Origin of the sequence: Pseudomonas paraeruginosa (assembly GCF_003025345.2) — a bacterium.
Lineage (GTDB): Bacteria > Pseudomonadota > Gammaproteobacteria > Pseudomonadales > Pseudomonadaceae > Pseudomonas > Pseudomonas paraeruginosa.
Genome location: NZ_CP020560.1, coordinates 507,091 through 561,414, shown reverse-complemented (window position 1 = coordinate 561,414; position 54,324 = coordinate 507,091). Strand labels below are relative to the sequence as shown.

General features: G+C 68.1%; 57 protein-coding genes (2 of these 57 cut by a window edge). 25 read left to right on the top strand and 32 right to left on the bottom strand.

Translation table 11 applies throughout. From position 1 onward, the window contains the following. Nucleotides 1-1,102, bottom strand: partial view of an NAD(P)/FAD-dependent oxidoreductase gene (locus tag B7D75_RS02690; protein WP_003157096.1) — the 5' portion only. It extends 188 nt beyond the left edge of the window; only the first 1,102 of its 1,290 coding nucleotides appear in the window; its start codon is at nt 1,100-1,102; its stop codon lies beyond the left edge, outside the window. Nucleotides 1,103-1,434: 332 nt separating this feature from the next. Then, entirely contained in the window at nt 1,435-2,925 is a 1,491-nt protein-coding gene (locus tag B7D75_RS02680) for a helix-turn-helix transcriptional regulator (RefSeq protein ID WP_012074095.1), read from the bottom strand. Between the two features lie 285 nt (nt 2,926-3,210). Between B7D75_RS02680 and B7D75_RS29490 the strand changes: the two genes are divergently transcribed. Further along, the gene (locus tag B7D75_RS29490; RefSeq protein WP_012074094.1) at nt 3,211-3,474 is read left to right on the top strand and encodes a hypothetical protein; all 264 of its coding nucleotides are present in this window, start codon (nt 3,211-3,213) and stop codon (nt 3,472-3,474) included. A gap of 74 nt (nt 3,475-3,548) precedes the next feature. Here the strand turns inward: B7D75_RS29490 and B7D75_RS02670 are convergent, their stop codons facing one another. The 4 genes from B7D75_RS02670 to B7D75_RS02655 are packed head-to-tail and all read right to left on the bottom strand — an operon-like array spanning nt 3,549 to nt 6,388. Beyond that, complete coding sequence (locus B7D75_RS02670; protein ID WP_003157099.1) at nt 3,549-4,265, bottom strand: type 1 glutamine amidotransferase; 717 nt, start codon at nt 4,263-4,265, stop codon at nt 3,549-3,551. Further along, nucleotides 4,265-5,461 (bottom strand): aspartate aminotransferase family protein, encoded by a 1,197-nt coding sequence (locus B7D75_RS02665; protein ID WP_033999557.1) that lies wholly within the window; start codon nt 5,459-5,461, stop codon nt 4,265-4,267. The genes B7D75_RS02670 and B7D75_RS02665 overlap by 1 nt, the downstream gene beginning before the upstream one ends. Further along, complete coding sequence (locus B7D75_RS02660) at nt 5,454-5,690, bottom strand: hypothetical protein (RefSeq protein ID WP_003157330.1); 237 nt, start codon at nt 5,688-5,690, stop codon at nt 5,454-5,456. The genes B7D75_RS02665 and B7D75_RS02660 overlap by 8 nt, the downstream gene beginning before the upstream one ends. Beyond that, nucleotides 5,687-6,388, bottom strand: a complete 702-nt coding sequence (locus B7D75_RS02655; RefSeq protein WP_012074090.1) for an MOSC domain-containing protein — start codon at nt 6,386-6,388, stop codon at nt 5,687-5,689. The genes B7D75_RS02660 and B7D75_RS02655 overlap by 4 nt, the downstream gene beginning before the upstream one ends. A 101-nt stretch (nt 6,389-6,489) precedes the next feature. Between B7D75_RS02655 and B7D75_RS02650 the strand changes: the two genes are divergently transcribed. From B7D75_RS02650 to B7D75_RS02640, 3 genes are all read left to right on the top strand, one after another. After that, nucleotides 6,490-7,368: a LysR family transcriptional regulator gene (locus B7D75_RS02650; RefSeq protein WP_107113719.1), complete on the top strand. Its 879-nt coding sequence runs from the start codon at nt 6,490-6,492 to the stop codon at nt 7,366-7,368. A 352-nt stretch (nt 7,369-7,720) separates the two neighbouring features. After that, nucleotides 7,721-8,404, top strand: coding sequence for a transcriptional regulator Dnr (dnr, locus tag B7D75_RS02645; RefSeq protein ID WP_003157327.1), 684 nt, complete (start codon nt 7,721-7,723; stop codon nt 8,402-8,404). An 83-nt stretch (nt 8,405-8,487) separates the two neighbouring features. Continuing rightward, entirely contained in the window at nt 8,488-8,682 is a 195-nt protein-coding gene (locus B7D75_RS02640; RefSeq protein WP_034080875.1) for a hypothetical protein, read from the top strand. Between the two features lie 6 nt (nt 8,683-8,688). Here B7D75_RS02640 and B7D75_RS02635 read toward each other — a convergent pair whose 3' ends face one another. From B7D75_RS02635 to nirQ, 6 genes are all read right to left on the bottom strand, one after another. Beyond that, complete coding sequence (locus B7D75_RS02635; protein ID WP_107113718.1) at nt 8,689-10,527, bottom strand: nitric oxide reductase activation protein NorD; 1,839 nt, start codon at nt 10,525-10,527, stop codon at nt 8,689-8,691. Nucleotide 10,528: 1 nt separating this feature from the next. Then, nucleotides 10,529-11,926, bottom strand: a complete 1,398-nt coding sequence (norB, locus tag B7D75_RS02630; protein ID WP_003157077.1) for a nitric-oxide reductase subunit NorB — start codon at nt 11,924-11,926, stop codon at nt 10,529-10,531. Next, the gene (norC, locus tag B7D75_RS02625) at nt 11,926-12,366 is read right to left on the bottom strand and encodes a nitric oxide reductase subunit NorC (RefSeq protein WP_003157079.1); all 441 of its coding nucleotides are present in this window, start codon (nt 12,364-12,366) and stop codon (nt 11,926-11,928) included. Before norC ends, norB begins: the two co-directional genes overlap by 1 nt. An 89-nt stretch (nt 12,367-12,455) precedes the next feature. Next, complete coding sequence (locus B7D75_RS02620; RefSeq protein ID WP_003113239.1) at nt 12,456-12,713, bottom strand: cytochrome C oxidase subunit IV family protein; 258 nt, start codon at nt 12,711-12,713, stop codon at nt 12,456-12,458. 7 nt (nt 12,714-12,720) lie between these two features. Next, nucleotides 12,721-13,248 carry a cytochrome c oxidase subunit 3 gene (locus B7D75_RS02615; RefSeq protein WP_074197210.1) on the bottom strand — a complete coding sequence of 176 codons (528 nt, stop codon included), beginning with the start codon at nt 13,246-13,248 and terminating at the stop codon, nt 12,721-12,723. A 34-nt stretch (nt 13,249-13,282) separates the two neighbouring features. Then, a complete protein-coding gene (gene nirQ / locus B7D75_RS02610; protein WP_043098968.1) occupies nt 13,283-14,065 on the bottom strand; it encodes a transcriptional regulator NirQ in 783 nt (260 codons plus the stop codon). A 215-nt stretch (nt 14,066-14,280) separates the two neighbouring features. On the opposite strand from nirQ, the gene nirS reads away from it, so the two are divergent. From nirS to nirN, 11 genes are read left to right on the top strand one after another with little or no spacing between them, the layout of a single operon-like run. Further along, nucleotides 14,281-15,987: a nitrite reductase gene (gene nirS, locus B7D75_RS02605; protein WP_107113717.1), complete on the top strand. Its 1,707-nt coding sequence runs from the start codon at nt 14,281-14,283 to the stop codon at nt 15,985-15,987. A 50-nt stretch (nt 15,988-16,037) separates the two neighbouring features. Beyond that, complete coding sequence (gene nirM, locus B7D75_RS02600; RefSeq protein WP_012074083.1) at nt 16,038-16,352, top strand: cytochrome C-551; 315 nt, start codon at nt 16,038-16,040, stop codon at nt 16,350-16,352. Continuing rightward, nucleotides 16,349-16,708, top strand: coding sequence for a cytochrome c55X (nirC, locus tag B7D75_RS02595; protein WP_034080870.1), 360 nt, complete (start codon nt 16,349-16,351; stop codon nt 16,706-16,708). Before nirM ends, nirC begins: the two co-directional genes overlap by 4 nt. After that, the gene (gene nirF / locus B7D75_RS02590) at nt 16,705-17,883 is read left to right on the top strand and encodes a heme d1 biosynthesis protein NirF (protein WP_107113716.1); all 1,179 of its coding nucleotides are present in this window, start codon (nt 16,705-16,707) and stop codon (nt 17,881-17,883) included. Before nirC ends, nirF begins: the two co-directional genes overlap by 4 nt. A gap of 8 nt (nt 17,884-17,891) precedes the next feature. Next, nucleotides 17,892-18,344 (top strand): AsnC family transcriptional regulator, encoded by a 453-nt coding sequence (locus tag B7D75_RS02585; RefSeq protein ID WP_003157622.1) that lies wholly within the window; start codon nt 17,892-17,894, stop codon nt 18,342-18,344. Continuing rightward, nucleotides 18,341-18,865, top strand: coding sequence for a siroheme decarboxylase subunit beta (ahbB, locus tag B7D75_RS02580; RefSeq protein ID WP_107113715.1), 525 nt, complete (start codon nt 18,341-18,343; stop codon nt 18,863-18,865). Before B7D75_RS02585 ends, ahbB (B7D75_RS02580) begins: the two co-directional genes overlap by 4 nt. Then, nucleotides 18,858-19,301, top strand: a complete 444-nt coding sequence (locus B7D75_RS02575; RefSeq protein ID WP_107113714.1) for an Lrp/AsnC family transcriptional regulator — start codon at nt 18,858-18,860, stop codon at nt 19,299-19,301. Before ahbB (B7D75_RS02580) ends, B7D75_RS02575 begins: the two co-directional genes overlap by 8 nt. After that, nucleotides 19,276-19,791: a siroheme decarboxylase subunit beta gene (ahbB, locus tag B7D75_RS02570; protein ID WP_003084858.1), complete on the top strand. Its 516-nt coding sequence runs from the start codon at nt 19,276-19,278 to the stop codon at nt 19,789-19,791. Before B7D75_RS02575 ends, ahbB (B7D75_RS02570) begins: the two co-directional genes overlap by 26 nt. Next, nucleotides 19,785-20,948 carry a heme d1 biosynthesis radical SAM protein NirJ gene (nirJ, locus tag B7D75_RS02565; protein WP_003106109.1) on the top strand — a complete coding sequence of 388 codons (1,164 nt, stop codon included), beginning with the start codon at nt 19,785-19,787 and terminating at the stop codon, nt 20,946-20,948. The genes ahbB (B7D75_RS02570) and nirJ overlap by 7 nt, the downstream gene beginning before the upstream one ends. A 10-nt stretch (nt 20,949-20,958) precedes the next feature. After that, nucleotides 20,959-21,798, top strand: coding sequence for a uroporphyrinogen-III C-methyltransferase (cobA, locus tag B7D75_RS02560; protein ID WP_107113713.1), 840 nt, complete (start codon nt 20,959-20,961; stop codon nt 21,796-21,798). After that, on the top strand, nt 21,789-23,270 hold the full coding sequence (gene nirN, locus B7D75_RS02555; protein WP_107113712.1) for a dihydro-heme d1 dehydrogenase: 1,482 nt from the start codon (nt 21,789-21,791) through the stop codon (nt 23,268-23,270). The genes cobA and nirN overlap by 10 nt, the downstream gene beginning before the upstream one ends. A 244-nt stretch (nt 23,271-23,514) precedes the next feature. Here the strand turns inward: nirN and B7D75_RS02550 are convergent, their stop codons facing one another. From B7D75_RS02550 to B7D75_RS02475, 14 genes are all read right to left on the bottom strand, one after another. Beyond that, nucleotides 23,515-25,293, bottom strand: a complete 1,779-nt coding sequence (locus B7D75_RS02550; RefSeq protein ID WP_107113711.1) for an acyl-CoA dehydrogenase C-terminal domain-containing protein — start codon at nt 25,291-25,293, stop codon at nt 23,515-23,517. Nucleotides 25,294-25,563: 270 nt separating this feature from the next. Then, nucleotides 25,564-27,360: an acyl-CoA dehydrogenase C-terminal domain-containing protein gene (locus B7D75_RS02540; protein WP_107113710.1), complete on the bottom strand. Its 1,797-nt coding sequence runs from the start codon at nt 27,358-27,360 to the stop codon at nt 25,564-25,566. A gap of 212 nt (nt 27,361-27,572) precedes the next feature. Next, entirely contained in the window at nt 27,573-29,378 is a 1,806-nt protein-coding gene (locus tag B7D75_RS02535; RefSeq protein ID WP_003153352.1) for a phenylacyl-CoA dehydrogenase, read from the bottom strand. 337 nt (nt 29,379-29,715) lie between these two features. Beyond that, complete coding sequence (locus tag B7D75_RS02525; RefSeq protein ID WP_003153351.1) at nt 29,716-29,946, bottom strand: hypothetical protein; 231 nt, start codon at nt 29,944-29,946, stop codon at nt 29,716-29,718. 109 nt (nt 29,947-30,055) lie between these two features. Then, the gene (gene bioD, locus B7D75_RS02520) at nt 30,056-30,742 is read right to left on the bottom strand and encodes a dethiobiotin synthase (RefSeq protein ID WP_012074073.1); all 687 of its coding nucleotides are present in this window, start codon (nt 30,740-30,742) and stop codon (nt 30,056-30,058) included. A gap of 3 nt (nt 30,743-30,745) precedes the next feature. Next, nucleotides 30,746-31,570 carry a malonyl-ACP O-methyltransferase BioC gene (gene bioC, locus B7D75_RS02515; RefSeq protein ID WP_012074072.1) on the bottom strand — a complete coding sequence of 275 codons (825 nt, stop codon included), beginning with the start codon at nt 31,568-31,570 and terminating at the stop codon, nt 30,746-30,748. Further along, nucleotides 31,563-32,285: an alpha/beta fold hydrolase gene (locus tag B7D75_RS02510; RefSeq protein ID WP_012074071.1), complete on the bottom strand. Its 723-nt coding sequence runs from the start codon at nt 32,283-32,285 to the stop codon at nt 31,563-31,565. Before B7D75_RS02510 ends, bioC begins: the two co-directional genes overlap by 8 nt. Continuing rightward, nucleotides 32,278-33,483 (bottom strand): 8-amino-7-oxononanoate synthase, encoded by a 1,206-nt coding sequence (gene bioF, locus B7D75_RS02505; protein WP_107113709.1) that lies wholly within the window; start codon nt 33,481-33,483, stop codon nt 32,278-32,280. The genes B7D75_RS02510 and bioF overlap by 8 nt, the downstream gene beginning before the upstream one ends. A gap of 105 nt (nt 33,484-33,588) precedes the next feature. Further along, the gene (gene bioB / locus B7D75_RS02500; protein ID WP_034080861.1) at nt 33,589-34,647 is read right to left on the bottom strand and encodes a biotin synthase BioB; all 1,059 of its coding nucleotides are present in this window, start codon (nt 34,645-34,647) and stop codon (nt 33,589-33,591) included. A 188-nt stretch (nt 34,648-34,835) separates the two neighbouring features. After that, a complete protein-coding gene (locus tag B7D75_RS02495) occupies nt 34,836-35,813 on the bottom strand; it encodes a 5-oxoprolinase subunit C family protein (protein WP_043098990.1) in 978 nt (325 codons plus the stop codon). Continuing rightward, a complete protein-coding gene (locus tag B7D75_RS02490) occupies nt 35,803-36,681 on the bottom strand; it encodes a 5-oxoprolinase subunit B family protein (protein ID WP_034080859.1) in 879 nt (292 codons plus the stop codon). Before B7D75_RS02490 ends, B7D75_RS02495 begins: the two co-directional genes overlap by 11 nt. A gap of 1 nt (nt 36,682) precedes the next feature. Next, complete coding sequence (locus tag B7D75_RS02485) at nt 36,683-38,056, bottom strand: acetyl-CoA carboxylase biotin carboxylase subunit (RefSeq protein WP_043098994.1); 1,374 nt, start codon at nt 38,054-38,056, stop codon at nt 36,683-36,685. A 10-nt stretch (nt 38,057-38,066) separates the two neighbouring features. Continuing rightward, entirely contained in the window at nt 38,067-38,315 is a 249-nt protein-coding gene (locus tag B7D75_RS02480) for an acetyl-CoA carboxylase (RefSeq protein ID WP_003157983.1), read from the bottom strand. A gap of 64 nt (nt 38,316-38,379) precedes the next feature. Continuing rightward, nucleotides 38,380-39,138 (bottom strand): 5-oxoprolinase subunit PxpA, encoded by a 759-nt coding sequence (locus B7D75_RS02475; RefSeq protein WP_107113708.1) that lies wholly within the window; start codon nt 39,136-39,138, stop codon nt 38,380-38,382. 128 nt (nt 39,139-39,266) lie between these two features. Between B7D75_RS02475 and B7D75_RS02470 the strand changes: the two genes are divergently transcribed. The 7 genes from B7D75_RS02470 (at nt 39,267) to rarD (ending at nt 44,726) form a co-directional block, all read left to right on the top strand. Then, nucleotides 39,267-40,184, top strand: coding sequence for a LysR family transcriptional regulator (locus B7D75_RS02470; protein WP_034080857.1), 918 nt, complete (start codon nt 39,267-39,269; stop codon nt 40,182-40,184). A 53-nt stretch (nt 40,185-40,237) separates the two neighbouring features. Further along, complete coding sequence (locus tag B7D75_RS02465; RefSeq protein ID WP_003157986.1) at nt 40,238-40,531, top strand: hypothetical protein; 294 nt, start codon at nt 40,238-40,240, stop codon at nt 40,529-40,531. A 138-nt stretch (nt 40,532-40,669) separates the two neighbouring features. After that, a complete protein-coding gene (locus B7D75_RS02460; protein WP_107113707.1) occupies nt 40,670-41,395 on the top strand; it encodes a ComF family protein in 726 nt (241 codons plus the stop codon). A gap of 41 nt (nt 41,396-41,436) precedes the next feature. Then, entirely contained in the window at nt 41,437-41,757 is a 321-nt protein-coding gene (locus B7D75_RS02455; RefSeq protein WP_034080855.1) for a YfiM family lipoprotein, read from the top strand. A 67-nt stretch (nt 41,758-41,824) separates the two neighbouring features. Further along, nucleotides 41,825-42,583: a TOBE domain-containing protein gene (locus tag B7D75_RS02450; RefSeq protein ID WP_053813275.1), complete on the top strand. Its 759-nt coding sequence runs from the start codon at nt 41,825-41,827 to the stop codon at nt 42,581-42,583. Nucleotides 42,584-42,644: 61 nt separating this feature from the next. Continuing rightward, nucleotides 42,645-43,619 carry a serine/threonine protein kinase gene (locus B7D75_RS02445; protein WP_107113706.1) on the top strand — a complete coding sequence of 325 codons (975 nt, stop codon included), beginning with the start codon at nt 42,645-42,647 and terminating at the stop codon, nt 43,617-43,619. A gap of 210 nt (nt 43,620-43,829) precedes the next feature. Continuing rightward, the gene (gene rarD / locus B7D75_RS02440) at nt 43,830-44,726 is read left to right on the top strand and encodes an EamA family transporter RarD (protein WP_012074060.1); all 897 of its coding nucleotides are present in this window, start codon (nt 43,830-43,832) and stop codon (nt 44,724-44,726) included. 688 nt (nt 44,727-45,414) lie between these two features. Here the strand turns inward: rarD and B7D75_RS02435 are convergent. Then, nucleotides 45,415-45,930 (bottom strand): glycine cleavage system protein R, encoded by a 516-nt coding sequence (locus B7D75_RS02435; protein WP_012074059.1) that lies wholly within the window; start codon nt 45,928-45,930, stop codon nt 45,415-45,417. A gap of 31 nt (nt 45,931-45,961) precedes the next feature. Beyond that, nucleotides 45,962-46,405, bottom strand: coding sequence for a GNAT family N-acetyltransferase (locus B7D75_RS02430; protein ID WP_012074058.1), 444 nt, complete (start codon nt 46,403-46,405; stop codon nt 45,962-45,964). 306 nt (nt 46,406-46,711) lie between these two features. Between B7D75_RS02430 and B7D75_RS02425 the strand changes: the two genes are divergently transcribed. Beyond that, a complete protein-coding gene (locus tag B7D75_RS02425; RefSeq protein WP_058146341.1) occupies nt 46,712-48,889 on the top strand; it encodes a malate synthase G in 2,178 nt (725 codons plus the stop codon). 266 nt (nt 48,890-49,155) lie between these two features. On the opposite strand, the gene B7D75_RS02420 is transcribed toward B7D75_RS02425, so the two are convergent. Continuing rightward, on the bottom strand, nt 49,156-49,632 hold the full coding sequence (locus tag B7D75_RS02420) for a GNAT family N-acetyltransferase (protein WP_033999593.1): 477 nt from the start codon (nt 49,630-49,632) through the stop codon (nt 49,156-49,158). Nucleotides 49,633-49,719: 87 nt separating this feature from the next. Here B7D75_RS02420 and B7D75_RS02415 point away from each other — a divergent pair, with 87 nt between their 5' ends. Continuing rightward, complete coding sequence (locus B7D75_RS02415) at nt 49,720-50,646, top strand: LysR substrate-binding domain-containing protein (protein ID WP_043099001.1); 927 nt, start codon at nt 49,720-49,722, stop codon at nt 50,644-50,646. Between the two features lie 347 nt (nt 50,647-50,993). Beyond that, the gene (locus B7D75_RS02410; RefSeq protein ID WP_079381861.1) at nt 50,994-52,721 is read left to right on the top strand and encodes an NCS1 family nucleobase:cation symporter-1; all 1,728 of its coding nucleotides are present in this window, start codon (nt 50,994-50,996) and stop codon (nt 52,719-52,721) included. Nucleotides 52,722-52,746: 25 nt separating this feature from the next. Here the strand turns inward: B7D75_RS02410 and B7D75_RS02405 are convergent, their stop codons facing one another. The 3 genes from B7D75_RS02405 to B7D75_RS02395 all read right to left on the bottom strand — a co-directional run. Beyond that, nucleotides 52,747-53,316, bottom strand: coding sequence for a TetR/AcrR family transcriptional regulator (locus tag B7D75_RS02405; protein ID WP_012074054.1), 570 nt, complete (start codon nt 53,314-53,316; stop codon nt 52,747-52,749). Between the two features lie 49 nt (nt 53,317-53,365). After that, nucleotides 53,366-53,767 (bottom strand): PaaI family thioesterase, encoded by a 402-nt coding sequence (locus B7D75_RS02400; protein ID WP_023442668.1) that lies wholly within the window; start codon nt 53,765-53,767, stop codon nt 53,366-53,368. 137 nt (nt 53,768-53,904) lie between these two features. After that, nucleotides 53,905-54,324, bottom strand: partial view of a glutathione S-transferase family protein gene (locus B7D75_RS02395; protein WP_033999595.1) — the 3' portion only. It continues 330 nt past the right edge of the window; the window shows 420 of its 750 coding nt (coding positions 331-750); its start codon lies beyond the right edge, outside the window; the stop codon is at nt 53,905-53,907.

Here is a 54,324-nt window from a genome sequence, read left to right as displayed (position 1 = left end):
AGCCCTGCAACCAGTAGCGGTTGCCCTGTCGGCCGATGTCCGGGGTACGCCGCATGCTGCAGTCGATATGCCCGCCCCAGGCGTATTCCAGCTCCACCCCGCGCAACTGCGGGAACACCCGTTCGAGGTAGGGCCGGGTGGCGGCGCGGATGTCGTCGGGCATGCCGCCCAGGTAGGTGCAACCGCCGCCGAACAGCAGGCGGTGGTCCGGGGTCAGGCGGAAGTAGTCGAGGACGAACTGGTTGTCGGTCACGCAACAGTTGCGCGGCAGCAGCGACTTCGCCCGTTCCTCACCGAGCGGCGCGGTGGCGACCTGGTAGGTGCCCACCGGCAGCATCCGTTGCGACAGCTCGCGATCCAGCCCGTCGATATAGGCATTGCAGGCCAGCACCAGCGCCGCACAGCGTATCTCGCCGCGCTCGGTGCGGACCCGGTAGCCGTCGCCCTCCTCACGGTAGCTCAGGGCCCGGGTCCGCTCGTGGAGGCGCCCGCCGGCGCGCTCGATGGCGGCGGCCAGGCCGAACGCCAGCTTCAGCGGGTTCAGGTGCGCCGCGTGCGGGTCATAGAGGCCGGCGAGATAGCGTTCGCTGGCGATCCACTCGGGCAGCTCGGCCTTCGGTACAAAGCGCAGCCCTTCGTAGCCCCAGCGGCGATTGGCCTCGGCCTGCCAGTCATAGAGCAGGCCGACCCGGCGCGGCAGGATCGCCGTCCACAGATGGCCAACCCGATAGTCACAGTCGAATCCGTGCCGCCGCGGCAGCTCGCGCATCTCGCCGGCCGCCCAGAGCATGCCGTCCCAGAGGCGCCGCGCGCCTTCATAGCCGAGGTCGGCCTCCAGCGGCGGCAGGTCGCTGGACCAGCCTGGCAGCGCCTGTCCGCCGTTGCGCCCGGAAGCCGCCCAGGCGACCCGGCTGGCCTCGATGACACAGACCTTGCGCCCGCCTTCCACCAGCCGCAGCGCGGTGTGCAGGCCGCTGAAGCCGGCGCCGACCACCAGCACCTCGCAATCGAGGTCGCCCTCCAGCGCCGCGCGCGGCTGGATCAGTTCGGGATTGGCGGCGGCGTAATAAGTGCCGACGTGCTCGTGGGATTGCAGGAACATGGCGACCTCCGTGAAATTATATTGGTTATTTTTCATGAAAAATAACACTTAAAATTTCACGACACCAGTCCCGAGCATTCGCAAACGGCCGGCAGAATGCCGTCGCGCACCAGCAAAGGCAGAGGGGCAAATGTTCGAAAGGAGGCGGGAAGCCCCCGCCAGAGCGAAACTGGCGAGGGGAACAGACGTGCGGACGGCGCGGCTCGCGCCGCGGAGAAAAGGTGCACGACCACGGGCGGGGGCATGCCGGGCGTGCTGCGCCAGTGTCGGCGCCGACGGGAGCGGGCGACAGGTACGAATGCACCAGCCGCGCTGGTGCATTCGTACCCTCTTCACTTGCGCCCGTTGCCGTTGCGCGGCTCCGGCGCGAAGCCGCGCTCGCGGGCCCAGACGATGGCCTCGCCGCGACTGTGCACGTCGAGCTTGGCGTAGATGGTCGCCACGTGGTTGCGCACGGTGTTCGGCGCCAGGCCCAGCTCCTTGGCGATTTCCTTGTCCGCCAGGCCCTGGCAGATCAGGTCGAACACCTCACGCTCGCGCGCCGTCAGGTCGGCCAGTTCGGCGCCGGTACCCGGGGCGTTGGCGCGACGCACGTTGGCCAGCTTCTCGATCAGGGTGCGGCTGAACCACGAGGTGTCCTGCATCACCGTCTCGATGGCATGCACCAGTTCCATCTCGGTACGCCGGCGGTCGCTGATGTCGAGCAGCGCCACCAGCACGCAATCCTGTTCGTTGAGGCTTACCGCCTCGGCCGAGACCAGGCAGTCGAGGCCATTGCGGTCCTTGTGCTGCAAACGCAACTGCACGTTGCGCACGCTGCCGCTGTGGCCGAGCAGCTCGCGCAGGCGTTCGCCGCCGCCATCCAGCCACAGGCCGCCGGCGATGGTGGACTCGCCGAGCAGCTCCTCGGCCGGGTAGCCGAAGGTTTCGCCGAACGCCTGGTTGACGTCCAGCGCCTGCAGGTCGTCGCCGCCCAGCACCAGGCTCGGCACCGGCGCCATGCGGAACGCCTTGGCGAAGCGCTCCTCGCTCTTGCGCAGGGCCTCCTCGGCCTTCTTGCGCGGCTCGAGGTCGGTGAAGGTGAACAGCATGCAGGCCTCCTCGCCCACCTCGATCGGCTGTCCGGCGACCACCACGCACTTGCGCCCGCCTTCGGCCACCCGCAGGCTCGCCTCCATCTGCGGGATCGTCTCGCCGGCGCTCAGGCGTTCCACCGCCAGGTCGCGGCGCTCGGCCTGGTCGAGCACGTCCAGTTCGTACACCGAGCGGCCGATCACCTGGTCGCGGGCATAGCCGGTCATTTCCAGGAAACCGACGTTGACCTTCACGTAGCGGTAGTCGCCCAGCCGGCAGATCACCGCCGGTGCCGGGTTGGCGTTGAAGGTCTTCTCGAAGCGCTGTTCGGCGCTGGCCCATTCGGTGGCATCGTGGAGGATCAGCACCAGGCAGTCGGGCTTGTCCTCCGGGGTAGTCAGGACCAGGCCACGCACGCGGTGCACCCAGCGGGTGTCCTCGGCGTCGGCTGGAAACACCTCGACCACCACGTCGCTGAAGCACTCGCCGGCCACCAGGCGCTCGGCAGGGTACTGGCCTTCCTGCAACGGATGGTTGTTGCGGTAGCGCAGGCGGAAGCGTTCGCGGTACTCGCCGATGTCCGCGCCCAGCCCGGCCAGCGAATCGACGCCATGCATCGCCAGGGCCGCCTCGTTGGCCCAGAGGATGCGCTGGTCGGGCTCGACCAGGATCACCCCCTCGGTCAGGCCGGCGATGATCTGCTGCAACTGGCGGCGGTCGGTCTGGGTCCGCAGTACCTGGTCGTTCATGCTGTTCCTCTTGGCTGGAGCGATTTTGCGGGGGCGCAAAGGATGCCCGCCCGCCAGCGCCGCGCTCGCGTGACGATTGCACTAGGCGCGCTAGTGCATTTGCATCGCGAAACGATAGCGGAGGCACCCCTACCCTGGCGATACAGGAAGCAATGTCCGGGCGGGAAGCCCAGACGCCGCGCCGGCCGGGAGGCTACGTCGCCCCTCGGTGATGAGGTCGTCGACGCATTCCCCCGACTCGCCCTGCACGAGAAGAAAGCCCCATCCCCTTGCATGAGCGATGCGATGAGCAAGAACAAGCACCCCGATCTCGGCGAGATCCAGCGCACCCTGAACCAGGCGCTGGATGGCTACGACTGCCAGTGCCGGATGCACTACGACGGCACCGTCAGTATCAACGTCAGCGCTCGCGAGCACGACGAAACCTTCACCTTCGTCGGCATCCAGCCCGGCGAGCTGGACAACCCCACCCGCCTGCACCTGTTCGCCGAAAGCCTGCGCCGGGACCTGGCCCTGTTGGAACCCTGGCTGGGAAAGCACGCCGCCTAGAATAAAAAAAGCGCCCCACAGGACCAAAACGACGTCCGGAGGCGCATGCGAGGACAGAGGAATCTTCCTGGCGGTCAGGTCCGGCGAGCGCTTTCCGTCGGCCGACCGGCCAGGTAATCGAGCAACTGGAACAGCACCGGCGCCACCTCGCGACAATGCGCGGCCCCCTGGCGGATCCTCCCGGCGCTCTGTACCGCCCCCTCCCGCAGCAGGTCCTGCGGGCAGGCCTCGAGCAGCGCCTCGATGCTCTCCGGCGTGCTTTCCAGGTGACATTGCAGGCCGATCGCCTGCTCGTTCCAGACGAAGCCCTGGTTGGCACAGGCCGCCGAGCCGTAGAGCGGCACGCTGCCAGCCGGCAGGTCGAAGGTCTCGCCATGCCAATGGAACGCCATCAGCTGTTCCGGCAGGCGCTCGCCCAGCGGCGAGCCTAGTGCCTGGCTGTACCTGTGCAGCGGCCACCAGCCGATCTCCGCCTGACGTCCCGGGCGTACCGCGGCACCCAGCGCCTGGGCCAGCAACTGCGCGCCGAGGCAGATGCCGAGGACCTTCTTGCCGGCGTCCAGGGCCGCGCGGATCAAATGCTTCTCCGCTACCAGCCAGGGGTACTCCGCTTCGTCATGGACGCTCATCGGCCCCCCCATCACCACCAGCAGGTCGAAGCTGTCCAGCGCCGGCAGACGGGCGTCTGCGTAGAGGTAGCAGACGTGTTCGTGCGCGCAGTGGCGACCGATCCAGTCGCCGATCCGCGCGCTGCCCTCGAAGGGAACGTGTTGCAGGACCAGGGCTCGCATCAGGCTACCTCCTCGTGGCGGTTGGCGACCCGGGCCAGGGCCCGTTCCAGTCGCCGCAGCATCTCGTCGACGTTGGCCCGGCTGACGGTCAGCGCCGGGGAGAAACGCAGGCAGTGCGGCTGCGGCGCATTGATCAGCAGCCCCTCGCCGAACGCCGCGCGGACCACCGCCGGCGCGCGCTGGCCGATCAGCGGCAGGCCCCAGAACAGGCCCTGGCCGCGCAGCGGGCCATGCCCGTAGCGGCGGGCGACGCGGGCCAGGCCGTCGCGCAGGTGGGTCCCCTGTTCGCGCACCTGCTCCAGGAAGCCCGGCTCCAGCACGGTATTCAACACCGCCAGCCCCGCGGCGGTCATCAGCGCGTTGCCGTGGTGGGTGCCGAGCTGGTCGCCCGGCTCGAAACAGCAGGCATTGCCGCGCGCCAGCAGGGCCGACAGCGGCACCCCGGCGCCGAGGCCCTTGCCGAGGGTGACGATGTCGGCGCGCACGCCGTACAGTTCCTCCGCCAGCAACGCGCCGCAGCGGCCGATGCCGGTCTGCACCTCGTCGAGGATCAGCAGCACGCCGCGCTGCCGGCACAGGCGTTCGATGCCACGCAGGTAGTCGAGGGTCGCCGGGATCACCCCGGCGTCGCCCTGCACCGGCTCCAGCATCACCGCCACGGTCTGCTCGTCGATGGCGCCGGCCATGGCGTCGAGGTCGTTGAACGGCACCCTGGCGAAACCCGCCAGGCCGGGCTCCTGCGGCGCCTGCAAGGCAGGCTTGCCGGAGGCCGGGAGAGCACCGAGGGTGCGGCCATGGATACCGTTGGTGGTGCTGACGATGCGCTGCGCGCCACCGCGGTGCAGGCGGCCCCACTTGCGCGCCAGGGCGATGGCCGCCTCGTTGGCCTCGGCGCCGCTGGTGAGGAAGTAGGCCTGGTCGCTGCCGGTGGCCAGGCACAGGCGCTGCGCCAGGGCCAGCACCGGCTGGTTGAGCAGCCCGGGACCGGCGCTGACCAGTTCGCGCGCCTGCCGGGCCAGGGCCTGGACCAGCACGCTGGGACTGTGGCCCAGGCAGTTCACCGCCAGGCCCTGGGTGAAGTCGAGGAAGGCGCGCCCATCGCTGTCCCACAGCCAGGAACCCTGGCCACGGACGAACACCTGCCCGGGGCGTTCCTGGGTGCGCATCAGGCGCAGGCTATCCAGCGCGTCAGCCATCGATGAGTTCCTCGGTCGCATATTCCACCGCCAGCAGGCGCACGCCCCGCGGCCCCTGCTCCAGTACCCGGCGGCTTTCCCGGCGCGTCTCGAAGCGCAGTTCGAAGCCATCCTCGCTGGGAAAACGCCGGCGCATCAGTTCACGCACCTCGGCGAAGCGCGCGGCGCTGACTTCCATGCGGGCCAGCAACCGACCGGCCTGGCTGAGGGTGATCAGGTAATCGTTCAAGACGCATGCTCCTGGCAAGAGGCCGGACCGCGCAGGCGCGGCCCCCAGTCTTCCACCCGACCGCTGGACAGGCGTTTCGCGGCGGTCTTGCGCCAGCGCTGCGAAAGCGCATCGCAGGCCATCATCTGGCGCAGGCCGAGTGGCTCCAGGGGATCGCCGAAATAGCACTGCAACAGGCGGGCGACGGTCAGTTCCGGATAGTGCCGCTGGACCAGCTTCAGCTCGTCCCGCGGGGTCACCATGCCGCTGCGCAGCACCCGGTAGAACCAGCCGCAACGACCGCCGCTCTGCAGTTCGTCGGGCAATTCGGGGAGATTCCAGCGCTGGCCCTGGCGATAGCAGGGCGAACGCGGTTGGCTCACCTCCAGCAGGGCATCGCCCCAGTGGAACTGGTCGCCGATGCAGACCTCGGCCTCGGTGACGCCGTAGGTGGAGATGTTCTCGCCGAACGCCGGCTGCTGCCATTTGTGCAACGGATGACGCTTGCGCCAGTAGCGGTAGTGCTCCGCGGGATAGTGGTGGAGCGCGCGCTCGAGGCCGCCGTGGTGGCGGATGTCGGCCTGTTCGTCGCCGGGCAGGCCGTCATGGCCCAGCCAGAACTCCCGCTCCAGCGGCAGCCTGTCGATCGCGCTGACCAACCCGCCCCAGGTTTCTTCGACTTTACCTATGAAAACGCCGTTTACGACTATCTGCTCCATTGCTCCGCGACCACCCGATATACCGCCAATGCAGCTAGACTATTGCCTCACGCGGGAACCACTCCATTTCGATTTTCCAGTTTCATCGATAAGAATCACTTATGGATTTTCGTCAGCTCCGCTATTTCGTCGCGCTCTACGAGGAAGGTCACGTCGGCCGCGCCGCCGAACGCCTGGCCCTGTCGCAGCCGGCGCTTTCCCAGCAGATCCGCCAGTTGGAGCAGAACCTGGATGTCTCGCTGTTCCAGCGCAGCGGCAAGCGCCTGCTGCCGACCGTCGCCGCGCACACCCTGTACAACCATGCGGTACCGCTGCTGGAAGGACTGGACCGGGCCCGCGAGGCGATGCGCGTGTTCCGCGGGCAGACCCCGCGCAGCCTGGCGATCGGCGTGCTGCAGACGGTCAACGCCAGCCTGGTGCCGTACATGGTCGAACGCCTGCACGCCGCGCAGCCGCACCTGCGGGTGCAGATCTACGAACTGTCGGGGATCGACATCGAGCGGCGCCTGCTCACCGGCAACCTGGACATCGGCATCGGCTTCCTGCCGCCGCGCCAGCCGGGCCTGCACAGCGTCGAGCTGTACGAGGACGAACTGCAGCTGGTTATCCCCGAGGAACACCCCCTGAAGGAATTCCGCAAGGTCTCCCTGGCCCAGGCTGCGGAACTGCCGATGCTGCTGCTCGGCGAGGAATTTCGCGCCCGGCAGATCTGGCAGGAACAGCTCGCCGCGATCGGCCGCCGGCCACGGGTGCAGGCGGAACTCAACCACATGAGCGGGATCCTCGACAGCCTGCCGCAGACCCGCTTCGCCACGGTGCTGCCGGGCAAGGCGCGGCAGATGCACTCGAACCAGCGGCTGCTGTGGAAGCCGCTGAGCGAACCGCGCATCCCGCTGAAGGTCGGCCTGGTCTACCGCGATGCGCAGCGCCAGCACGCCAGCGTCGAGCTGCTGCGCTCGTTGCTGGAAGGGGTGGTCTGAGCGCGCGGTTTTTCCGGGACAATAAAAAACCCCGCCTTTTGGGCGGGGTTTTGCAGACCTCTATCCTGACATCCGTGCTACGCCACCATCCGTGGTGGATTCCCTGAGTTTCCGTATTGTCTTTGGCGCTTCCTGCGCAATGTCCTGACGGTTTGAAGATTACGCATCTCCGCGAGGAGGAGAAAGCAGCCAAAACCACCGGCGTTTGTAAGCCCTGGCTTACACGCTGTAATAGTTCCGCCCGCCGGACCGACGGCATGCGCCAGTCGCCCCCGCCTTGCCGTGCATCAAGATGACCCGCAGCGCGCCCGCTACAGTGGGCAGTCCCCTCATCACCGCGAGCCTTCCCAGCATGGAATTCCAGCGCGTCCACCAGCAGCTCCTGCAGAGCCACCACCTGTTCGAACCGCTCTCACCCGCCCAGCTCCAGGAGTTGCTCGCCAGCAGCGATCTGGTCAACCTGGACAAGGGCGCCTACGTGTTCCGCCAGGGCGAGCCGGCGCACGCCTTCTACTACCTGATTTCCGGCTGCGTGAAGATCTACCGGCTGACCCCGGAAGGCCAGGAGAAGATTCTCGAGGTGACCAGCGAGCGCAACACCTTCGCCGAGGCGATGATGTTCATGGACACCCCGAACTACGTGGCCACCGCCCAGGCGGTGGTGCCCAGCCAGCTGTTCCGTTTCTCCAACAAGGCCTACCTGCGCCAGTTGCAGGACAACACACCGCTGGCCCTGGCCCTGCTGGCCAAGCTCAGCACCCGCCTGCACCAGCGCATCGACGAGATCGAGACGCTTTCCCTGAAGAACGCCACCCACCGCGTGGTGCGCTACCTGCTGACCCTCGCCGCCCACGCGCCGGGGCAGAACTGCCGGGTGGAGATCCCGGTGGCCAAGCAACTGGTGGCCGGGCACCTGTCGATCCAGCCGGAAACCTTCTCGCGGATCATGCACCGCCTCGGCGACGAGGGCATCATCCGCCTCGACGGCCGCGAGATCAGCATCCTCGACCGCGAGCGCCTGGAGTGCTTCGAGTGAACAGCCTCGCCGCTTGATCGCGATCAAGCGCGCAACGGCCCGTCCGCCGGCAAGCTGGAGGGGTCGAGCCCGCGAGAACGCCCATGCGCCAGTGCCTGTATTGCCTCCATGAAACCGAAGGCGCGGAAAGCGCCTGCGAACAGTGCGGCATGCCGCTGCCCAGCGCCTCCCAGCGCCAGCTCCAGCGCCGCCGGCAGCGGCGCTTCGCCTGGTTCTGCGCCGGGCTGGCGCTGTTCTGCCTGGGCATGATGCTCTGGCTGCCGCGCGATATTCCCTGAAGCGTCTCAGCGGCGCAGGCGCCGATAGAGCTGGAGCAGGCGCTCGGGCAACTGCCCGGCGCGCTCGACCAGTGCGAAGCCGTCGGCGCCGAACAGGTAGGGCAGGTAGTCCGCCGCCTCCCTGTCGATGGTGATGCAGAAGGGCACCAGCCCCTGGCTGCGCGCCTCGATCACCGCCTGGCGGGTGTCCTCGATGCCGTAGCGGCCCTCGTAGCGGTCCAGGTCGTTGGGCTTGCCGTCGCTCAACAGCAACAGCAGGCGACGCTTCTGCGGCTGCCCGCCGAGCACCTGGCTGGCCCGGCGGATCGCCGCGCCCATCCGCGTGTAGTAGCCCGGCGAGAGCGCCAGCACGCGGCCGCGGACCTCGCCGCCGTAGCCTTCGTCGAAATCTTTCAGCACCTGCCAGCGCACCTGCTGCCGGCGCACCGAGGAAAACCCGTACAGCGCGAAGGGGTCGCCCAGCGCCTGCAAGGCCTCGCCGAACAGCAGCAGGCTGTCGACGATGCTGTCGATCACCCGCCGCTGGTCGTCGAGGTAGGCTTCGGTGGACATCGACAGGTCCGCCAGCAACAGGCAGGCGAGGTCGCGCCGGCGCGGCCGCTGTTCGAGGAACAGGCCTGGCTGGGTGGAACCTCCGCGCCGCCGCTCGACCTGGAAGTCGAGCCAGGCATCGAGGTCGATCTCGTCGCCCTGCGGCCGCTGGCGCAGGCGTTGGCGACCGTCGCGCAGGCAGGCGAACTGACGGCGCAGATGCAGCGCGGTCTTCTCCAGGTGCGCCGGCAGGCTGGCGCTGGCCGCGCCGCGCGGCCGCAGCGGTTGCAGCAGCACGTGGTCGGCCAGCAGGCGCTGTTGCCGATAGTCCCACTCGGGCAGCTTCAGCCCGGGGCCGAGCGGCAGGTCATCGTAGTCGGCGGCCGGCAGGTCGAGATCCAGGCGCAGGCCGCCGCCCTTCTGCGTGCGCTGGCGCGACAGCGACAGGTAGTCGAGGTCCTCGGCGACGCGCGCGCCGTCCGGGTCGTCCTCGTCGTCGCTACAGCGGTCCAGGGCCAGGTGCTCCGACCAACTGAGCAGGCTTTCCAGGCGGAACAGCAGCAGGTTGCGTTCGCTGTCGCGCTCTTCGACGCGCTCGGCGCGCTTGCGCGCTCCGCTGCGGGCGACCTGGCGCTTGCCGGCGCCGGCGGCCGCTTCCTCGCCGTCCTCGGCGCTGGCGGAAGGCGTCCAGCGCTCGCCGGGATACAGCCACAGCGGCACCGGCCAGGGCGCCTGCTCGACTCGCGGGAAGCGCTCGACGCTGCCCGGCTCGGCAAGCGCGCGGCGCAGGGCGATTTCCAGTTCGGCATCAGCCGCCGAGCAATCGTCCAGCGACGGGCGCTGGCGCAGATGCGCGGCGACCAGCCGGGCATAGCGCGGGCGCAGCGCCGGATAGGCGTCGAGCAACTGCCGCGCCCAGCGCTGGTTGTCCTGCGCCCAGTGCCGCAGCGGCCCGGCGCTGGCCGCCAGCAGCGCCAGCCAGCGATACAGTTCGCGGTTGAGCTCGGCCTGCGGGTATACCGCCAAGGACTCCGGCAGGCGCAGGCTGTCGCCATTGAACCAGGACACCGGGGCCTGCTCGCAGGTCCCGGCGACCCGCTGCAACCAGGTACGGCGCAGCAGCAGGCGGCGCGCCGGGGTCGCTTCGAGGGCTACCCCCGGAGCGCCGCCGAGCGCCCGGAAGAGCATGCCGAGCGGACGCCGCATGCTCTCCAGGGTCACCCGCGCCGCCTCGAACTCGCCGCTGGCATGGCGGGTGATGAAGCGGTGCCAGTGGGCGCCGACCCATTCCTCCAGCTCGACGGCGAAGGCCATCTCAGGCGGCCGCCTTGCCGCGCCGGAAGCTCAGCAGGTAGGCGACCAGGCCGATGAGGAACACCACGCCGGCGCCTTCGCGCAGCCAGTAGAAGATCGCCAGCTGGTCCTGGGTGGCCATGAAGGTCATCGCCGCGCCGTCCGCCGGCATCCGTTGCAGCCAGACCTGCAGCACCCCGGCCGCGGAGAGGAACAGGGTGATGAACACCATCGCCACGGTCATCAGCCAGAAGCCCCACATCTCCAGGACCTGCGAGCGGTTGTCCATCGCCTCGCCGATCCCGCGCAGGCGCGGCATGGCGTAGGAGATGATGGTCATCACGATCATCGCGTAGGCGCCATAGAAGGCCATGTGGCCGTGGGCGGCGGTGAGCTGGGTGCCGTGGGTGTAGTAGTTCACCGGCGCCAGGGTGTGCATGAAGCCCCAGACTCCCGCGCCGAGGAAGGCCATCACCGTGGTGCCCATGGCCCACAGCGCGACCGCGCGGTTCGGATAGTCGCGACGGCGGCGGTTGATGGTGTTGAAGGCGAACAGCACCATGGCGAAGAACGGCAGCGGCTCCAGCGCCGAGAATACCGAGCCGAGCCACAGCCAGTAGCCGGGCACGCCGATCCAGAAGTAGTGGTGGCCGGTGCCGATGATGCCGCTGATCAGCGCCATGGCGATGATCACGTAGAGCCATTTCTCGATCACCTCGCGGTCGACCCCGGTGATCTTCACCAGCACGAAGGCGAGGATCGCACCCATGATCAGCTCCCACACGCCTTCCACCCACAGGTGCACCACCCACCACCAGTAGAACTTGTCGCGGGTGAGGTTTTCCGGGTTGTAGAAGGAGAACAGGAACAGCAGGGCGAGGCCGATCAGGCCGGTCATCAGGACCATGCTGATGGCGGTCTTGCGCCCGCGCAGCACGGTCATGCCGACGTTGAACAGAAAGCCCAGTGCGACGATCACGATGCCCGCCTTGCTGATGGTCGGCTGTTCGAGGAACTCGCGGCCCATGGTCGGCCACAGTTCGTTGCCGGTGAGCCTGGCCAGGCCGGCGTAGGGCACCAGCAGGTAGCCGAGGACGGTCAGCACGCCGGCGGCGGCGAATACCCAGAACAGGATCCAGGCCAGCCTGGGGCTGTACAGCTCACAGTCGCTCTCCTCCGGCACCAGGTAGTAGGCAGCGCCCATGAAGCCGAACAGCAGCCAGACGATCAGCAGGTTGGTGTGCACCATGCGCGCGACGTTGAAGGGGATCGCCGGGAACAGGAAATCGCCGACCACGTACTGCAGGCCCATGATCAGGCCGAACAGGATCTGCCCGACGAAGAGGACCAGGGCGAACACGAAGTAGGGTTTGGCGACCGCCTGCGAGGCGAATTTCAGGGAGCCATTGGGCGACATCATCAACCCTCCTTGTTCGGCGGCCATTGGTTGGTATCGATCTTCGAGCTCCACTTGAGGAACTCGGCCAGGTCGTCGACCTGCCCTTCGCTGAGATGGAACTGCGGCATGGCGCGGCGGCCCGGCACGTTCAGCGGCTGGATCTTCATCCAGGCCTGGAGGAAGGTGTTGAAGCCCTCCTCGCCGCCACGCCGCCCGACCACGTTGCCCAGCTCCGGCGCGAAGTAGGCGCCCTCGCCGAGCAGGGTGTGGCAGCCGACGCAGTTGTTCTGCTCCCAGACCAGCTTGCCGCGCACCACCGCTTCGCTCATCGCGGCCTCGTTGGTGCGCTCGGGCAGGGTCTTCTCGGTGTGGTAGGTCAGGGCCAGGAACAACAGGATGAAGAACACACTCCCGCCGAAATAGATGTTCCTGGCCATGCCTTTGGTAAAGGTCTCGGACATGCGGCCTCCTGGAATGGGTGGTGCGGCGATTCTAGGAAGCGGCGGCGGCGAACCCGCTTGATGGCAATCAAGATTCCCGAACGATTTACTCAGTTATTCATCCGCGCCAGGTACAGCGCCGCGCCCACCGCCAGGGCCATCAGCAGCGGCCAGGCCAGCAGCAGGCGGCGCCATAGCGCCGGGGCGTGGGCCAGTTCCATGAAGCGCTCGCCGATCAGCCAGCCCTTGGCCACCGCGCAGGCCAGCACCGCCGCCAGCAGCCAGGGAGAGTCGCCGGCGCCGCCCAGCAGCACGCCGGTCACGGCCAGCGCCAGCAACGCCAGCCAGCAGAGAGTCAGGGTTCGCATCGGCGCCTCATTGCAGGACGTAGACCAGCGGGAACAGCAGCACCCAGACCAGGTCGACCATGTGCCAGTAGAGCACGCCCGATTCCAGTCCCGAGCAGGCCTGCGGCGTATGGCGCCGGCGCCAGCAGGCCTGCGCCAGCCAGCCGAGGATCAACAGGCCGAGCAGGACGTGGAGGAAATGGAAGCCGGTCAGGCACCAGTAGAGGGTGAAGAAAGTGTCGTGCTCGATGTCCAGGCCGAGGTCGGCGAGCCGCCCGTACTCGTGCAGCTTCAGGCCGACGTAGACCAGCGCCAGCAGCAGCGCCGCCAGCAACCAGCCGCTCGCCTGGCGCGGCCGCCCGCGGCGCACCGCGTGCACCGCCAGCGCGGCGAGCCAGCCGGAGCTCAGCAGGGCCACGGTCAGCAACAGACCCCAGCGGCTGTCCAGTTGCCCCCGGCCGGCGCGGAACAGCTCCGGCTGCCAGGCCTGGGCGCCGGCGAAGGCCAGCAGCAGCAGGCTGAACACGCTGAGTTCGGCGAGGATGAAGAACCACATCGCCAGGTCGCCGGGCAGGCGCCGCTCGACGGTATCAGCCGACATGGAGATCGACGATGTCCATCAGCGCCGCCACCGTCGCCGGGTCGTCCGAGAGCGGTTCGGCCAGCGCCACCCGGCACGCCTCGCGCGGGTCCATGCCGTCGCCGATGAGGCGCGCGGCGAAGATCAGCAGGCGGGTCGAGGCGACTTCCTCCAGGTCGTGCTGCTCCAGCCGCCGCAGCGCCTGGCCCAACTGCACCAGGCGCTGCGCCAGGGCCTCGGCGCAACCGCTCTCGCCGACCAGGATGCGTGCCTCCTGCTGCGCCGCCGGGTAGTCGAAGCGCAACGCGACGAAGCGCTGCCGGGTGCTGGGCTTCAGGCCCTTGAGCAGGTTCTGGTAGCCGGGGTTGTAGGACACCACCAGCATGAACGAAGGCGGCGCCCGCAGCGTCTCGCCGGTGCGCTCCAGGTACAGCTCGCGGCGGTCGTCGGCCAGCGGGTGGATGGCGACCGTGGTGTCCTGGCGCGCCTCCACCACTTCGTCCAAGTAGCAGATACCGCCTTCGCGCACCGCGCGGGTCAGCGGGCCGTCCTGCCACCAGGTGCCGTCGGCGCCGATCAGGTGGCGCCCGAGCAGGTCGGCGGCGCCCAGGTCGTCGTGGCAGGCGACGCTGTACAACGGCAGTTCCAGGCGCCGCGCCATGTGCTGGACGAAGCGGGTCTTGCCGCAACCGGTGGGGCCCTTGAGCAGCACCGGCAGGCCATGCCGCCAGGCGCGCTCGAAGACGTCGATCTCATGGCCGGTGGCCTCGTAGAAAGGTATCGCGTCCCGCATGTCCTACTCCTGCGCTAGGGATTAGGACCGCACGCTATTCACAGTTGGAAGGTGCCACAAGCGCAAAGCACCGCAATCTTGATTCCGGTCAAGCAAGGGTAAAGACCCTGCTTTCTATGATCCTTTCGCGCCATGAATTCCCGGGAGTTCCCGACGCAGCCACCCCCAAAACACTGCTAAGGGAGCGCCTCGCAGGGCTCCTGAGGAGATAGACCATGCCATTTGGCAAGCCACTGGCGGGCACCCTGCTCGCCTCGCTGACGCTGCTGGGCCTGGCCACCGCTCACGCCAAGGACGACATGCAAGCAGCCGCGCAATATCAGGGTGCCGCTTCCGCCGTCGATCCCGCTCACGTGGTGCGCACCAACGGTGCTCCCGACATGAGTGAAAGCGAGTTCAACGAGGCCAAGCAGATCTACTTCCAACGCTGTGCCGGCTGCCACGGCGTCCTGCGCAAGGGCGCCACCGGCAAGCCGCTGACCCCGGACATCACCCAGCAACGCGGCCAGCAATACCTGGAAGCGCTGATCACCTACGGCACCCCGCTGGGCATGCCGAACTGGGGCAGTTCCGGCGAGCTGAGCAAGGAACAGATCACCCTGATGGCCAAGTACATCCAGCACACCCCGCCGCAACCGCCGGAGTGGGGTATGCCGGAGATGCGCGAATCGTGGAAGGTGCTGGTGAAGCCGGAGGACCGGCCGAAGAAACAGCTCAACGACCTCGACCTGCCCAACCTGTTCTCGGTGACCCTGCGCGACGCCGGGCAGATCGCCCTGGTCGACGGCGACAGCAAGAAGATCGTCAAGGTCATCGATACCGGCTATGCCGTGCACATCTCGCGGATGTCCGCCTCCGGCCGCTACCTGCTGGTGATCGGCCGCGACGCGCGGATCGACATGATCGACCTGTGGGCCAAGGAGCCGACCAAGGTCGCCGAGATCAAGATCGGCATCGAGGCGCGCTCGGTGGAAAGCTCCAAGTTCAAGGGCTACGAGGACCGCTACACCATCGCCGGCGCCTACTGGCCGCCACAGTTCGCGATCATGGACGGCGAGACCCTGGAACCGAAGCAGATCGTCTCCACCCGCGGCATGACCGTGGACACCCAGACCTACCACCCGGAACCGCGCGTGGCGGCGATCATCGCCTCCCACGAGCACCCCGAGTTCATCGTCAACGTGAAGGAGACCGGCAAGGTCCTGCTGGTCAACTACAAGGACATCGACAACCTCACCGTCACCAGCATCGGTGCGGCGCCGTTCCTCCACGACGGCGGCTGGGACAGCAGCCACCGCTACTTCATGACCGCCGCCAACAACTCCAACAAGGTTGCCGTGATCGACTCCAAGGACCGTCGCCTGTCGGCCCTGGTCGACGTCGGCAAGACCCCGCACCCGGGGCGTGGCGCCAACTTCGTGCATCCCGAGTACGGCCCGGTGTGGAGCACCAGCCACCTGGGCGACGGCAGCATCTCGCTGATCGGCACCGATCCGAAGAACCATCCGCAGTACGCCTGGAAGAAAGTCGCCGAACTACAGGGCCAGGGCGGCGGCTCGCTGTTCATCAAGACCCATCCGAAGTCCTCGCACCTCTACGTCGACACCACCTTCAACCCCGACGCCAGGATCAGCCAGAGCGTCGCGGTGTTCGACCTGAAGAACCTCGACGCCAGGTACCAGGTGCTGCCGATCGCCGAATGGGCCGATCTCGGCGAAGGCGCCAAGCGGGTGGTGCAGCCCGAGTACAACAAGCGCGGCGACGAAGTCTGGTTCTCGGTGTGGAACGGCAAGAACGACACCTCCGCGCTGGTGGTGGTGGACGACAAGACCCTGAAGCTCAAGGCCGTGGTCAAGGACCCGCGGCTGATCACCCCGACCGGCAAGTTCAACGTCTACAACACCCAGCACGACGTGTACTGAGACCCGCGTGCGGGGCACGCCCCGCACGCTCCCCCCTACGAGGAACCGTGATGAAACCGTACGCACTGCTTTCGCTGCTCGCCACCGGCACCCTGCTCGCCCAGGGCGCCTGGGCCGAAGCCCCCGAAGTGCTGTTCAAGAACAAGGGCTGCGTGGCCTGCCATGCGATCGACACCAAGATGGTCGGCCCGGCCTACAAGGACGTCGCCGCCAAGTTCGCCGGCCAGGCCGGCGCCGAAGCGGAACTCGCGCAGCGGATCAAGAACGGCAGCCAGGGCGTCTGGGGCCCGATCCCGATGCCGCCGAACGCGGTCAGCGACGACGAGGCGCAGACCCTGGCGAAATGGGTCCTGTCGCAGAAATGAACGCCCCTCCGGACTTCCGGCGCGCCGCCAGCCACGCCTTGTGGCTGGCCCTCGCGCTGACGTTCGCCTGTCCACTTCAGGGCCTGGCCGACGAGCATCCCGATGCCCGTCGCCAGGCCCAGTTGCGTCACCTGCTGTTGCAGGACTGCGGCTCCTGCCACGGCCTGCGCCTGACCGGCGGCCTCGGCCCGGCGCTGACCCCCGAGGCCCTGCGCGGCAAGCCGCGCGAATCGCTGGTCGCCACCGTGCTCATGGGCCGCCCGCAAACCCCGATGCCCCCCTGGGCCGGCCTGCTCAGCGAAGACGACGCCGGCTGGCTGGTGGACCGCCTGATCGAAGGAGAGATCGCCCCATGAACCTGCGTCCCCTCGTGCCGCTTTTCCTCGCTCTGCTCGCCGGCTGTAGCCAGCAGCCGCCCTTGCGCGGCAGCGGCGACCTCGGCGTGCTGATCGAACGCGCCGACGGCAGCGTGCAGATCCTCGACGGCACGGCGAAGACCTCGCTGGCGCGGGTCGAAGGCCTCGGCGACCTGTCCCACGCCTCCCTGGTGTTCTCCCGCGACCAGCGCTACGCCTACGTATTCGGTCGCGACGGCGGCCTGACCAGGCTCGATCTGCTGGCCCAGCGCATCGACAAGCGCCTGATCCAGGGCGGCAACAGCATCGGCGGAGCGATCAGCCAGGACGGTCGGCTGGTCGCGGTATCCAACTACGAGCCGGGCGGGGTCAAGGTGTTCGACAGCCGCACCCTGGAGCTGGTCGCCGAGATTCCCGCCACCCGCCTCCCCGGCCAGGACAGGAACTCCCGGGTGGTCGGCCTGGTCGACGCGCCGGGGCAGCGTTTCGTGTTCAGCCTGTTCGACAGCGGCGAGATCTGGATCGCCGACTTCAGCCAGGGCGACACGCCGCGTCTGACCCGCTTCCGCGATGTCGGCAAGCAGCCCTACGACGCCCTCATCAGCCCCGACGGGCGCTACTACATGGCCGGCCTGTTCGGCGAGGACGGCATGGCGCAGCTCGACCTCTGGCACCCGGAGCGCGGCGTCAGGCGCGTACTCGGCGACTACGGCCGCGGCCAGCGCAAGCTGCCGGTGTACAAGATGCCGCACCTGGAGGGCTGGACCATCGCCAGCGACCAGGCCTTCGTCCCGGCGGTCGGCCATCACCAGGTGCTGGTGCTCGACGCGCGCGACTGGAAGCAGACCGACGCCATCGATGTCGCCGGCCAGCCGGTGTTCGTCATGACCCGCCCGGACGACCGGCAGATCTGGGTCAACTTCGCCTACCCGGACAACGACAAGGTGCAGGTCATCGACAGCGAGACCCACGAGGTGATCGAGACCCTGCGCCCCGGCCCCGGCGTACTGCACATGGAATTCAGCGGGCGCGGCGACCAGGTCTGGATCTCCGTGCGCGACGCCGACCAGGTGCAGGTCTGGGACCCGTACCGCCTGGAGCGCATCGGCAGCCTTCCGGCCCGCAGCCCGAGCGGCATCTTCTTCAGCCACCGCGCCCAGCACATCGGACTCTAGGAGGCACCATGGACGACCTCTCCCGCCGCCTCCTCGCCCGCTACCAGAAAGGCCTGCCGATCTGCGCGGAACCCTATCGGCGGATGGCCGAAACCCTGGGTTGCAGCGAAGCCGAGGTGCTCGAACGGCTGCGTCGCCTGGAAGCCGACGGCGCGTTGTCGCGGGTCGGCCCGGTGCTCCGCCACCAGCGCGCCGGGGCCAGCACCCTGGCTGCCCTGGCGGTGCCCGAGGAACGTCTGCAACGGGTCGCCGAGCGCATCAGCCAGTACGCCGAGGTGAACCACAACTACCAGCGCGAACACCACTACAACCTGTGGTTCGTGCTCACCGCCGGCGACCGCGCGCAACTCGACCGGGTACTGGCGGAGATCGCCGCCGACACCGGCCTGCAACCTCTCGACCTGCCGATGCAGGAAGCCTACTGCATCGACCTCGCGTTTCCCCTGGAGGCCAGCCGATGAATCCTGTCGAACCCCTCGCCGCGCCGCAGCGACAACACCTGCGCTACCTGCTGGAACAGGGCCTGCCGCTGGCCAGCCGGCCCTATCGGGTGCTCGCCGAACGCATCGGTGCCGGCGAAGACGAAGTGCTGGAACAGGTCCGCCGCTGGGACGAAGACGGCCTGTTCCGCCGCTTCGGGGTGATCATCCACCACCGCGCCCTGGGCTATACCGCCAACGCCATGCTGGTGCTCGATGTCGCCGACGCGGAGGTCGACGCCGTCGGCCGCGCCCTCGCCCACGAGTCGATCGTCTCGCTCTGTTACCGGCGCCCGCGTCGCCTGCCGATGTGGCCATACAACCTGTTCTGCATGATCCACGGCCGCGAGCGCTGCGAAGTGGAACGCCAGATCGCGGCCCTGCTGGAGCGCCACGACCTGCGCCAGGCACCGCACCGCTGGCTGTTCAGCCTGCGCGCCTACAAGCAGTGCGGCGGCCGCTACACCGCGCCGCCGTCCGGCCTGGAGCGCCGCCATGGATGAGCTCGACCGGCGCCTGCTGAACCGCCTGCAACACGGCCTGCCGCTGGAGCCGCGCCCCTATGCGCTGCTCGCCGGCGAACTGGATTGCCGCGAGGAAGACATCCTGCGCCGCCTCGACGACCTGCTCGACGACGGCACCCTGACCCGCTTCGGTCCGCTGTTCGACATCGAGCCCCTCGGCGGCGCCTTCACCCTGGCCGCCATGAGCGTGCCGGAGGCGCGTTTCGAAGAGCTCGCCGCGCTGCTCGCCGGCTGGCCGCAGGTCGCCCACAACTACCGTCGCGAGCACGCCCTGAACATGTGGCTGGTGGTCGCCTGCGACAGCCCGGCGGAGGTCGCCGAGACCCTGGCGCGGCTGGAGCGCGAGAGCGGGCTGGCGGTACTCGACCTGCCCAAGGAGGCGACCTACCATGTCGGCCTGCATTTCCCCCTCTGACGCCCTGCTCGCCCGCCGCCTGATCGAACTGACCCAGGCCGGCCTGCCGCTGGTCGCCGACCCTTGGGCGTGGATCGCCGCGCAACTGCGGCTGAGCGAGGCGGAGACCCTGGCGCTGCTGAAGCGCCTGCGCGACGCCGGGGTGATCCGGCGCATCGCCGCGGTGCCCAACCACTATCGCCTTGGCTACCGGCACAACGGCATGACCGTCTGGGACGTCGCCGACGAACGCATCGAACGCCTCGGCCGGCTGGTAGGCGGGCTGTCCTTCGTCAGCCATTGCTACCGGCGCCCGCGCCATCTGCCGCAGTGGCGCTACAACCTGTTCGCCATGGTCCACGGCCGCAGCGAAGCGGAGATCGAAGGCTACCGCCAGCAGATCCGCCTGCTGCTCGGCGAGGACTGTCGCGCCGACGAGATGCTGGTGAGCAGCCGCATCCTGAAGAAGACCGGCCTGCGCCTGGCGCAGAAGGAGGAACGTCCATGCTGAGGATCAGCCATTACCTGCGCAGCCTCGCCGAGGACGCGCCGACGCCGCGCCGCGCCGGCGGCAGGCGCGCCCCGGTGGTGATCTGGAACCTGCTGCGGCGCTGCAACCTGACCTGCAAGCACTGTTACTCCACCTCCGCCGACAGCGACTTCCGTGGCGAGCTGGAGACCGCGGAAATCCTTCGCGGCATCGACGACCTGCGCGCCGCCGGAGTGCGCGTGCTGATCCTCTCCGGCGGCGAGCCGCTGATGCACCCGGACCTCTTCGAGATCGCCGCCCATGCGCGCCAGGCCGGGATGTTCGTGGCGCTGTCGAGCAACGGTACGCTGATCGACGAAGGCAACATCCAGCGCGTCGCCGAGGCCCGCTTCGACTACGTCGGCATCAGCCTCGACGGCCTGCGCGAGACCCACGACCGCTTCCGCCAGAAGCAGGGCAGCTTCGACGCCGCGCTGGCGGCCATGCGCCTGTGCCGCGAGGCGGATATCCGCGTCGGCATGCGCACCACCCTGACCGAGGAGAACGCCGCGCAACTACCGGCACTGCTCGACCTGATGCGCGAACTCGACGTGCAGAAGTTCTACCTCTCGCACCTCAACTACAGTGGCCGCGGCCGCCGCAGCCGCGCCCTCGACGCCCACCACCGGCGCACCCGCGAGGCCCTCGCGCTGCTCTTCGAACGGGCCGACGAGGACATCCGGCAGGGGCGCGACAGCGACTTCGTCACCGGCAACAACGACGCCGACGCAATCCTTCTCCTCGACTGGCTCAAGCGCCGCCGCCCGCAGCAACTGGCGCGTCTCTGCGAGCTGCTGCTGGACTGGGGCGGCAACGCCTCGGGCGAGGGCATCGCCAACATCGACAACACCGGCGAGGTGCATCCGGACAGCTACTGGTGGCACCACAGCGTCGGCAACATCCGCCATCAGCGCTTCGCCGACTTCTGGTTCGAGCGCCCCGACCCGCTGCTCCTGCAACTGCGCCAGCGCCCGCGACCGGTGGTCGGGCGCTGCAGCCAATGCCGCTGGCTGGACATCTGCAACGGCAACACCCGCACCCGCGCCTGGGCCGGCGGAGAACTCTGGGGCGAAGACCCCGGCTGCTACCTCAGCGATCAGGAAATCGGCCTCGAGCGCATCGCGCTGCACGCCGTCTAAGGAAAGCCTCATGAACACTACCGTGATTCCGCCGTCCCTCCTCGATGTCGATTTCCCTGCCGGCAGCGTCGCCCTGGTCGGCGCCGGCCCCGGCGATCCGGGCCTGCTCACCCTGCGCGCCTGGGCCCTGCTGCAACAGGCCGAGGTGGTGGTCTACGACCGCCTGGTCGCCCGCGAGCTGGTCGCCCTGCTGCCGGAAAGCTGCCAGCGCATCTACGTCGGCAAGCGTTGCGGCCACCACAGCCTGCCGCAGGAAGAAATCAACGAGCTGCTGGTGCGCCTGGCCCGGCAGCAACGCCGGGTGGTACGCCTGAAGGGCGGCGACCCGTTCATCTTCGGTCGCGGCGCCGAGGAGCTGGAGCGCCTGCTCGAAGCCGGCGTCGACTGCCAGGTGGTCCCCGGCGTCACCGCCGCCTCCGGTTGCAGTACCTACGCCGGCATCCCGCTGACCCACCGCGACCTGGCCCAGTCCTGCACCTTCGTCACCGGCCACCTGCAGAACGATGGCCACCTCGACCTCGACTGGACCGGCCTGGCGCGCGGCAGGCAGACCCTGGTGTTCTACATGGGCCTGGGCAACCTCGCCGAGATCGCCGCGCGCCTGGTCGAGCACGGCCTCCCCGGCGACACCCCGGCAGCGCTGGTCAGCCAGGGTACCCAGGCGCGCCAGCAAGTGACCCGCGGCCCCCTCGCGGAACTGCCGGCGCTGGCGCGGCGCTACCAGTTGCAACCGCCGACCCTGATCGTCGTCGGCCAGGTGGTCGGACTTTTCGCCGAGCGCGAGATGCCGCGGCCGTCGTGCCTGAACGCCGCTCCGGCGAGCAGCGGCGAGGCCAGCGCATGCGCCTGACCGGCCTCGCCCTCGGCCTGCTCCTGCTCCCACTGGCGCAGGCCGCCGAGCCCAGGGGAGAGGCGCTCTACCGTCAGCACTGCCAGGCCTGCCACGGCGCCGAGCGGCTCGGCGGCAGCGGCCCGACGCTGCTCCCGGAAAGCCTGTCGCGCCTGAAGCCGGCGCAGGCCCGCGAGGTGATCCTGCATGGCCGTCCGGCGACCCAGATGGCCGGTTTCGCCGGCCAGCTGGACGAGGCCGGTGCGGATGCCCTGGTCGCCTATCTCTACCAGGCGCCGTCGCACGCGCCGCACTGGAGCGCGGAGGATATCCGCGCCAGCCGCGTGCAACCCCATCCCCTCGCCACGCTGCCGGCCACGCCACGCTTCCAGGCCGACCCGCTGAACCTGTTCGTGGTGGTGGAATCCGGCGACCACCACGTGAGCATCCTCGACGGCGATCGCTTCGCGCCCATCGCCCGCTTCCCCTCGCGCTACGCCCTGCACGGAGGTCCGAAGTTCTCCCCGGACGGGCGCCTGGTGTACTTCGCCTCGCGCGACGGCTGGGTGACCCTCTACGACCTGTACAACCTGAAGGTGGTCGCCGAGGTCCGCGCCGGGCTCAACACGCGCAACCTGGCGGTTAGCGACGACGGGCGCTGGGTGCTGGTGGGCAACTACCTGCCCGGCAACCTGGTGCTGCTGGACGCCCGCGACCTGTCCCTGGTGCAGGTCATCCCGGCGGCCGACGCCCAGGGCCAGGCCTCGCGGGTCAGCGCGGTATACACGGCACCGCCACGGCACAGCTTCGTGGTCGCCCTGAAGGACGTCCACGAGCTGTGGGAGCTGCCCTATGCCAACGGCAAGCCGGTCGCGCCGAAACGGCTGGCGGTGGCCGACTACCTCGACGACTTCTCCTTCAGCCCCGACTACCGCTACCTGCTGGGCAGTTCGCGGCAGGCCAGGGGCGGCGAGGTGATCGAGCTGGACAGCGGCGCACGGGTCGCCTCGATCCCGCTGTCGGGCATGCCGCACCTCGGCTCGGGCATCTACTGGAAGCGCGACGGACGCTGGGTGTTCGCCACGCCGAACATCAGCCGCGGGGTGATCTCGGTGATCGACCTGCAAAACTGGAAGCCGTTGAAGGAAATCGCCACCGACGGCCCCGGCTTCTTCATGCGCAGCCATGCCGACTCGCCCTACGCCTGGACCGATACCTTCCTTGGCAAGAAACACGACGAGATCCTCCTGATCGACAAGCAGACCCTGGAAATCGCCCATCGCCTGCGCCCCAGCCCGGGCAAGGTGGCCGGCCACGTCGAGTTCACCCGCGACGGCCGCTACGCCCTGCTCAGCGTCTGGGACCGCGACGGCGCGCTGGTGGTCTACGACGCGCACAGCCTGGAGGAAGTGAAGCGACTGCCGATGAACAAGCCGTCGGGCAAGTACAACGTCGGCAACAAGATCGGCTATGCGGAGGGAACCTCGCATTGAGGCGCGGGCGAGACACCATCCACGGAGGTTCCGCCTCCCCCGCGACGAACCGCGACAACCCTGTCCCATCACGGCACGAGAAAAACCACGGGAATGGCGGATAACCGCAAGCGGCTATTCGCCCTACCATCCGCCCTGCGCGAGGAGCCGTAGGGCGCATAACGCCAACGGCGTTATCCGCCGACCACACAGCGCCCAGAAAAAAGCCCCGCATCGCGGGGCTTTCCGTCACAGGCGCCAGGCCTCAGAACTGCTCGGCGTCCAGCAGGTACAGCGATTCGCTGCCGGCGCGCACGGAGGCGCTCAGGGAATGGATGCGCGGCAGCAGGCGGGCGAAGTAGAAGCGCGCGGTACCCAGCTTGCTGGCGTAGAAGTCGTCCTCGCCCTGCTTGGCCAGCGCGATGCGCGCCATCAACGCCCACATGTAGGCGTAGGCCGTATAGCCGAACACGTGCAGGTATTCGACCGACGCGGCGCCGATCTCGTTGGGGTTGCCCTTGGCGCGGTCGAGCAGCCAGGCGGTCAGCTCTTCCAGGTTCTCCACGGCGGCCGCCAGCGGCTTGCTGAACTCGCCCAGGGTCTCGTCGGCGGAAGCGACGAAGGCCTTGATCTCGTCGGTGAAGTGACGGGAGAAGGCGCCGCCGCTGCCGATCACCTTGCGTCCCACCAGGTCGAGCGCCTGGATGCCGTTGGTGCCTTCGTAGATCTGGGTGATGCGACAGTCGCGCACCAGTTGCTCCTGGCCCCATTCGCGGATGAAGCCGTGGCCGCCGAAGATCTGCTGGCCATGGAGGGTGGTTTCCAGCCCCATGTCGGTGAGGAATGCCTTGGCCACCGGGGTCAGCAGCGCCACCAGTTCTTCCGCGCGCTTGCGGGTGACCGCGTCTTCGCTGTACTTGGCGGTGTCCAGCTGCATCGCGACGTAGCTGGAGAAGGCGCGGCCGCCTTCGTTCAGCGCCTTCATGGTGAGCAGCATGCGGCGCACGTCGGGGTGCACGATGATCGGGTCGGCGGCCTTGTCCTTGGCCACCGGGCCGGTCGGCGCGCGGCTCTGGATACGCTCGCGGGCATATTCGATGGCGCTCTGGTAGGAGCGCTCGCCGGTGGCCAGGCCCTGGATGCCGACACCCAGCCGCTCGTAGTTCATCATGGTGAACATCGCCGCCAGGCCCTTGTTGACCTCGCCCACCAGCCAACCGGTGGCGCCGTCGAAGTTCATCACGCAGGTGGCCGAGGCCTTGATCCCCATCTTGTGCTCGATGGAGCCGCAACCCAGGCTGTTCCTCTCGCCCAGCGAGCCGTCGGCGTTGACCAGCACCTTCGGCACCAGGAACAGCGAGATGCCCTTCGGCCCGGCCGGGGCGTCGGGCAGCTTGGCCAGCACCAGGTGGATGATGTTCTCGGTCAGGTCATGCTCGCCGCCGGTGATGAAGATCTTGGTCCCGCTGATCTTGTAGGAGCCGTCGGCCTGCGGCTCGGCCCTGGTGCGGATGATGCCCAGGTCGGTGCCGGCATGCGGCTCGGTCAGGCACATGGAACCGGCCCAGGTGCCGGCGTACATGTTCGGCAGGTACTTGTCCTTCAGCTCGTCGCTGGCATGGGCATTGAGCGCCAGGCAGGCGCCGGCGGTCAGCATCGGGTACAGGCCGAACGACAGGTTGGCCGAGTTGACCAGTTCCTCGACCTGCGCCGAGATCACCTTGGGCATGCCCATGCCGCCATAGGCCGGATCGCCGCCGACGCCGACCCAGCCGCCTTCGGCGTAGGTCCGGTAGGCCTCGGGGAAGCCGGCCGGGGTGCTCACCGCGCCCGCGTTCCACTGGCAGCCTTCCTCGTCGCCCGGACGGTTCAGCGGGGCGATGGTACCGGCGGTGACCTTGCCGGCCTCTTCGAGGATCGCCGCGGCGGTCTCGGCGTCGACCACGTCGGCCAGCGCCGGCAGTTGCGCCCAGAGCCGGGAAACCTCGAACACCTCATTGAGGACGAAGCGCATGTCGCGCAGCGGTGCTTTGTAATCAGCCATGTGGGGGAATCCTCGATCGTACCGATCGCCGGCCGGGGGCCAGCGGCAACAAAATGGAGGCACGAAAGGCGTGCCGCGGCCGAGTCTACACCACCAACATTTCGGACTTGTAGCGTCACGTCGTGACCGATAAGTCCACGCCGGTCTTCCATGCGACAGGCATGAAAAAGCCCGCTTTTCGCGGGCTCGAGCGAGCTCGCCGGGAATACGACGGCCCCGATGAAGGCAGGAAAACCGGGACAAGCAGCGCCACGCCTGCCCCGGCAGCCGCTAGAGCGAAAACTGCTCCGCCGACAGGCTCATCAGGCCCGCCGCGCCGGCCTGGATCGCCGCGGCATGCGCCGCGCTGCGCGGCAGCAGGCGACTGAAGTAGAAGTCGGCGGTGGCCAGCTTGGCTTCGTGGAACGCGGCCTCGCCGCTGCCGGCATCCAGCTTCTCGCGCGCCACCAGGGCGATGCGCAGCCAGAAATAGGCAAGGGTCACGTAGCCGGAGAACATCAGGTAGTCCACCGAGGCGGCGCCCACTTCGTCGGCATTCTTCATCGCCGCCAGACCCACCTGCTGGGTCAGCTCGCCCCACTGCGCGTTCAGCGCCGCCAGTTGCGCGACCTGTCCCTTCAGTTGCGGGTGCCCGGCCTGGGCCTGGCACAACTGGTGGACCAGTTTGGTGAAACCGCGCAACAGCTTGCCCTGGCTGCCTAGTACCTTGCGGCCGAGCAGGTCCAGAGCCTGGATGCCGTTGGTGCCTTCGTAGATCTGCGCGATGCGGCAATCGCGGACCAACTGCTCCATGCCCCACTCGCGGATGTAGCCGTGGCCACCGTAGACCTGCATGCCGAGGTTGGTCACCTCTTGCCCGGTCTCGGTCATGAAGGCCTTGCAGATCGGCGTCAGGAAGGCCAGCAGGTCGGCGGCCCGCTCGCGCTCGGCGGCGTCCTGCGACAGGTGCTCGGTGTCGAGCAACTGGGCGGTGAAGTAGGCCAGCGCGCGGTTGCCTTCGTTGAACGCCTTCATGGTCAGCAGCATGCGCCGCACGTCGGGGTGCACGATGATCGGGTCGGCCGGCTTGTCCGGCGCCTTCGGCCCGCTCAGCGAGCGCATCTGCAAGCGCTCCCGGGCATAGCGCACGGCGCCCTGGTAGCTGGTCTCGCCAAGGCACAGGCCCTGCATGCCGGTGCCCAGGCGGGCGTGGTTCATCATGGTGAACATGCAGTGCAGGCCCTTGTTCGGCTCGCCGATCAGATAACCGGTGGCGCCATCGAAGTTCATCACGCAGGTGGCCGAGGCCTTGATCCCCATCTTGTGCTCGATGGAACCACAGGAGACCGCGTTGCGCGCGCCCACGTTGCCTTCGGCGTCGGGGAGGAACTTCGGCACGATGAACAGCGAGATACCCTTGGTCCCGGCCGGCGCATCGGGCAGCTTGGCCAGCACCAGGTGGACGATGTTCTCGCTCAGGTCGTGCTCGCCGGCGGAGATGAAGATCTTCGTCCCGCTGATCGCATGGCTGCCGTCGGCGTTCGGCACCGCGCGGGTCTTGATGATGCCCAGGTCGGTGCCGCAGTGCGGCTCGGTCAGGCACATGGTGCCGGTCCAGGTGCCGGCGGTCATGCGCGGCAGGTAGGTGTCCTTCTGCGCCTGGCTGCCGTGGGCGTGGATCGCCGACATCGCACCGCGGGTCAGGCCCGGGTACATGCCCCAGGAGACGTTGCTGGCGCCGATCATCTCGCTGAGCAGCAGTCCCAGCGAGTGCGGCAGGCCCTGGCCGCCGTAGGCGGGATCGCTGGCGACACCGTTCCAGCCACCCTCGACGTACTGCGCATAGGCTTCCTTGAAACCCTTGGGCGTGGTCACCGCGCCGTTGTCGAAGTGGCAGCCCTCTTCGTCACCGGAACGGTTCAGCGGCGCCAGCACCTGCTCGCAGAACTTCGAACCCTCCTCGAGGATCGCCGCCACCATGTCCGGGGTCGCATCGCTGGCGCCCAGCGCCTGGTAGTGTCCATGGAAGTCGAATACGTCATCGATCAGGAAGCGCACATCGCGCAGCGGAGCCTTGTATTCCGGCATCTCTGTTCTCCTCGGCAGGGGCGCCCGGCAGGCGCGGATCCCTCGAAGCTACTGCGCCGGGCAGGCGGCGACAATCACGCTGCGGGCGCTGAATGCAACGCCATAACCCCGAGGTCGGGCAGCCAGGATGCAGCGGAACGCGGGCATGAAAAAGCCCGCCGAAGGGCGGGCTCTTCCATGCCTGGGGAACGGGCCGCCAGCGGCCCGTGCCATCAGTAACCGAGGGCGAAATCTTCCTCGGCCATCTCCATCAGGTTGTTGGCGCCGGACAGCATGGCGGCGACGTGGGCGCGGGTACGCGGCAGGATGCGCTGGAAGTAGAAGCGCGCGGTCTGCAGCTTGGCCTTGTAGAAGGCTTCCTCGCCGGTGCCGGCGGCCAGCTTCTCGGCGGCCAGGCGCGCCATGTCGGCCCAGAAGTAGGCCAGGCAGGCGTAGCCGGAGTACATCAGGTAGTCCACCGAAGCGGCGCCGACTTCCTCGCGATCCTTCATGGCGGCCATGCCGACCTTCATGGTCAGGTCGCCCCACTCCTTGTTCAGCTGCGCCAGCGGGGCGACGAATTCCTTGACGGCTTCGTTGGCTTCGTTGGCCTGGCAGAACTTGTGCACGATCTTGGTGAAGCCCTTCAGTGCCTCGCCCTGGGTCATCAGCACCTTGCGCCCCAGCAGGTCGAGGGCCTGAACGCCGGTGGTGCCTTCGTACAGCATCGAGATGCGGCTGTCGCGGACGTTCTGCTCCATGCCATGCTCGGCGATGAACCCGTGGCCGCCGTAGATCTGCACGCCGTGGTTGGCGGATTCGAAGCCGACTTCGGTCATGAACGCCTTGGCGATCGGGGTGAGGAAGGCCAGCATCGAATCGGCGGCCTTCTTCTGCTCCTCGTCCTGGCTGCGCTGGACGATGTCGACCTGCTTGGCGGCGAAGTACAGCATCGCGCGGTTGCCTTCGGCGAACGCCTTCATGGTCAGCAGCATGCGGCGCACGTCGGGATGCACGATGATCGGGTCGGCGGGCTTCTCGGGCGCCTTCGGCCCGGTCAGCGAACGCATCTGCAGACGCTCGCGGGCATAGGCGATGCCGCCCTGGAAACCGACTTCGGCATGGGCCAGGCCTTGCAGCGCGGTACCCAGGCGAGCGGTGTTCATGAAGGTGAACATGCAGTTCAGGCCCTTGTTCGGCGGGCCGATCAGGAAGCCGGTGGCGGCGTCGAAGTTCATCACGCAGGTGGCGTTGCCGTGGATGCCCATCTTGTGCTCGATGGAGCCGCAGGAAACCGCGTTGCGCTCGCCGGCGTTGCCTTCGGCGTTGGGCAGGAACTTCGGCACGATGAACAGCGAGATGCCCTTGGTGCCCTGCGGAGCGTCGGGCAGGCGGGCCAGGACGATATGGACGATGTTGTCGGCCATGTCGTGCTCACCGGCGGAGATGAAGATCTTGGTGCCGGTGACCTTGTAGCTGCCGTCGGCCTGCGGCTCGGCCTTGGTGCGCAGCATGCCCAGGTCGGTGCCGCAGTGCGGCTCGGTCAGGCACATGGTGCCGGTCCACTCGCCGGAGACCAGCTTGGTCAGGTAGGTCGCCTGCTGCTCGGCGGTGCCGTGGGCGTGCAGGGTATTCATGGCGCCATGGGACAGGCCCGGGTACATGCCCCAGGACCAGTTGGCCTGGCCGACCATCTCGCTGATGGCCAGGCCGAGGGATTCCGGCAGGCCCTGGCCGCCGTGCTCGACGTCATGGGCCAGGCTCGGCCAGCCGCCTTCGACGAACTGCTGGTAGGCTTCCTTGAAGCCGCTCGGGGTCTTCACCCCCTCGGCGCTCCAGGTGCAGCCCTCCAGGTCGCCGACGCGGTTCAGCGGAGCGATCACCTGTTCGCAGAACTTCGCACCTTCCTCGAGGATGGCGTTGACCATGTCGGGAGTCGCGTCTTCGGCGCCCGGCAGGCTCTGGTAGTGCGCTTCGTAGCCCAGCAGCTCGTCGCGAACGAAACGGATATCACGCAAGGGGGCCTTGTAATCAGGCATAGCAGTCAACCTCTACGAAGGGTTCTGGTTAATCGGCGACCGGACGGATGTCCAGGAGTCTGCGGTCGCAGTACGGGATCGTTCCCGGTCGCCTTTGCCGGACGCACTCATGCGTCCCGACTCTCAAACAGGCGTTTGAAACATACGTTTACGCCAATCCCTTGTCAAGCATCCGAACCGACCGCCCGGTCATGCCCGGAAATCGCTGGCCGCCCCGGTATCCCGGGCGGTTTCGTCTGGTTCGGTGAAGCCCATGGCGAAGCGCCCGGCAGGCGCCTGCAGCGGCCGGGTGACAGTCGGAAAAGCGTAGGCGCGGCCGTCGGTCGGCCGCGAAGGGTCAGGCGTGGGTGTCGATCAGCGTACCGAGGGTCTCGTCGGCCACCTCGATGACCCGCGCGCCACTCTGCGCCTCGAGCTTGCCGCGGGTCAGCTCGAGCATCTGCTCAGCCTGGGGCGAACGGGCCTCGACGGCATTGCGGGCGATCTCGCTGCCGGCCTGGGCGACGCGGGCGCTACCCGACTGCAGCGTGTTCAGGCCACTGACGAAAGCGTTGCCGGAGATTTCCACCGTCGACTCCTTGGAGGCGCGCATGCGCCACTGCGATAGCAAGTGGCTTCTATTCAAGCAGACTTGGCCGCCGCTGGGTACCGCCCGTTGGTTATGGGCGGCCGGCTGTTTATAGCCCGATGCCCAGCGGGCGCAGGTCGAGGTGCGCGGCCACCGCCGCCGGACCGGCGTCGGCCAGGCGCGGCACGCGGCCCAGGCAGGGCGCCGGCAGGCGCTCGGCGAGGGTCGCCAGGTTCTCCTCCAGGCGCGAGGTGGCCGGGTCGACGATGTTCGCTACCCAGCCGGCCAGCGCCAGGCCGTCGCCAAGGATCGCCTCGGCGCTGAGCAGCGCATGGTTGATGCAGCCCAGGCGCACGCCGACCACCAGCACCACCGGCAGCCCCAGCAGGCGCGCCAGGTCGGACAGGTTCTCGCGGCCCTGCAACGGCACCCGCCAGCCGCCGGCGCCTTCCACCAGGGTGAAATCGGCCCGCAGCGCCAGCACCTCGCGCACCGCGTCGTGCAGACGCGCCGCGCTCAGCTCGACGCCGGCCTCGCGCGCCGCCAGGTGCGGGGCGATGGCCGGCTCGAAGGCCAGCGGATTGACCTGTTCGTAGGCCAGCGCCAGCGAACACTCGCCGAGCAGCGCCAGCGCGTCGCCATTGCGCAGGCCTTGCGCCGTGGCTTCGCAGCCGGACGCCACCGGCTTCGCCGCAGCGGTACTCAGGCCGGCACTCCGGGCCGCGTGGAGCAGGCCGGCGGCAATGGTGGTCTTGCCGATCTCGGTATCGGTCCCGGTGACGAAAAACGCCGGCATGGTTCAGGAATCCTTGCGCAGCACGCCGAAGACGACGCGGTAAGTGGCGGGCAGCCCTCCGGGCTGGCGGAAACGCTCGTAGGCGGCGACCAGCGCGCGGATGCGCTGGCGCCCGGTGAGGCCATCGGGGCGCCCGGGGTTGAGGTTGTGCGCGCCCAGCGCCTTGAGTTCGTGGGTCAGGCTGCGCAGGTCGGGGAAATGCAGCACGCGGTCTTCATGGCGCAGGACCAGCGGTAGCAGGCCGCTGCCGGCGGCGTGTTGCAGATAGTCGGCGAAGGCGCGGAAGCGATTGACATGGACGAAGCCGTCCACCACCCGCCAGCTGTCGCGCAACTCGCCCAGGGTCCCGACGCACAGGCTGCTGAACGCCAGCACGCCACCCGGCCGCAGGACCCGTCGCGCCTCGGCGAGCACCGCCGGGAGGTCGGCGCACCACTGGATGGCCAGGCTGGAGAACAGCAGGTCGCAACTGCCGTCGCGCAACGGCAGCCTCTCGGCGTCGCCGCCGATGAAATGGCTGGCGCCGCCGCGCGCGCGGGCATGTCGCAGCATGCCTTCGGCGATATCCACGGCCAGGCCTTCGCCGCCGCCGAAGCGCTGCGCCAGGGCGCGGCTGAAGTAGCCGGTGCCGCAGCCGAGATCGACCCAGCGGCGCGGCGCGAAGCCTTCCGGCAATGCAGCCAGCAGGCTCTCGCCAACGCCGCGCTGGAGTTCGGCCACCGCGTCGTAGCTGGCCGCCGCGCGGGAAAACGACGCGGCGACCTGGCGCTTGTCGGGCAGCGCCGCAACGCCATGGGGCGCCAGCAGCGGCGCGGAAAGGTCAGGCATCGTCACCCTCGCGGAGGAATCTCAGGATCGCGCCGGCCACCTCGTCCGGGCATTCCAGCGGCAGGCCGTGGCTGGCCGCCAGGGTCGCGACCTCGACGTCCGGCAGCCACTCGAGCAGGGCCTCGGCGGCCGCCACCGGCACCAACGCATCGGCCCCGGCGAACAGGTGCAATTGCGGCCCGCGGAAGTTTTCCAGGGCGGCTCGGGTATCCAGTTGGCCGAGCAACTGCAGGCCGGCGACCAGCGCCTCGCGCTCCAGCTGCGGCAGCGCCACCTGCAGTTGTCGCGCCAGGGTCCGCGGGTCGCGCGCGCCCTGGCTGACCAGCAGGGTGAAGCGCTTGCGGGTCAGGTGCGGTTCGAGCAGGAAGGCCTCGAAGAAGTCCTCGAAGGTTTCCGCCGGCATCGCGTTCGGCCAGTCCTCGCGCACACGGAAGCACGGGTTGCTGGCCAGGGTCAGCAGCCCCCGGCAGTCATCGCCGCGCCGCGCCGCCAGTTCGCTGGCGAGCATCCCGCCTAGCGACCAACCGGCCAGCCAGCTGTCGCGCGGCAGGTTGTCGTCGAGTTCGTCGAGCCAGTCGGCGGCGTCGGCCAGCGACGGCAGCGGCTCGATCAGCACGTTCAGGTGTGGCTCGCGCTCGTGCAGCGCGTCGCGCAGCGGTTCCAGCGGCGCGCTGCCCAGGCCCCAGCCCGGCAGCAGGATCAGGTGGTCACGCATCGTCTCCCTCCTCGGCTTCGATCTCTGCCAGAAGGCTAGACGACAGCTGTCGCCAGCTTTCGCCGAGGGCTTCGAGCAAGCGGTCGACCTGTGCCTCGCTATGCGCCGCGGACAGCGTGACGCGCAGCCGCGCGCTGTTGGCCGGCACGGTCGGCGGGCGGATCGCGCCGACCATGATCCCGCGCGCGCGGAGCATGTCGGCCAGGGCCACGGCCTGGCGGCTGCCGCCGACCAGGATCGGCTGGATCGGCGTGAAGCTGTCCATCAGGGTCAGGCCGAGCGCTTCGGCGCCACGGCGGAAACGCGCGATCAGCGCCGCCAGGTGTTCCCGCCGCCAGCTTTCGCGGCGCAGCAGCTCCAGGCTCTTCAGGGTGGCGCAGGCCACCGCCGGAGGCTGGCTGGTGGTGTAGATGTAGGGCCGTGCGTACTGGACCAGGGTCTCGATCAGTTCCTCGCTGCCGGCGACGAAGGCGCCGGCGGTGCCGAAGCCTTTGCCGAGGGTGCCGATCAGCACCGGCACCTGCTCCTGGCCGAGGCCGAAGTGTTCGACGATGCCGCCGCCGGCGGCGCCCAGCGGGCCGAAGCCATGCGCGTCATCGACCATCAGCCAGGCGCCGCGGGCCTGCGCGACGGCGGCCAGGGCCGGCAGGTCGGCGAGATTGCCGTCCATGCTGAAGACCCCATCGGTCACCACCAGGATGTTGCCCTCGGCCTTGTCCAGGCGCGCGGCGAGGCTCGCCGGGTCGTTGTGCAGGTAGCGCGAGAAGCGCGCCCCGGAAAGCAGTCCGGCATCCAGCAGCGAAGCATGGTTGAGGCGGTCCTCCAGCACCGTGTCGCCCTTGCCGACCAGCGCGGTGACCGCGCCGAGGTTGGCCATGTAGCCGGTGGAGAACAGCAGTGCGCGCGGCCGCCCGGTGAATTCGGCGAGGGCCAGCTCCAGCTCGTGGTGCGGCCCGCTGTGGCCGACCACCAGGTGCGAGGCGCCACCGCCGACGCCCCAGCGCTCGGCGCCGGCGCGCAGCGCGGCGATCACCTCGGGATGGTTGGCCAGGCCGAGGTAGTCGTTGGAACAGAAGGCCAGCAGCGGCTGGCCGTCGACCACGACGTCCGGGCCCTGGGCCGACTGCAGCAGCGGTCGCTGCCGGTAGAGGTCTTCCGCGCGCCGGGCGGCGAGGCGGGAAGCGAGATCGAAGGACATGGCAGGTCGCTCGTGTTGCTGGACGGACGCGGGCGCGCCCATCCACGCAGGGCCGACATCAACGGCTGCAACGAAGGGAAGGCGGCGCCCTCCCTTCCAGTATGGTCAGGCGGAGGCGGCGTTATAGAACAGCTGCGAATCGCGTTGTTCCACCAGCGCCTGCTCGATGGCCGCCTGGTGCACTTCGTCAGCGTGCTCTTCGCGCTCTTCCGGCTTGATGCCGAGCCGGGCGAACAACTGCATGTCCCTCTCCGCCTGCGGGTTCTTCGTGGTCAGCAGCTTCTCGCCGTAGAAGATCGAGTTGGCCCCGGCCATGAAGGCCAGCGCCTGCATCTGCTCGTTCATCTGCTCGCGGCCGGCCGACAGGCGCACGTGGGACTTCGGCATCATGATCCGGGCCACCGCCAGGGTGCGGATGAAGTCGAACGGATCGACGTCCTTCTCTTCCGCCAGCGGCGTGCCCTTGACCTTCACCAACATGTTGATCGGCACCGACTCCGGGTGCTCCGGCAGGTTCGCCAACTGGATCAGCAGGCCGGCGCGGTCGTCCACCGACTCGCCCATGCCGAGGATGCCGCCGGAGCAGATCTTCATCCCCGCCTCGCGCACGTAGGCCAGGGTCTGTAGGCGCTCGCCGTAGGTACGGGTGGTGATGATGTTGCCGTAGAACTCCGGCGAGGTGTCCAGGTTGTGGTTGTAGTAGTCGAGGCCGGCGTCGGCCAGCGCCTGGGTCTGTTCCTGGGTCAGCCGGCCCAGGGTCATGCAGGTCTCCAGGCCGAGCCTCTTCACGCCCTTGACCATCTCCAGGACATAGGGCATGTCCTTGGCCGAAGGATGCTTCCAGGCCGCGCCCATGCAGAAGCGGGTCGATCCGATGGCCTTGGCCTCGGCCGCCGCCTCCAGGACCTTCTGCACCTCCATCAGCTTTTCCTTATCCAGGCCGGTGTTGTAGTGGCCGGACTGCGGGCAATACTTGCAGTCCTCGGGACAGGCGCCGGTCTTGATCGAGAGCAGCGTCGAGACCTGCACGCGGTTCGGATCGAAGTGCGCGCGATGCACCGTCTGCGCCTGGAACAGCAGGTCGTTGAACGGCTGTTCGAATAGCGCGCGGACTTCGGCGAGGGACCAATCGTGGCGGGTGGCGACGGCTGCGGATGCGCTCATGGGGAGATTCCTTCGACGCTTGGTGGCGCCTCGTTATTCGGTGACGCCACGGCACGGGCGCGGCTGTTCAGGCTTTCGAGGCATGATAAGTAAGCATGAGTCGCTGTCAACCTTCGTAAAGTCACAGGTCGACATATGAACACAATTTGAACAACGAAGGCCCGGCATCATCGCCGGGCCTTTTCGCCCTAGCCTTGCCCCATCAGTTCCAGCCGCCTCAGCCGCTGCCGATATTGCGCCCGCGCTTGCATTGCCTGTTCCAGGGTAACGGCAACGAAACGCGCCCGGTTGTTCGGTTGCAACTGGCCGATCAGGTCGAGGTCGGCGCTGATCACCGTGCCGATCATCGCGTAGCCACCGCCGGACACCGCGTCGCGATGCAGGACGATGGGCTCCAGCCCGCCCGGGACCTGGATCGAGCCGATCGGATAGCAGGCGTCGACGATGTTCGAGGGGTCCGAACCGGCGCCGAACGGCTGCTCGCGGGGCTCGAACGCCAGCGGCTGGCCGCCCTTGTAGCGATAGCCGGTACGGTCGGCCTCCGAGCCCACCGTCCAGGTATCGGCGAAGAAGCGCTCGGCAGCCTCGGCGGTCAGTCGATGGTAATAGAGGCCGGGAACCACCCGCAGGATCACCTCTTTCTCCAGCGCCAGCCCCAGCGAGGGCGGCAGTGCCAGTCCCTCGCGCGCCTGTGCCGAAGGCTCGCCCAGCGGCAGCAGGTCGTCGGTTTGCAACCGCCGCCCCAGGTAGCCACCGATGGCGCCCAAGCCATAGGTGGAGCGACTGCCAAGTACCAGCGGCACGTCGATGCCACCCGCCACCGCCAGATAGCCGCGCGCGCCCGCCGTCGGATAGCCGAACTCCAGGACCTGCCCGGCACGCACGCGGAACGAGGTGTCCAGCGGCATGTCCTGGCCATCCAGACGCGGCTGCATGCGCGCGCCGCTGACCGCCACCAGGGCGTCGCGCTGGAACTCCAGTTGCGGGCCCATCAGGGCGAACTCCAGCACCGCCGCGTCGGCGGAATTACCCACCAGCCGGTTCGCCACGCGCAGGGCGTACTGGTCGAGCGCACCGGAGGGCGGGATGCCCAGGTGGTAGTAGCCTTCCCGACCCGCGTCCTGTACCGAGGTGGCCAGTCCGGGCTTGAGCACCTTAATCGACATGCAGCACCTCCTGCAGACGTTGCGTGCAGCCTCGCGGATCGGCGAGGAACGCGTCGAGATCGAAACTCACCGGGCGGATGCGCAGGTCGAATGTGCCCGCTTCGACTTCGGCCGCCATGCGTTCGTATTCGGTCCGCTCGATGGGGCGGAACTGGACGATGTCGCCAGCGCGGAAGAACACCATCGACTCCGCGAGATAGGGCAGGCCCTGGCGTGGATCGAAGATCGGCGCCGGAGTCACGCCGAACATCTGGTAGCCGCCGGCGCCGCGCACCGAATAGATGCAACCGAAGCAGCCACCATGGCCGAGGGTCAGCTTCGGCGTGTCGATGCGCGGCCGCAGGTACTTGGGTACCTGCAACTGCCGCTCGCGCTCGACCATCTGGTACATGAACGGCAGGCCGGCGACGAAACCGACCATCGAGACGAACCAGGGCGTGCCGCTATGCGCCTGGATGAACGCCTGGACGTCGGCATAGCCGTTGATCCGCGCGGCGTACTCGAGGTCGGTGGACGTCGGGTCCTGGTGACGGTCGCGAAAACGCATCAGGGTCTCGTGGGTCCAGGGATCGTTGTACAACACCGGCACTTCGACGATACGCGTCTCGATGCTGCGCGCGGCGACCGCCTCCGCTTCCAGTCCGCGCACGGTCTCCAGCAGCGCCTGCGGGGCCAGCCGGTCGGGGTCGAAGCGGACCTGGAACGAGGCGTTGGCCAGGCATACGTCGAGCACCCCGGGCAATTGCAGGGACTCGATGGCGCGGCTGATCGCCATGCCGCGGAAGAAGGCTTCCAGCGACATGGACTCGGCGACCTCGGCGAACAGGTGCTCGTCGCCGCCGAAGCTGTAGCGGATATTCGCGTGCATCTCAGGTCTCCAGGGCGACGGCCCGCTCGGCGAGCCAGGTTTCCAGGGTGCCGGTATCGAACTGCGCGGCCTGCACCCGCGCATCGGCGAGCAGCCAGCGATGCAGCGGCAGGGTGCTGGCCATGCCGGCCAGTTCGGTGCGCTCCAGCGCCTGGCGCGCGCGGGCGAACGCCTCGCTGCGGTCGCGGCCGTGGACGATCAGCTTGGCCAGCAACGAATCGTAGTACGGCGGCACCCGGTAGCCGGGATACAGGTGGCTGTCGACCCGCACGCCCTCGCCCTGCGGCCATGCCAGGCGCTCCACGGTGCCGGGGCTGGGGAAGAAATTGCGCGCCGGATCCTCGGCGTTGATCCGCATCTCCAGCGCCGCGCCGTTCAGGCGGATCTCTTCCTGGCGCCAGGGCAGCGCCTCGCCGGCGGCGATGCGCAGCATGGCCTGGACCAGGTCGATACCGGTGACCATCTCGCTGACCGGATGCTCGACCTGGATACGGGTGTTCATCTCGATGAAGAAGAACTCGCCGCTGTGCGCGTCGAACAGGTATTCCAGGGTGCCCGCGCCACGATAGCCGAGACTCTGCGCCAGGCGCACAGCGCTCTCGCAGAGTGCCTGGCGCTGCGCCCCGTCCAGCGCCGCCGAAGGTGCCTCCTCGAAGACCTTCTGGCGGCGCCGCTGCAGCGAGCATTCGCGTTCGAACAGATGCACCACGCGCTCGCCGTCGCCGAGGATCTGCACTTCGATGTGCCGCGCCTGGCGGATGAAGCGCTCCAGGTACACCGCCGGCGAACCGAAGGCGGCCTGCGCCTCGCGCTGGGCGATGGGGAATTCCCGACGCAGTTCGTCGGCGTCGCGGGCGATGCGGATGCCACGCCCGCCGCCGCCGGCGGAAGCCTTGACCAGCAGCGGGTAGCCGACCTCTTCGGCGCAGGCCAGCGCCGCGTCGAGGTCGTCCAGCTCGCCGGGCGAACCCGGCACCACCGGCACCCCGGCGGCCATCGCGGTGCGTCGCGCCTCGGCCTTGTCGCCCATGCGACGGATGGTCTGCGCGTCCGGGCCGACGAAGACCAGGCCGGCGGCCTGCACCGCCTCGGCGAAGGCGGGGTTTTCCGACAGGAAGCCGTAGCCGGGGTGGATCGAGTCGGCGCCGGTCTCCCGCGCCGCCGCGAGAATCGCCTCGCTGTCGAGGTAACTCTGGTCGGCCCGCGCCGGGCCGATCAGGCGTACTTCGTCGGCCAGCCGCGCGGCCAGCGAATCGCGATCCGCCTCGCTGCACACCGCCACCGTGGGAATGCCCAGGGCCTGGGCGGCGCGGACGATGCGCACGGCGATCTCGCCACGATTGGCCACCAGCAGCTTGTTCAGTCGTTTGTGCATGGCAGGCTCCTCATTCCGCGCTGGCGATCACCGCCAGCACCTGGCCCGGCTCGATGGCCTCGCCATCGGCCACCCGGAACGCCTGGAGCACGCCAGCCTGTCCGGCCTGCACCTCGGAGAACTGCTTCATCACCTCGATCAGCCCGATCACGCTGCCGGCCTCGACCGCCTGCCCGACCTCCGCGTAGGGCGGCGCGTCGGGACTGGCCTTGCGATAGAAGGTGCCGGGCAAGGGGGACTGCACGTTATGTTCGGCCATGACGAATCCTCATTATTCGAACGTTGTAGGAAATGGCAGAAAAAGCCGTTCGCGGGACGGGCGCTCAGCGCGGCGCCTTGATCCGGATGCCCGCCGCCTCCAGGCGCGCGCGGGTGCCGGCGACCAGTTCCAGGGCGCCGGGGGTGTCGCTGTGGATGCACACCGAGTCGAAGGCGATGTCGAGGTCCTCGCCCTCGACGGTGCGTACCTTGCCCTCGCGGCAGGCACGCAGGACCTTGTCGGCGACCTGCCGGGGATCGAGGGCGGCGACCCGCCGGGTGAAGACGATCGAGCCGCTGCGGTCGTAGTCGCGGTCGGCGTAGAACTCACGCACCAGCGGCTGGCCCAGTTCCCGGCCGATGCGCCAGGTGGCCGAGCCCGGCATGCAATAGAGCAGCAGTTCCGGTTCCAGGCGTTGCAGGGTTTCGACGAACAGGCGGGCGGCCGCCTCGTCGCGCGCCAGGTGCATGTACAGCGCGCCGTGGGGCTTGACGTGTTGCAGCGCCAGGCCCTCCAGGCGGGCGAACTCGCGCAGTGCGCCGAGCTGGTAGAGCATGTCGTTGACCAGCTCGATGGCCGGTGCCTGGATGTGCCGGCGGCCGAAGCCGACCAGGTCGCGGAAGCCCGGATGGGCGCCGATGGCCACGCCATGCTCGGCGGCCATCTCCACGGTGCGGCGCATGCTGCTCGGGTCGCCGGCATGGAAGCCGGTGGCGATGTTGGCGCTGCTGATCAGCGGCATGATCGCCGCGTCCACGCCATCGCCGATGGTCCATGGGCCGAAGCCTTCGCCCATGTCGGAATTGAGGTCGACTTCAGTCATTGCCGGCTGGCCTCATCTGTCTTGTTGTGGGATGGGGCCACGGTAAAAGCCGCGGAAGGTATTGGGTAGATTTATTATTCGATAGACTCGTTTCTGAAAAACCGATACCTCCTACGGACGCCCATTCCATGGCCCTGACCCTTCGCCAGGTTCGCTACTTCATCGCCACCGCCGAGTTCGGCCAGATTTCCCAGGCCGCCGTCCACCTGAACATCTCGCAGTCGGCGGTGACCAGCGCGATCCAGGAACTGGAGGCCATGCTCGGCGTCGCCCTGTTCACCCGCACCGCGCAGGGCATGAACCTGACCGACAGCGGCCGGCACTTCCTCAACCATGCGTACTCGATCCAGCGCAGCGTCGACGACGCCCTGGCCAGCCCTCTGCCGGACACCCGTGTCGGCGGCAGTCTGAAGGTCGCCGCCAGCTACACGGTGATGGGCTACTTCCTGCCCCACCACCTGCAACGCCTGGCGCAGTGGTACCCGGAGCTGCGCTTGCAACTGTTCGAAGACGAACGCGCCAGCATCGAGCGCGGCCTGCTCGACGGGCGCTACGACATCGCCGTGCTGCTCACCGGCAACCTCACCGATCCCGGGATCGCCGCCGAGACCCTGTTCAACTCCGAACGCCGCCTCTGGCTGCCGAGCCGCCATCCGCTGGGCGAGAAGGCCAACCTCGGGCTGGCCGACGTGGCCGGCGAGCCGTACATCATGCTCACCGTCGACGAGGCCGGACAGAGCGCGCTGCGTTACTGGGAGCGCAGCGGCCACCGGCCCCGGGTGATCCTCCACACCAGTTCGGTGGAGGCGGTGCGCAGCATGGTCGCCAACGGCTCGGGGGTGGCGATCCTCTCCGACCTGGTGTACCGACCCTGGTCGCTGGAGGGCAAGCGCATCGAGACCCTGTCGCTGGTCGACCCGGTGCCGTCGATGAGCGTCGGCCTGGCCTGGCGCCGCGACGCCGAGCCAAGCGCCGGCATGCGCGCCTTGCGCGAGTACTTCCGCCAGTCGTTCCTCGCCCCGCAACAAAGCAGCAGCCGGCGCTGAACCCGGCGGCTAATCTCTGATCCAACCCAAGGACCACTCAGGACAGGACACTCATGGGTACAGAAGGCTTTTTCGACGGACTGGGCGAGATGCTGGGCAGGGCCATCCGCTTCGTGGTGGACCTGCTTTCCGGCCTGCTGGGCGGCATCTGGAGCGCCATGGACGATTTCCTCCACGGCCTGGCCAGGGCCATCGGCATGGACGCGTCGCTGTTCAGCTTCGTCTTCCTGGTGCTCGGCCTGCTGCTGCTCTACAGCGGCATCCGCGCCTTCATGCGCCGTTCGATCATCGGCGGGATCATCTGGACGGTGCTCGGCCTGATCGTGATGAGCTGGCTTATCCACTGATCGACGCGTCGGCTGTTTCCGCAAAGGCCGAAGGAGCGTTTCGGCAATCCACAGGCGAATTCCGAACCCGCTGCCGACGGCTGGTCTGCAGGGCGTTCCTGTCGTTGCATGGCGTGACATCCGCCTGGAAGTCCCGCCATGTCGTTCCCGCTCCAGTATCTGCCGCGCTGGCTCGCGCCGGCACCGGCCTGCCTGCTCTGCGCCGCCCGCAGCGACCAACCGCCTCGTCCGCTGTGCCGAGCCTGCGCGACCGAGCTGCCCTGGTCGGGCCGGCAATGCCGGCGCTGCGCCCTGTCCCTGCCGCTGGACGGGCAGTTGTGCGGCGAGTGCCTGCGCCGCCCACCGGCCTATGAACAGGTAATAGCGCCCTGGCGCTACGCCTTCCCGCTGGACAGCCTGATCAACCGCTTCAAGCACCAGGCGGCCTGGCCGCTGGGACGGCTGCTCGGCGAACTGCTGGCGGAGCACCTGCGACAACGCTATGCCGAAGGCCTGCCGCGCCCCGTACGCCTGCTGCCGGTCCCGCTGGCGCCACGCCGCGAACGTCGCCGCGGCTTCAACCAGGCGCGGTTGCTCGCCGACTGGCTGGCCGGCGAACTACGCCTGCGCTGCGCACCGCACCTGCTTCGGCGTGTGCTCGACACCCCTGCCCAGCAGGGCCTGGATGCCGCGCTGCGACGGCGCAATCTGCGCCACGCCTTCGCCCTGGCCCCCGGCAAGGAGGTTCGCGGCCTGCACCTGGCGCTGGTCGACGACGTGCTCACCACCGGCGCCACCGCCGAATGCCTCGCCCGCCTGTTGCGCCGGGCGGGCGCGGCGCGGGTCGACGTCTATTGCCTGGCGCGCACGCCGAAGCCCGGCTGATCTGGGCTAGACTGCGGCGCACTCGATACCGGAGACGAACCATGCGCGCGCTGCTGGTCGCGGCCTGCCTGTCGCTGGGCGGCTGCAGCCATTTCGCCGAAGACGACTGGCTGGGCCAGGACAAGGCCCTGCACTTCGCCAGCTCCGCCGCCCTCGCCGCGGCCGGCATGCAGGCGGCCCATGAACGAGGCCTGCGCGGTGGTCGCCAGGCCCGCTTCGGCCTGAGCTTCTCGCTCGCCTTCGGCGTCGGCAAGGAACTCCACGATAGCCGTGCCGCCGGCAGCGGCTGGAGCTGGAAGGACCTGGCCTGGGACGTGGCCGGTTCCGCCGCCGGCTACAGCCTCTACCGGGCCGCGGACTGACGCCCTTGCGTTTTGCCGCGGGCTGTTGGAGCCTTCGCCGTATACGTCCGCTCATAGCGAAGCCTCCATGTCCGCACTCTCCACCCTCGCCCAGCACGTCACCCGCCGCCCGCAACGCATCGCCCTGCTCGCGCAGATCGCCGAACTGGGCTCCATCACCCGTGCGGCGAAGGCCGTGGGCATCAGCTACAAGGGCGCCTGGGACGCCATCGACGAACTGAACAACCTGGCCGACCGCCCGCTGGTCGAGCGCAGCGTCGGCGGCAAGGGCGGCGGCGGCGCGCGGCTGACCGCCGAGGGCGAGCGCCTGCTGGCCCTCTACCGGCGCCTGGAAGCCTTGCAGGCACAGGTGCTGCAGGCCGCCGAGGACGCCGAGGACCTCAACCTGATAGGCCGCCTGATGCTGCGCACCAGCGCGCGCAACCAGTTGCACGGGCGGGTGCTGTCGATCCATGGCGAAGGCTTCCACGACCGCATCGCCATCGAGCTGCCCGGCCAGCAACGCATCGAGGCACTGATCACCCGCGCCAGCACCGAGCAGCTCGAACTCGGCCGCGGCCGTCCGGTGCTGGCGCTGATCAAGGCCGGCTGGCTGGAAGTCGACCTGGAGCCGCGCGACGACCAGCCGAACCAGTTGCACGGCACCCTGGAGGAAATCCTCGCGGCCAAGGCCGGCCCGAGCGAGGTGCGCATCGGCCTGGGCAGCGGCCTGACCCTCTGCGCGCTGCTTTCCGGCGAACGCCTGGCCAGCCTGGGCCTGAAGAAGGGCCGGAAGGTGGTCGTCTCCTTCGACCCGGCCCAGGTCCTGCTCGGCACGCCGCTGTGAACCTGCCGGGGCGCGCCGGCTTGCGTACACTAGGGGACTTTCGAGCCCTGGATGCCCCGTCATGTCCCATCCCTTCGACTCACTGACCCCCGACCTGGTCCTGGATGCCGTGGAAAGCCTCGGCTATCTCAGCGACGCCCGGGTGCTGGCACTCAACAGCTACGAAAACCGGGTCTACCAGGTCGGTATCGAGGACGACGAGCCGCTGATCGCCAAGTTCTACCGGCCGGACCGCTGGAGCGACGCGGCGATCCGCGAGGAACACGCGTTCTCCGCCGAGCTGGCGGAATGCGAGGTGCCGGTGGTGGCGCCGCTGACCCGCGACGGCGAGAGCCTGTTCGGTTTTGCCGGCTTCCGTTTCGCCCTGTTTCCCCGGCGCGGCGGTCGCGCGCCCGAGCCGGGCAATCTCGACCAGCTCTACCGCCTTGGCCAGTTGCTCGGCCGCCTGCACGCGGTGGGGGCCACCCGGCCGTTCGAGCACCGTGAGGCGCTCACCGTGGATAACTTCGGCCACGCCTCGCTGGCCACCCTGCTGGAAGGCGACTTCATCCCCCGCAGCCTGCTGCCGGCCTACGAGTCGGTGGCCCGCGACCTGCTCAGGCGCCTCGACGCGCTGTTCGCCGAAGTGCCCTACCAGCCGATCCGCCTGCACGGCGACTGCCATCCGGGCAACCTGCTGTGCCGCGACGAGGTCTACCACATGGTCGACCTCGACGACTGTCGCATGGGCCCGGCGCTGCAGGACCTGTGGATGATGCTCGCCGGCGAACGCCATGAGCGCCTGGCGCAGATTGCCGAACTGGTCGATGGCTACAACGAGTTCCACGACTTCGACCCACGCCAGTTGCCCCTGCTGGAAGGCCTGCGCAGCCTCCGCCTGATGCACTACAGCGCCTGGCTCGCGCGGCGCTGGGACGATCCGGCGTTCCCGCCGAGCTTCCCCTGGTTCGGCAGCGAGCGCTACTGGGGCGAGCAGGTGCTGGTGCTGCGCGAACAACTGGCGGCGCTGGACGAGGAACCGCTGCGGCTGTTCTGAGCGCGCTCTCCGTACAGGGCGAATGGCGCGTAGCGCCATTCGCCCGTTTCTATCCACAGCCCCTCGGCGGCTCCCGCAAGTGTGCCGGTGCTTTTCCGCGGAAACTGTGCGCAGACAAGCTCGCCGCCCCCCTACTAGAATTCACAGGTCACTCGCGCGTGCGTTCGATGCACGGCCACTCCTACCTGCCTGACGTTTCAAGGATTCTCCATGGCGACCGCCAACCTCCGTCGGGGCTATGTCCTCGGCCTGACGGCTTATGTGATCTGGGGACTGTTCCCGCTCTACTTCAAATTGCTCGAACGCATCCCCGCGGTGGAAATCATCGTCCAGCGCGCGGTCTGGTCGGCCCTGTTCGGCGCCGTCCTGCTGCTGTTCTGGAAGCACCCGGGCTGGTGGCGCGAGTTGCGCCAGAACCCGAGGCGCTTCGTGGTGCTGGCCGCCAGCGGGCTGCTGATCGCCAGCAACTGGATGACCTACGTCTGGGCGGTGAACAACGGCCACATGCTCGAGGCCAGCCTGGGCTACTACATCAACCCGCTGATCAACGTGATGCTCGGCATGCTCCTGCTCAAGGAGCGCCTGCGTCCCTTGCAATGGCTGGCGGTGGCCCTGGCCTCGCTGGGCGTGGCGCAGCAGGTCTGGCAACTCGGCAGCCTGCCCTGGGTGTCGCTGGTACTGGCGCTGACCTTCGGCTTCTACGGCCTGATCCGCAAGCAGGCGCCGGTCGCCGCGCTGCCCGGACTGGTGGTGGAAACCTGGCTGCTGCTGCCGCTGGCGCTGGTCTGGCTGCTGTTGTTCGCCGACGGGCCGACCAGCGAAGCGGCGTTCTGGAGCACCCCCGAAGCCTTGTGGGTGGTTGCCGCGGGCCCGGTGACGCTGGTTCCGCTGGTCTGCTTCAACGCCGCGGCGCGCCACCTGCCCTACGCCACCCTGGGCTTCCTGCAATACCTGGCGCCGACGCTGGTCCTGCTGCAGGCGATCCTGCTGTTCGGCGAGCATCTGGATTCCAGCCGCCTGACCGCCTTCGCCTTCATCTGGCTCGCCCTGGCCGTCTACAGCCTCGACGCCTGGCGCAGCCTGCGCCGCCTGCCGCAGCCGGGCTGACGTTATCCCCAGGCTTGCGGAACTCCGCAAGCCTGGCGAAAAAACACGCACTCCTTCCTATCCCCCGCCAATACTGACGTTCAGCGATCCACCCCAGGCTTTTCCACAGGATCATGCACGCACTTTGTGCATAGACCTGCTTCTCCTATCCGCAGGCACGTGGATAACTCTTCGGAAGAGGCCCTGCAAAGCGCCTGATCAGTCTTTGAGCACACCTCTGCTGGCCAGTCTTACCAATGGTTACAGCGATATACACAAGGCTTACCCACAAAGCTGCCCAAGGCTTTTGTGAGCAACTGTGGATGAACCAGAAAAGCCATCGATCAAAAAACGTACGGACACCTGGACTACCGATGGATAAAGGCCTGCATGGATTCTTCCCCGGCTTACCCACAGACTGCTCCACGTTATTTGTGCACAGGGGCAAAGATAGCGGCGAAGGTTAATCCACAAGCAAAAGCACAAGAGAGGCTGCTCAGAAAACGAGCAAACCCTTGTATCGCCCATGGATAGAGGCCTGCAAGCTTATCCACACAGAATATCCACAGGCTGGTCCACCTGGTTTGGGAATAACCGCAACGCCGCTGGTCAAAAAACGCGCTATGATCCCAAAGCCTCGCGGCGCCTGGGCTTCAGGGTTTCACCCAAGGTTTTTCCACAGGCCCGTCCCCGGCTTTCCTGAACAACTTCAGGAGGCTTCCAGCACCAACTCCACCATCAGGTCGTCGGCGAGGTCTTCCAGGCGCTCGCGCAGGGTATCCAGCGGCAGCGTCAGGGGCACCGCCAGCAGCGCCTCGGCGTGGAACAGCGGTTCGCTGCTCATTGGCGCGGGGCGCACCTCGGTGGCCAGGCTCTCCAGGTTCACCCCATGCTCGGCGAGCAGCCGGGTGATGTCGCGGACGATACCGGGCCGGTCGTTGCCCACCAGGTCGAGTCGGATCGGTTTCCAGCTGCACACCGGCTCGATCCCGCTTTCCGCCAGCAGCACACGGATGCCATGTTTGGACAAGCCTTGCAGGCCCTCGACCAGTTCGTCGTAGCCTTCCGCCGGCACGGCCACCCGCAGGATCCCGGCGAACTGTCCGGCCATCCGCGACATGCGGCTTTCCAGCCAGTTGCCGCCGTGGGAAGCAATGCATTGGGCGATGCGCTCGACCAGGCCGGGATGGTCGGTGGCGATCACGGTCAGGACCAGGTGATCCATGAGCTTGCCTCCTGCTGGGACGAATGGGAGTTCAGAGCTGCAGCCAGTAAGTGTAGAACTGTTCGTCACGGACATAGCCGAGGCGCTCGTAGAGCGACTGCCCGGCATGGTTGGTCTTCGCCGTCTCCAATTGCAGGCCGCAGGCGCCCATGCTTTCGGCGAAACGCCGGGCCTGGTTCATCAGGGCCTCGCCGACGCCCTGGCGGCGCGCCTCCGGGCGAACGAAGAGATCGCTGAGCAGCCACGAAGGTCGTAGCGCCAGCGAGGCGAACAGCGGATAGAGTTGGACGAAGCCCAGCGCCCGCGCCTCGGCGTCCCTGGCCAGGAACAGGGTCGAGTCGCCCTGGCGCAGGCGCTCGGCGAGGAATGCGCGGACCTGTTCTTCCGGCGCCGGCACTTCGTAGAAGTCGAGGTAGGCGGAAAACAGCGGAACCAGGTCGGCGAGATCGGCGAGGGATGCTGCATGGACGGGCATGGCGAGGCTCCTGGGGCGATTCCGGGAGTATAGGCAAGGCGCTCAGGGCGCATTGAAACATCCTGCGACGCCGCGCCGCAGTTGGGTTCGAAAGAAATCGTGTACTGTTTTCAGATTTATCTGGAACAAAGTACAGTTTTTTTGCGAACATTGAGCCTGGCCAACGTGACCGTGAAGCGTCATCCAGTCGTAACGCGACGCGTAACCACTGATTTTTCCCGCGGCATCATGTAGTATGCCGCGGCTCGGACTACAAGGCCGTGCGGCCCGGGTCCAGAGCTGGTCTAGAGCAGAGTGAGGCAAACAATGACTGAACGCGTTCAAGTCGGTGGCCTGCAGGTCGCCAAAGTCCTGTTCGACTTCGTGAACAACGAAGCCATCCCCGGAACCGGCGTCTCTGCCGACTCGTTCTGGACCGGTGCGGAGGCCGTGATCAACGACCTCGCACCGAAGAATAAAGCCCTGCTCGCCAAGCGCGACGACCTCCAGGCCAAGATCGACGGCTGGCACCAGGCTCGCGCCGGCCAGACCCATGACGCCGCGGCCTACAAGGCCTTCCTCGAGGAAATCGGCTACTTGCTGCCCGAGGCGGAGGACTTCCAGGCCGGCACCCAGAACGTCGACGACGAGATCGCCCGCATGGCCGGCCCGCAGCTGGTGGTGCCGGTGATGAATGCGCGCTTCGCCCTGAACGCCTCCAACGCCCGCTGGGGTTCGCTGTACGACGCGCTCTACGGCACCGACGTGATCAGCGAGGAAGGCGGCGCGGAGAAGGGCAAGGGCTACAACAAGGTTCGCGGCGACAAGGTCATCGCCTTCGCTCGCGCCTTCCTCGACGAGGCCGCGCCGCTGGAGTCCGGCTCCCATGTCGACGCCACTTCCTACAGCGTGAAGAACGGCGCGCTGGTCGTGGCGCTGAAGAACGGCAGCGAAACCGGCCTGAAGAACGCCGGCCAGTTCCTTGCCTTCCAGGGCGATGCCGCCAAGCCGCAGGCCGTGCTGCTCAAGCACAACGGCCTGCACTTCGAAATCCAGATCGACCCCAGCAGCCCGATCGGCCAGACCGACGCCGCCGGCGTGAAGGACGTGCTGATGGAAGCCGCCCTCACCACCATCATGGACTGCGAGGACTCGGTCGCCGCGGTCGACGCCGACGACAAGGTAGTGATCTACCGCAACTGGCTGGGCCTGATGAAGGGCGACCTGGCCGAGGAAGTCAGCAAGGGCGGCACGACCTTCACCCGCACCATGAACCCGGACCGCGTCTACACCGGGGCCGACGGCTCCGAACTGACCCTGCACGGCCGCTCGCTGCTGTTCGTGCGCAACGTCGGCCACCTGATGACCAACGACGCGATCCTCGACAAGCACGGCAACGAAGTGCCGGAAGGCATCCAGGACGGCCTGTTCACCAGCCTGATCGCCATCCACAACCTGAACGGCAACACCAGCCGCAAGAACAGCCGCACCGGCAGCGTGTACATCGTCAAGCCGAAGATGCACGGCCCGGAAGAAGCCGCCTTCACCAACGAGCTGTTCGGCCGCGTCGAGGACGTCCTCGGCCTGCCGCGCAACACGCTGAAGGTCGGCATCATGGACGAGGAACGCCGCACCACCGTGAACCTGAAGGCCTGCATCAAGGCGGCCAAGGATCGCGTGGTGTTCATCAACACCGGCTTCCTCGACCGCACCGGCGACGAGATCCACACCTCCATGGAAGCCGGCGCCGTGGTGCGCAAGGGCGCCATGAAGTCGGAGAAGTGGATCGGCGCCTACGAGAACAACAACGTCGATGTCGGCCTGGCCACCGGCCTGCAAGGCAAGGCGCAGATCGGCAAGGGCATGTGGGCCATGCCCGACCTGATGGCCGCCATGCTCGAGCAGAAGATCGGCCACCCGCTGGCCGGCGCCAACACCGCCTGGGTCCCGTCGCCGACCGCCGCCACCCTGCACGCCCTGCACTACCACAAGGTCGACGTGTTCGCCCGCCAGGCCGAGCTGGCCAAACGCACCCCGGCCTCGGTGGACGACATCCTGACCATCCCGCTGGCACCGAACACCAACTGGACCGCGGAAGAGATCAAGAACGAGGTGGACAACAACGCCCAGGGCATCCTCGGCTATGTAGTGCGCTGGATCGACCAGGGGGTCGGCTGCTCCAAGGTACCGGACATCAACGACGTCGGCCTGATGGAAGACCGCGCCACCCTGCGTATCTCCAGCCAGTTGCTGGCCAACTGGCTGCGCCACGGCGTGATCAGCCAGGAGCAGGTGGTCGAGAGTCTCAAGCGCATGGCCGTGGTGGTCGACCGGCAGAACGCCAGCGACCCGTCCTACCGGCCGATGGCGCCGAACTTCGACGACAACGTCGCGTTCCAGGCAGCCCTGGAACTGGTGGTGGAAGGCACGAAGCAGCCGAACGGCTACACCGAGCCGGTCCTGCATCGCCGGCGTCGCGAGTTCAAGGCGAAGAACGGGCTGTAGGCCGTTCGCCGCAGCGCAACGAAAAGCCGCCCCGAGGGGCGGCTTTTTCGTGGCGGACGGGTCGCGGATACGGCGGATATCGCGAGGGATCGTTTGTTCTGCCGGCACGTCGCTTGAAGCCTGAAGCCAGCTCAAGCTTCAAGCGACTTCCTCCCCCGGTTGTTAACTGCCAGAAGTTGCGAGCGATATAGACCGTAGGGCGATATTCGCCCTACTCCACGCTCTCCCCCGGCATCACCCGCCCAAGGCACGCGGCTTGCCGCCAGCTACTGCGCCATCCTGCGCAACGCCTCGCCATCCAGCCGGTAACGCACCCACTCGTCCTGCGGCAGCGCGCCGATGGAGCGGTAGAAGTCGATGGCCGGCTGGTTCCAGTCCAGCACGCTCCACTCCAGGCGTCCGCAGTCGTTGGCCACGGCCTCGCGGGCTAACTCGCGGAGCAGCCGGCGACCGGCGCCAACGCCACGGTACTCCGGGGTGACGTAGAGATCTTCGAGGTAGATGCCGTTGCGTCCCAGCCAGGTCGAGTAGCTGTAGAAGTACACCGCATAACCGATCGGCCGGCCCTCGCTCAGGCACATCAGCGCGCGGGTCGGCGAGCCTTCGGCGAACAGGCTGCGGCGGATGCCTTCGACATCGGTGACCACCTCGTGGCGGGCCCGCTCGTAGTCGGCCAGTTCGATGATGAAGGCAAGGATCTGTTCGGCGTCGGCCGGTACGGCGGGACGGATTTCGAGCGTCATGGGCAACCTTCCGATGAGAAACCCGGCCATCCTAGTGCGGCTGATAAGATGCATGAAGTGCATTCTTCTCATCGGCAACTGAATATCATGCATCCACTGCTGCGCCGTCTCGATCTCAACCTGCTGCTGGTGTTCGACTCCCTGTATCGCCACCGCAACGTCGGTACCGCCGCCGGCGAGCTGGCGATCAGCGCCTCGGCCTTCAGCCATGCGCTGGGGCGCCTGCGCCAGGGACTGGACGACGAGTTGTTCCTGCGCCAGGGCAACCGCATGCAGCCGACCCAGCGCGCCGAGCACCTGGCCGGCGCGGTGGCCGCCGCCCTGCGTGCCCTGGGCGAGGGACTCGAGGAATGGCGGCCGTTCGTGCCGGGACAGAGCCAGCGCACTTTCGTCTTCGCCACCACCGACTACACCGCCTTCGCCCTGCTCCCGTCGCTGATGGCCCGCCTGCAGCACAGCGCGCCCGGGGTGCGCCTGCGCCTGGTCAATGCCGAGCGCAAGCTGTCGGTGGAAGCCCTGGCCAGCGGGCGGATCGATTTCGCCCTCGGCTACGACGAGGAACACGAGCGCCTGCCAGAAGGAATCCAGGCCCATGACTGGTTCGCCGACCGCTACGTGGTGGTGGCGCGCCGCGACCACCCGCGCCTCGCCGGGGCACCGACGCTGGAGGGCTACCTGGCCGAGCGGCATGCGGTGGTGACGCCGTGGAACGAGGACAGCGGCGTGATCGACCGGCTGCTGGCCCGCTCCGGCCTGCGTCGCGAAGTGGCGGTGCAACTGCCGACGGTGCTCGCGGCGCTGTTCCTGGCAGGCTCCACCGATTTCCTGCTCACCGCTCCCCGACATGCCGCCCAGGCCCTGGCGGAAGCCGCCGGCCTCGCCCTGTATCCCGCCCCGTTCGACATTCCGCCCTACGTGCTGCGGCTCTACAGCCACGTCCAGCATGTCGGGCGTGACGCCCATGCGTGGATGATCGGGCAGTTGAAGGGCCTGGACATTTCCCGGACAGGCTGAGCTTCACGCCGCGCACCGTCGACGGGCGTCGCGGTAACACTGGGCACAATTATTGTGCACAATTTTCCCAATACGGCCTCCTGGCCGCCCCGTTTTTTCCCCTCCCTCTCATCCTTCAGCATAAACCTATGAATCGGTTAGAAATTCTTACCTGATCGAAGCGACAGCTTTTTCCCAAGCGGTTTCAGGGGCTTGCCGCCGAAAGGCCGGTTTCCACAGAGCGCGGAAAATCCGGTCGAGGAACGGTTGGCACATAACTGGCTTAAATATTCGAAATTCTTGTATACAAAAATAACAGACGAACCCGACCTCGCGCCGAGTTCTTCCGACTGCCGGAGGAGACCGCCATGTCCAGCACCCCGAAGCCGCCCGCCGCGCCCCGCGAGTTTTCCCCCTCGCTGCTCGACCTCGGCACCCTGGAAAGCCTCGACCATCTGCCGCGGGCCGGCCAGAGCGCAGCCGAGTTCTCCGCCGCGATGCTCGACCTGGGCACTCCGGCCAGTCTCGACTGCCTGCCCCGCGCCGGGCTGCGCGCAGCGGAGTTCTCGGCGGCGCGCCTGGACCTGGGCACTCCCGCCAGTCTCGATTGCCTGCCCCGCGCCAGCCATCACGCCGGCAGCGAACTGCCGCCGCTGAGCCCGCGCCTGTACAGCGCCGACCTCGCCCCGAGCAAGGCCGAAGGGCGTCGCTGGGGACGCTACAGCCTGTTCGCGCTGTGGACCAACGACGTGCACAACATCGCCAACTACTCCTTCGCCATCGGCCTCTTCGCCCTCGGCATGAGCGGCGCGCAGATCCTCGCCGCGCTGGCCCTGGGCGCGCTGATGGTCTACGGGCTGATGAACCTGTCCGGCTACATGGGCCAGAAGACCGGCCTGCCCTACCCGGTGATGTGCCGGATCGCCTTCGGCATCCATGGCGCGCAGCTTCCCGCGTTGATCCGCGCGGTGATCGCCATCGCCTGGTTCGGCATCCAGACCTATCTCGCCTCGATCGTCCTGCGCGTCCTGCTGACGGCGATCTGGCCGGGCCTCGCGGCCTACGACCAGGATGCGATCCTCGGCCTGTCGAGCCTGGGCTGGGCGACCTTCGTCGCCATCTGGTGCGTGCAACTGCTGATCTTCGCCTACGGCATGGAGATGGTGCGTCGCTACGAATCCTTCGCCGGACCGGTGATCCTGCTCACCGTCGCCGCCCTCGCCGCCTGGATGTACCTGCGCGCCGGCGCCTCCATCGCCTGGTCCAGCGGCGACCCCATGAGCGGTTCGCAGATGTGGCTGAAGATCTTCGGCGGCGCGGCGTTCTGGGTCACCCTCTACGGCACCATGATCCTGAATTTCTGCGATTTCGCCCGCGGCTGCCCGGACAAGCGCACCATCAGCGTCGGCAACTTCTGGGGGCTGCCGGTGAATATCCTGCTGTTCGGCCTGTTCGCGGTGGTGCTCGCCGGCGCCCAGTTCAGGATCGACGGCCAGCTCATCCAGAGCCCCACCGACATCGTCGCGGCGATCCCCGACACCGCCTTCCTGGTGCTGGCCAGCCTGGCGCTGCTGATCGTCACCGTGGCGGTGAACATCATGGCCAACTTCGTCGCCCCGGCCTACGTGCTCACCAACCTGGCGCCGAACCTGCTGAACTTCCGCCGCGCCGGGCTGATCAGCGCGACCATCGCGGTACTGATCCTGCCCTGGCACCTGTACAACAGCCCCGGGGTGATCCTCTACTTCCTCGGCGGCCTCGGCGCGCTGCTCGGCCCGCTGTACGGGATCATCATGGTCGACTACTACCTGGTGCGCAAAGGCCGGGTGAACCTGCCGGAGCTGTACACCGAGAGCCGCGCCGGCGCCTACCACTACGCGCGCGGGGTGAATCCGCGAGCCATCGCCGCCTTCGTCCCGGCGGCGATCATCTCCACCCTGTTGGCGCTGCTGCCGGCGTTCGCCGAACTGTCGCCGTTCTCCTGGTTCTTCGGCGCCGGCCTGGCGGGTCTGATCCACTACGCCCTGGCCAACCGCCGCGCGGCGTACCGCGAGGTGTCCGGCGAAGCGATCGCGGTGGACAGCGTGCAGCACTGAAGGGCGCCCGGCCGGCGCGGGCCAGCTAAGCCGGCAGCAACGCCCGCAGTTCCTCCTCGATCGCGTCGAGGGCATCCACCGAACGCTCGGCGCGGGCCACGCCGACCGCGCCCTCCAGCGCCGCGAGAATCAACCAGGCGCGCGAGCCGGCGGCCTTCTCCGCCATGCCGTCGGCGCGCAACGCGCGCTCGATGCCGGCGTGCCATGCGCGCAGCGCGCGGCGGCACTCGGCATGCACCGGGGCCAGCTCGGCATCGATGCTCAAGGTAGTGGAAAACACCGGGCAGGCTTCCTCGAAAGCCGATCGCTCCAGCCAGCCGCGCAGGGTCGCGGTGAATTCGCGCAGGACGTTGCGCGCGTGGGGCGCCGTGGCGCCGGCACGGTCGAGGAAGGTCTCGACCTCGGCGCCGACGAAGCCGATCGCCGCGCTGGCGATCTGCGGCTTGCCCTGGGGGAAGTAGTGATAGAGCGAACCTTTCGGCGCCTCGGCGCGGGCGATGATGTCGCTCAGCCCGGTACCGAAGTAGCCGCGGCTGGCCAGCAGCGAGGCGGTGGCATGGACGATCCGTTCGGCGGCATTGGACTTCTTCGGCAAACCTGACTCTCCAACTCACGGCAGACGAGCGGGCAAGCATGCCCGAGCCTCAGGGTAGATGAAACACACCGCTGGCGCTGGCCACCAGGCGCTCGCCGCTGTGCAGCCGGGCCGAGGCGAAGGCCATGCGCTGGCCGAGCTTGTCGACCCGGGTATGCACCTCCAGCCAATCGCCGACCCGCGCGACGCCGCAGAAGTCCAGGCGCAGGCCGACGGTCACCATCGGCTGCGGCGGCTCGCGGGAAAACGCCATGGCGTAGCCGAGGCCGACGTCGGCCAGGGTCGAGAGCAGGCCGCCGTGGGCGCTGCCGCCGTGATTGCAGTGCTTCTCTTCGATGCGCAGCGCCACCACCAGTTGGCGCTGCGCATCGCGCCGGCAGAAGAAGGGGCCGAGCAGGTCGAGCAACGGGCTGCTGCGGAACAATGGCTGGAATCCTTCGGGGACGTTCATGGCGGGCTCGCCCAGGTTTTATATAGACTGGTCTAGATAAGATAGTCCCGAACGACATCCTCGCCAGCCACGTACGGGTCTTATCCGCTCGCTGAATGGGCGTGCATAAAGAGGGCGCCGAGGCGCCCCTGGCCGCTTCAGCGACTCATCGGCCCGCGGACCGGCTGCTCGCGCCCATGACTGGTGGCGCTCAACGGCGCGCCGGCCTCGCCCAGCACCTTGCGCTGTTCGGCCACCGGCGTCTGCGCGCTGGCGTTCTCGAAACGCGCCAGGCGCTGGAACACCGGCAGGGCGAAGGCGTCGGCCAGCAGGCGCGCCAGGCGCGGCCAGCGCTCGCCGTCGACCTGATAGCGCGCCAGTTGGGCATTGCGGAACAGGCAGGCGATGGCGACATCGGCGATGGACAGCTCGCCGAGCAGCCAGCCCCGCTCCGGCGTCCGCCCTTCCAGGTAGGCGCAGACCGAAGGCAGGTCCTCGTCGTAGGTGCGCTGCAGGACCGCCTGGTCAGGCTCGCGCTTCCAGATCCCGCGATTGATCACCTGCTGGTGGAACAACTG

Excerpts from the sequence above, each read along its gene's own strand:
- B7D75_RS02460 (WP_107113707.1), top strand. The coding sequence starts at position 40,670 with ATGTCGTTCCCGCTCCAGTATCTGCCGCGCTGGCTCGCGCCGGCACCG.
- B7D75_RS02455 (WP_034080855.1), top strand. The coding sequence starts at position 41,437 with ATGCGCGCGCTGCTGGTCGCGGCCTGCCTGTCGCTGGGCGGCTGCAGC.
- B7D75_RS02670 (WP_003157099.1), bottom strand. The coding sequence starts at position 4,265 with ATGCGAGCCCTGGTCCTGCAACACGTTCCCTTCGAGGGCAGCGCGCGG.
- B7D75_RS02470 (WP_034080857.1), top strand. The coding sequence starts at position 39,267 with ATGGCCCTGACCCTTCGCCAGGTTCGCTACTTCATCGCCACCGCCGAG.
- nirN (WP_107113712.1), top strand. The coding sequence starts at position 21,789 with ATGCGCCTGACCGGCCTCGCCCTCGGCCTGCTCCTGCTCCCACTGGCG.
- rarD (WP_012074060.1), top strand. The coding sequence starts at position 43,830 with ATGGCGACCGCCAACCTCCGTCGGGGCTATGTCCTCGGCCTGACGGCT.
- B7D75_RS02535 (WP_003153352.1), bottom strand. The coding sequence starts at position 29,378 with ATGCCTGATTACAAGGCCCCCTTGCGTGATATCCGTTTCGTTCGCGAC.
- dnr (WP_003157327.1), top strand. The coding sequence starts at position 7,721 with ATGGAATTCCAGCGCGTCCACCAGCAGCTCCTGCAGAGCCACCACCTG.
- B7D75_RS02615 (WP_074197210.1), bottom strand. The coding sequence starts at position 13,248 with ATGTGGTTCTTCATCCTCGCCGAACTCAGCGTGTTCAGCCTGCTGCTG.
- B7D75_RS02680 (WP_012074095.1), bottom strand. The coding sequence starts at position 2,925 with ATGAACGACCAGGTACTGCGGACCCAGACCGACCGCCGCCAGTTGCAG.
- B7D75_RS02655 (WP_012074090.1), bottom strand. The coding sequence starts at position 6,388 with ATGGAGCAGATAGTCGTAAACGGCGTTTTCATAGGTAAAGTCGAAGAA.
- B7D75_RS02430 (WP_012074058.1), bottom strand. The coding sequence starts at position 46,405 with ATGCCCGTCCATGCAGCATCCCTCGCCGATCTCGCCGACCTGGTTCCG.
- bioC (WP_012074072.1), bottom strand. The coding sequence starts at position 31,570 with ATGCCTGACCTTTCCGCGCCGCTGCTGGCGCCCCATGGCGTTGCGGCG.
- nirC (WP_034080870.1), top strand. The coding sequence starts at position 16,349 with ATGAACGCCCCTCCGGACTTCCGGCGCGCCGCCAGCCACGCCTTGTGG.
- B7D75_RS02650 (WP_107113719.1), top strand. The coding sequence starts at position 6,490 with ATGGATTTTCGTCAGCTCCGCTATTTCGTCGCGCTCTACGAGGAAGGT.
- B7D75_RS02495 (WP_043098990.1), bottom strand. The coding sequence starts at position 35,813 with ATGTCGATTAAGGTGCTCAAGCCCGGACTGGCCACCTCGGTACAGGAC.
- B7D75_RS02485 (WP_043098994.1), bottom strand. The coding sequence starts at position 38,056 with ATGCACAAACGACTGAACAAGCTGCTGGTGGCCAATCGTGGCGAGATC.
- norC (WP_003157079.1), bottom strand. The coding sequence starts at position 12,366 with ATGTCCGAGACCTTTACCAAAGGCATGGCCAGGAACATCTATTTCGGC.
- nirQ (WP_043098968.1), bottom strand. The coding sequence starts at position 14,065 with ATGCGGGACGCGATACCTTTCTACGAGGCCACCGGCCATGAGATCGAC.
- bioD (WP_012074073.1), bottom strand. The coding sequence starts at position 30,742 with ATGCCGGCGTTTTTCGTCACCGGGACCGATACCGAGATCGGCAAGACC.
- B7D75_RS02410 (WP_079381861.1), top strand. The coding sequence starts at position 50,994 with ATGTCCAGCACCCCGAAGCCGCCCGCCGCGCCCCGCGAGTTTTCCCCC.
- B7D75_RS02575 (WP_107113714.1), top strand. The coding sequence starts at position 18,858 with ATGGATGAGCTCGACCGGCGCCTGCTGAACCGCCTGCAACACGGCCTG.
- B7D75_RS02435 (WP_012074059.1), bottom strand. The coding sequence starts at position 45,930 with ATGGATCACCTGGTCCTGACCGTGATCGCCACCGACCATCCCGGCCTG.
- nirJ (WP_003106109.1), top strand. The coding sequence starts at position 19,785 with ATGCTGAGGATCAGCCATTACCTGCGCAGCCTCGCCGAGGACGCGCCG.
- B7D75_RS02510 (WP_012074071.1), bottom strand. The coding sequence starts at position 32,285 with ATGCGTGACCACCTGATCCTGCTGCCGGGCTGGGGCCTGGGCAGCGCG.
- cobA (WP_107113713.1), top strand. The coding sequence starts at position 20,959 with ATGAACACTACCGTGATTCCGCCGTCCCTCCTCGATGTCGATTTCCCT.
- B7D75_RS02465 (WP_003157986.1), top strand. The coding sequence starts at position 40,238 with ATGGGTACAGAAGGCTTTTTCGACGGACTGGGCGAGATGCTGGGCAGG.
- B7D75_RS02480 (WP_003157983.1), bottom strand. The coding sequence starts at position 38,315 with ATGGCCGAACATAACGTGCAGTCCCCCTTGCCCGGCACCTTCTATCGC.
- ahbB (WP_003084858.1), top strand. The coding sequence starts at position 19,276 with ATGTCGGCCTGCATTTCCCCCTCTGACGCCCTGCTCGCCCGCCGCCTG.
- B7D75_RS02415 (WP_043099001.1), top strand. The coding sequence starts at position 49,720 with ATGCATCCACTGCTGCGCCGTCTCGATCTCAACCTGCTGCTGGTGTTC.
- bioF (WP_107113709.1), bottom strand. The coding sequence starts at position 33,483 with ATGTCCTTCGATCTCGCTTCCCGCCTCGCCGCCCGGCGCGCGGAAGAC.
- B7D75_RS02665 (WP_033999557.1), bottom strand. The coding sequence starts at position 5,461 with ATGGCTGACGCGCTGGATAGCCTGCGCCTGATGCGCACCCAGGAACGC.
- nirS (WP_107113717.1), top strand. The coding sequence starts at position 14,281 with ATGCCATTTGGCAAGCCACTGGCGGGCACCCTGCTCGCCTCGCTGACG.
- B7D75_RS02490 (WP_034080859.1), bottom strand. The coding sequence starts at position 36,681 with ATGCACGCGAATATCCGCTACAGCTTCGGCGGCGACGAGCACCTGTTC.
- B7D75_RS02450 (WP_053813275.1), top strand. The coding sequence starts at position 41,825 with ATGTCCGCACTCTCCACCCTCGCCCAGCACGTCACCCGCCGCCCGCAA.
- B7D75_RS02425 (WP_058146341.1), top strand. The coding sequence starts at position 46,712 with ATGACTGAACGCGTTCAAGTCGGTGGCCTGCAGGTCGCCAAAGTCCTG.
- nirF (WP_107113716.1), top strand. The coding sequence starts at position 16,705 with ATGAACCTGCGTCCCCTCGTGCCGCTTTTCCTCGCTCTGCTCGCCGGC.
- B7D75_RS02445 (WP_107113706.1), top strand. The coding sequence starts at position 42,645 with ATGTCCCATCCCTTCGACTCACTGACCCCCGACCTGGTCCTGGATGCC.
- B7D75_RS02475 (WP_107113708.1), bottom strand. The coding sequence starts at position 39,138 with ATGACTGAAGTCGACCTCAATTCCGACATGGGCGAAGGCTTCGGCCCA.
- ahbB (WP_107113715.1), top strand. The coding sequence starts at position 18,341 with ATGAATCCTGTCGAACCCCTCGCCGCGCCGCAGCGACAACACCTGCGC.
- B7D75_RS02635 (WP_107113718.1), bottom strand. The coding sequence starts at position 10,527 with ATGGCCTTCGCCGTCGAGCTGGAGGAATGGGTCGGCGCCCACTGGCAC.
- B7D75_RS02540 (WP_107113710.1), bottom strand. The coding sequence starts at position 27,360 with ATGCCGGAATACAAGGCTCCGCTGCGCGATGTGCGCTTCCTGATCGAT.
- B7D75_RS29490 (WP_012074094.1), top strand. The coding sequence starts at position 3,211 with ATGAGCAAGAACAAGCACCCCGATCTCGGCGAGATCCAGCGCACCCTG.
- B7D75_RS02640 (WP_034080875.1), top strand. The coding sequence starts at position 8,488 with ATGCGCCAGTGCCTGTATTGCCTCCATGAAACCGAAGGCGCGGAAAGC.
- B7D75_RS02550 (WP_107113711.1), bottom strand. The coding sequence starts at position 25,293 with ATGGCTGATTACAAAGCACCGCTGCGCGACATGCGCTTCGTCCTCAAT.
- B7D75_RS02620 (WP_003113239.1), bottom strand. The coding sequence starts at position 12,713 with ATGCGAACCCTGACTCTCTGCTGGCTGGCGTTGCTGGCGCTGGCCGTG.
- bioB (WP_034080861.1), bottom strand. The coding sequence starts at position 34,647 with ATGAGCGCATCCGCAGCCGTCGCCACCCGCCACGATTGGTCCCTCGCC.
- B7D75_RS02585 (WP_003157622.1), top strand. The coding sequence starts at position 17,892 with ATGGACGACCTCTCCCGCCGCCTCCTCGCCCGCTACCAGAAAGGCCTG.
- B7D75_RS02420 (WP_033999593.1), bottom strand. The coding sequence starts at position 49,632 with ATGACGCTCGAAATCCGTCCCGCCGTACCGGCCGACGCCGAACAGATC.
- nirM (WP_012074083.1), top strand. The coding sequence starts at position 16,038 with ATGAAACCGTACGCACTGCTTTCGCTGCTCGCCACCGGCACCCTGCTC.
- norB (WP_003157077.1), bottom strand. The coding sequence starts at position 11,926 with ATGATGTCGCCCAATGGCTCCCTGAAATTCGCCTCGCAGGCGGTCGCC.
- B7D75_RS02400 (WP_023442668.1), bottom strand. The coding sequence starts at position 53,767 with ATGAACGTCCCCGAAGGATTCCAGCCATTGTTCCGCAGCAGCCCGTTG.